The sequence below is a fragment of the Polynucleobacter sp. UB-Piko-W3 genome (assembly GCF_018881635.1).
Taxonomy (GTDB): Bacteria; Pseudomonadota; Gammaproteobacteria; order Burkholderiales; family Burkholderiaceae; genus Polynucleobacter.
On record NZ_JACVPY010000002.1, the window covers coordinates 85,254 to 141,820 of the forward strand.

Consider the following 56,567-nt stretch of genomic DNA (forward strand, 5'->3'; position numbering starts at 1 on the left):
AGCTGAGGCAGTGTTTGAAGGATTCTTAGCACCCAAGACTCTACGTAATCAAAGACTTGTTTTCCATATTAACCATATTCAATTGAAAAATTAAAGAGGAAATCATCATGGCGTTTGGAAAGAAACCCGATTTCAAAAAGAAACCAGCTCAGAACCCATTGTTCAAGCGTAAGCGTTATTGCCGTTTCACAGTTGGTGGCGTTGAGCAAATCGACTACAAAGATGTAGATACATTGAAGGACTTCATTGGCGAGAATGCCAAGATCACTCCTGCTCGTTTGACAGGCACAAAAGCAAAATATCAGCGTCAATTAGACACTGCTATTAAGCGTGCTCGTTTCTTGGCTTTATTGCCATTCTCCGATCAACATAAGAAATAATTGGGAGCCCTCAATGCAAATCATTCTTTTAGAAAAAGTAACAAACCTGGGCAACCTCGGTGACGTAGTTCGCGTTAAAGACGGTTTCGCTCGTAACTTCTTAATCCCGCAACGTAAAGCCCGTCGCGCTACTGAGGCAGCTATTGCTGACTTTGCAGTTCGTCGTGCTGAGTTGGAAAAACTAGCTGCTGAGAAATTGGCTGCAGCACAAGCAGTTGGCACAAAGCTCAAAGACTTGGTTCTTGAAATCGGTCAAAAAGCAGGTGTTGATGGTCGTTTGTTTGGTTCTGTAACCAATCATGACATCGCTGATGGCTTGAAAGCTAAAGGATTTACGATTGAGAAGTCTTCAATTCGCATGCCTACTGGCCCGTTGAAAATGGTTGGCGATCACCCTGTAGCGGTTGCTGTTCATACCGATGTAGTGGCTGATATCACCATTCGTGTAGTTGGCGAGCAAGCTTAGGTTTTAAGTCTAAGGTTCTCGGAACTTCGCTAGCCTCATGGCTGAATCCCGTTCACGTTCCGTTACGCTGAATCCCGGCATGGCGGGCTCTGGGGATGCAGTTGTGCAGGCCTTAAAAGTCCCACCGCATTCTGTAGAAGCCGAGCAATCATTGCTCGGCGGTCTACTGATCGATAACACTGCCTGGGATCGCCTGGGCGGCGTATTAAGTGATAAAGATTTCTACCGCCCTGAACACGCGCTGATCTATAAGGTCATTACCCGTTTAGTGGGTGACAACCATCCTGCTGACGTCATCACTGTTCATGACGCCATTAAATCCGAGCAGGGTGGCGATCTTGTCAGTGTCGATTACCTCAATTCTCTAGCGCAAAATACCCCTAGCTCTGCGAATATTAAAGGCTATGCCGATATTGTTCGTGATCGCAGTATTCTGCGTCGCTTAATTGAAGTCTCAGACAGCATTGTCAATTCCGCCTTTGTTCCTGAAGGCCGCTCTGTGAGAACGCTTCTAGATGAAGCTGAGTCTCGTATCTTGCAAATTGGTGAAGAAGGAAGCCGCAAAGCCGATTATCTTGAGATTGAGCCACTTCTGCGCTCTGTCGTTGCCCGTATTGATGAGCTCTATAACCGTCAAGGTGGTAGCGACATTACTGGCATTGCTACAGGCTTTATTGATTTAGACAAGCAAACAAGTGGTCTACAAAAAGGCGACCTAGTGATTGTGGCTGGAAGACCTTCAATGGGTAAAACAGCGCTTGCACTGAATATTGCAGAGAACGTTGCACTTTCTGAAGGTTTGCCAGTCGTGATTTTTTCGATGGAGATGTCTGGTGAGCAATTGGCATCACGTTTGCTCGGCTCAGTAGGGCGCGTCGATCAAAGTCGTATGCGTACTGGTAAGTTACAAGATGATGAATGGCCACGTGTGACCGATGCCATTGCTCGTTTAAGTAATACCCAAATTTTGATTGATGAGACTGGTGCTTTATCAAGTCTTGAATTACGCGCAAGAGCACGTCGGATTGCCAGAAATTTTGGCGGTACTCTTGGCTTAGTGGTGATTGACTATCTGCAGCTGATGAGTGGTTCTGGTTCAGAGAACCGTGCAACTGAGATTTCTGAAATCTCACGCTCTCTCAAATCACTTGCAAAAGAATTACAGTGCCCGGTAGTGGCACTCTCTCAGTTAAATCGTGGCTTGGAGCAGCGCCCCAATAAGCGCCCCATCATGTCTGACTTGCGTGAGTCAGGTGCGATCGAGCAAGATGCAGACGTGATTATGTTTATTTATCGTGATGAGGTATATCACCCTGATACCACCACCGATAAAGGCATGGCTGAGATCATTATCGGTAAGCAACGTAATGGTCCGATTGGTACAGTCAGATTAAGTTGGCAAGGCCAGTATACCAAGTTTGATAACTTGGCGATGGGTTCGGTTGGATACTCTTCTGGTGGTTACGAACCGTTCTAAAAATAAAGAGCAAAATCAATCAATCAAAAGCCTCGCAATGCGAGGCTTTTTTACTGAGGTGAAGCAAGTTTCAAAATCTTATTTTTCACCTTCACACTTCTTAATTGAAGCTGCTTTTGCTGCGCCATAGAGCGGCTTACCATCTTTGCTTACGGCTTTAGCTTCGCAATCATTGGGTTTGGCATCACCCATACATTTCTTGATAGAAGCTTCTTTAGCAGCCCCATAAATTGGCTTACCATCTTTACTCACTGCCTTAGCTTCGCACTCTGCCTGAGAAAATGCAAATGCTGGAGTTGTAAGGCTCAGGACAAGACCAAAAGCAATAATCAATTTTTTCATGTGGTTCTCTCTTAGATAAACGTTTTATTAAAAGACATCTTAATATACACTTTAATTAAATCTAAGCTCTTTGTGAATATAGGGCAAATGCTATGTGCTGCAAGGCGAAGATCTATTTAATCCTTCTTGCCTCAGTAAATTTAGCAGCCCAATAGGGCGATGTAATGTAATCAAGTCGCACGGTTCCACCTGCGCTCGGGGCGTGTACAAAACGCCCCTGTCCCACATAGATTCCGGCGTGTGAATATTTTTCTCCAGTGGTATTAAAGAACACTAAGTCGCCTGGGGCAGGGGGTTGACCATCAATACTCTTACCTTGACTGCTCATCAGTTGAATAGTCCGAGGCAGCTTAATACCCGCTGCTTTGTTATACACATAGACGATCAGTCCACTGCAATCAAATCCGCCTCTGGGAGTATTGCCGCCAAATCGATAAGGCACATCTACCAAACCAACAGCTGCAATTGAAATATCTTCGGTACCTACGCTGGTATCTTGCTTAAATTGTGCAACTTTAGACGCGCTGGATTTAGTGCCAAAGGTGCTGCACCCGCTGGTTGCTAGGATGCAAATAAAAATGCCGCACCCCGTTAGAGTGCGGCATGAGCGAGATTGATTAGAGAGCGTCAGCCGCATGATCCGCAAGACGTGAGCGTTCACCACGCGCAAGAGTGATGTGGCCACCATGACGCCAACCCTTGAAACGATCAACTACATAAGTTAGACCGGATGAGCCTTCTGTTAGGTAGGGTGTATCAATCTGCGCAATATTGCCTAGGCAAATAATTTTGGTTCCAGGACCTGCACGGGTTACCAGAGTTTTCATTTGCTTAGGCGTTAAATTCTGAGCCTCATCAATGATCACATACTTGCTAACGAAAGTTCTACCGCGCATAAAGTTCATACTCTTTACCTTAATACGTGAGCGGATGAGCTCTTGGGTTGCAGCGCGACCCCATTCACCAGCATCATCATTACGCTGTAAGACTTCAAGGTTGTCATCAAAGGCACCCATCCAGGGCTGCATTTTTTCTTCTTCAGTTCCCGGCAGAAAGCCAATATCTTCACCAACAGGAACGGTAGCGCGAGTAATAATGATTTCGTTATAGCGCTTGCTATCCAATACTTGCTCAAGTCCAGCAGCTAAGGCCAGCAGAGTTTTTCCAGTACCAGCTTGACCTAGTAGAGTCACAAAGTCGATATCGGGGTTCATCAGTAAGTTCATAGCGAAGTTTTGCTCGCGATTTCGAGCAGTCACGCCCCATACATTATTTTTCTGATGGGAGAAATCTCTGAGGGTTTGCAAAAGCGCAGTTTTGCCATTGATTTCTCTGACGTGGGCGTAGAAAGGCGTTGATCCGTCAGGATTTTCTTGATAAACAAATTGATTGACTAACATGCTGGTTACGGCAGGACCAGTCACTTTATAAAACATCGTGCCAGACTTAGGATCAGACCAGCTTTCCATATCTTTGCCATGCTTTGGCCAGAAATCGGCTGATAGAGCCATGATCCCGGAATACATCAAATCGCGATCTTCTAAAACCTGGTCATTGAAATAATCTTCAGCAGGTAAACCCAGCGCACGCGCTTTGATGCGCATATTGATATCTTTAGATACCAACACGACTTCTTGGCCATTACGAGCTTTTTGTAACTCGCTCACTACTGCCAAAATCATGTTGTCGCCTTTACCCTCTGGCAATCCTTCAGGTAATGCTTGAGTAGATAGCTTGGTTTGGAAAAAGAGACGGCCTGAAACATCCTGATTGCCAAGCTTGTTTAAAGGGATCCCTTCATCTAATGTGCCGCTAGTACCTGCAACGAGCTGATCTAAGGATCTGCTAACCATACGGGCATTGCGGGCTACTTCTGTCATGCCTTTCTTGTGGTTATCTAATTCCTCGAGGGTGGTCATCGGTAAGAAAAGATCGTGTTCTGAGAAGCGGAACAAAGAACTAGGATCATGCATTAATACGTTGGTATCTAAAACGAATAGGCTTGGCGGCCCAGTGCGGATGACCCGTTTAGGTTTTGCAGGGACTGCTACTTTGTTCTCATGATGAGAGGGTGCATGGTCTGCTTTGATTTTCTCGAGAGCTAGTTCTGCTGCAGATAAATCTTCTGCTGCATCATTAGCCCAATGGGAAGTTTCCATCACCACTGGTTTTGCTGGTGCAGGACGTTTATTTAAATCTGGTGTGTCCTTGCGAGTCAGTTTGACTTGATCAGCAATTTGAGTTGGGATGGGTGGCAGTGGCATGCAGACTCTCCTAAAAGAAAAAACCGCTAAGCGATTTGCTATAGCGGCTTGTTACGAAACTCATTGCAGCGAGGTTAAAAAAACGGAGGGGGTTGATCCCCGAACCTGTTCTGAAATATTCAGGTTGCTGATTCAAACGGATTGTCAGACTTTCCCGTCGTTTGCGGTGCATATGAATCACTTTACCCCAAATTTTGGGGTTTGCAAGCACCTCAGAACAAATTGTTGTAAAAATTATTTAGTGGCTTGGGCTGCCTGTAATACCTCTGTCACATGGCCTGGAACTTTAAGGCCGCGCCATTCTTTGACGAGCTTACCGGAGGAGTCAAATAGGAAGGTGCTGCGCTCAACCCCGCGGACTTGCTTGCCGTACATATTCTTCATTTTCATGACACCAAAGATTTGGCACAGCTTTTCTTCGGTATCGGCAACGAGCTCAAAAGGGAGACCTAATTTGCTGCGAAAGTTATCGTGGGATTTCAGGCTATCTCGAGAGACACCTACTACCAAGGTATTGGCTTTGGTGAAGGCATTAATATGATCACGAAATTCACCAGACTCTGCTGTGCAGCCAGGCGTCATATCTTTTGGGTAAAAGTAGAGAACCAATTTTTTACCCGTGGCTGAGGATGGTGAGAAGGTCAGTCCCGAAGTTGCTGGAATAGCGCACTGAGGAATAGATTGACCGAGAGCTACTGTCATGATGATCCTTTGTTATTTGTTGCTAAGTGTTATTTATGAAGCATTCTGAATAATCAGTTCACCGCTGCGGTGGGGTATTTCCCCCCATGTTAACGGCAGTATGGCTATTTTATCGAGTTGTTTGGTGGCATCCCAGGATTTATGAAGTTCACCCATAGTTACTAGCTCATGGCCTTGATTTAGCCATCCTGCCAAAAGCTGCTCAAAGGCTGGGAGTAGCTTTTGTCCCTCAAGTTCAGCATGCAGAGTAAAGACTTGATCATTGGGGTTGCTTTGGGTGATTTCTAAGAGTTTTTTGACTGCACCGAACTCATCTGCACCATCAATACCAATGAGTTCATCAAAGGTTGGTAGGGTAGTTGGATATTGCACGTGCTTGGCTTTGCCTGAAGGGAGTGCCAGTCGATACGGCATGAGATCGGGCTTAGCTCTGCCATCAGAAGAGTAGCTGATGCCCCATTGATCTAGTTGCTCAAACGCAGCTTCATTCATTTGCCAACCAGCAGCGCCATAAGTGACCGGCGCATGTCCAAAGATTTCTACAAAACGATCCCAACTTTTTTGCATCATCGCTTTTGTCCACTGCGAATCTTGATGACGTACCGCATCTTGCCAGGCAACATGATCCCAAGTATGGATACCAGTTTCATGACCAGCTTGATCGATTGCACGCATCTGTGCAGCTGCTTTTTTGCCAATATCTGGTCCGGGGATGAGAACCCCATAAAGCAAAGTCTTAATGCCGTAGTGCTCTACAACAGAGGTGCGACTCACTTTCTTCAAAAAGCCTGGACGAAAGACACGCTTTAAAGCCCAGCCAGTATGGTCGGGGCCTAAGCTAAATAAGAAGGTAGCTTTGAGCCCAAAGCGCTCTAGAGTACGAGCAAGGTTAGGCACGCCTTCTTTGGTTCCACGTAAGGTATCAACATCAACCTTGAGAGCAATCTTAGCCATGAACCCTTAGATCTATTTACTTATTCTTTATCTACTAAAGAGCGAGCTTTTTCTACATCCTGACGATAGGCTTCAAAAATATTCTTGAGCGCATCACTCATCGTGGTAGTTGGCTTCCAGCTGAGTTCACTCATCGTGTTGTCAATTGCCGGCACTCGGTTTTGAACGTCTTGATAGCCTTCGCCGTAATAAGCTCCAGACGTGGTTTCAACGATCTTCACTGCATTTGCGGTCTTCGCATACTCAGGAATGCTTCGAGCAATCTCTAGCATTTGATTAGCCAGTTCACGAACGGCGTGATTGTTCTTGGGATTGCCGATGTTGTAGATCTTGCCGTTGGCAATGCCATCTTTGTTGTCGATGATCTTGATGAGTGCGTCAATACCATCATCAATATAAGTAAAGGCACGTTTTTGAGCGCCACCATCCACTAGATTGATAGGTTCACCGCGAACGATGTGACCTAAGAACTGCGTTACTACACGGGATGAACCTTCTTTTGGTGTATAGATGCTATCAAGGCCAGGGCCGATCCAGTTAAACGGACGGAAGAGAGTAAAGCGCAAACCTTCCATGCCATAACCCCAGATCACGCGGTCCATCAACTGCTTGGAGCAAGCATAGATCCAACGCGGCTTATTAATGGGACCATAGACCATATTGGATTTAGCAGGATCAAATTCACCATCCTCACACATTCCATAGACTTCAGAGGTGGATGGGAAGACCAAATGCTTTTTATATTTAACAGCAGAGCGCACGATTGGAAGATTGGCTTCAAAGTCGAGCTCAAATACTTTCAGTGGCTGTTGCACATAAGTGGCTGGAGTGGCGATTGCAACCAAGGGCAGGATGACATCACACTTACGAATGTGATACTCGACCCATTCTTTATTAATGGTGATATCGCCTTCAAAAAAGTGCATGCGAGGATGATTAATCAAATCACCTAGGCGATCATTCTGCATATCCATGCCATAGACATCCCAATTAGTTGTCTCCAGAATGCGCTTGGAAAGGTGGTGACCGATAAAGCCGTTAACACCAAGAATGAGTACTTTTTTCATTTTTACTGCCTCGTTTAATCTAATTTGTGTTTGCTAAATACAGGGTTTACTTGTTAACAGGGAACCATTCCAGAATTTCAACTACCTGGTGGTCCCCGCAAATGCCGAATACCCGATTATCAACCACTTGGGTGCCTAAAGAGCCAAGATCGAGATTGCTCGGGAATGGACCTTTAAGGCTGGTACGGGCCACAGTCATAGTCTGCCCTTGGTGGTCGGTGAAGGCTCCTGGATAAGGGGGTGCTACAGCTCTCACTAGGTTATGAACCTGAACAGCCTTCTGATGCCAATGAATTCGCCCATCAGAGGGCTTTCTGCCACCAAAATAGCTGCCTTTTTGGAGCTCATTTGGTTTGCGAGGCACACTACCCTTAATTAAACTGGGTAGAGTCTCGTTGATCACTGTTACTGCCGCCTGGCTAACCTTGCTAAAGACATCAGTCGCCGTTTCATCAGGACCAATGTCAACTGCGGATTGACCAACAATGTCGCCGGCATCTGGTTTCACTTCCATGACATGTAATGTGGCACCTGTTTGTGTTTCTCCATGCAGGATTGCCCAGTTCACTGGAGCGCGGCCACGATACTTTGGCAGTAATGACCCATGCATATTCAATGCAGCAATTTTCGCGCAAGCTAAAATCTGCGCAGGAATCATATAGCGGTAATAAAAAGAAAAAATATAGTCTGGTGCTATTGCTTGCAGTTTTGGAATGAGTTGAATTAACTCATTAGCGCTTGGCGTGATGCAGGAAATATTATTTTCAGCACAGAGTTTGGTAACGCTGCCAAACCAAATATTCTCATTGGGATCATCTTGGTGGGTTACTACTAGATCGACTTTGATGCCTGCAGCTAATAAGGCTTTAAGGCAATTGACACCAACATCGTGATAAGCGAAGACGACTGCGTGCAATTATTTTTTCTCTAAAACAGTTTGCACAACGTAGCGTGGGCGATTACGGATTTGTTGATAGATTCGGCCAATATATTCGCCTAAGAGACCAAGGCCAAAGAGCATGACACCAATCAGAAAGAAGGTTAAAGCAAACAGAGTAAAGACTCCTTCAACCTCAGCGCCCAAGACAAAGCGGCGCACCAGGAGATACGCGAACAAGCTGCCCGCAGCGAGTGATAGCAACATGCCCAGAATAGAGAAGATCTGGAGAGGCATCACCGAGAATCCGGTCACCAAATCAAAATTTAAACGAATGAGTTGGTAGAGACTATATTTTGATTCACCGGCAAAACGCTCTTCGTGCTTAACTTTAATTTCAATCGGATTAGCGGCAAAGGTATAGGCAAGCGCCGGAATAAAGGTATTACTTTCATCACATTGACGCACTAAGTCAACGATGCGACGACTATAGCCGCGCAACATGCAACCTTGATCCGTCATCGTGATGCGGGTAATGTTTTCACGCAAGCCATTCATAGCGCGTGAAGCAAATTTTCTAAAAAAACTATCGCGCCGATCTTCACGAATGGTGCCTATGTAATCATGACCTTTTAATAACTGCTCAGTCAGAGCATCAATTTCTTCGGGGGGATTTTGTAAGTCCGCATCTAAGGTGATGATGTATTCGCCCTTGGCATATTCAAAACCCGCCATGATTGCCATATGTTGACCAAAGTTACTATGGAACAAAACAGCGCGGGTAACGTCAGGACGCAATTCCACTTGTTTTGCCAGAATGCCTGCTGAGCGATCTTTACTGCCATCGTTTACAAAAACGATTTCATAGGAAATATTGCGTTTGGCAGCTACTGCATCTAAAGATGGGTAGAGACGATCAAAGAGAGCCTGAAGGCCATCTTCCTCGTTGTAAACGGGAATCACAATGGAAAGCTTTGGATTGGCAACTAAATTTGCAGTCATGCCGCAATTTTGCCTGATTCTTGGGGCTAAGCCCAATTAGGCTAGTTTTTGCAGTGTTTCTTGAGGATTCCGACTAATCCACTAGCGACACGGCCAATATCTTCATCTGCCATGCCAGGGAAAAGTGGAAGAGTCAGGATGGAGCGACCAATACGATCAGCTATCGGCGTATCACTTGTTTTGTAGCCTTGATTTTTGTAAAGAGTAAATCCAGTAATAGCGGGGTAATGCACTCCTGTTCCAATACCAAGATCTTTTAACTCGGTCATCACTTGGCCGCGATCGCAATTCAATTGTTCCAGTGGAAGTAGCACCTGAAACATATGCCAGTTGCTATCAGTGAAATTTTCAACCGGCAGTTCTAATTTGAGGTTTTCTAATCCGGCAGATTTAAGTTCTGTACGAATGGCATCAAAGTATTGATGCGCTAAGAATGTGCGGCGCGCTTGATAGGCGGGTAATTGTTTTAACTGCTGAAGTCCAATTACTGCATTGACATCTGTCAAATTATCTTTGCCACCCAGCACATCTACATCCATTCCATCCATGCCTTGACGTGTTAAACCTTGCAGGCGAAATTTTTCAGCAAGCTTAGCTTCCACCTCGGTATTCAAAACCAAGCAGCCACCCTCTACGGTAGTGAGATTCTTGTTTGCCTGGAAGCTAAAACTTACGAGGTCTCCAAAGCTACCAATCTTCTTGCCCTTCCATTGAGAGCCAAAAGCTTGCGCGGCATCCTCAATTACGCGCAGATTATTCTGCTTCGCTATTGAGTACAGCTGATCCATATCTACCGGTAAACCAGCAAGATAGACAGGCATGATTGCTCGTGTTTTTGATGTGATTGCCGCTGCAACTTGATGAAGATCAATATTACGTGTAACAGGATCGATATCTACAAAGACAGGTTTAGCACCAACACTCAAAACAACATTTGAGGTAGCTACCCAAGAAATTGGCGTAGTAATCACTTCATCACCAGCACCGATACCCGCAACTTGTAATGCAATCTTCATGGTTGCCGTGCCATTCGCAAAGCAACGCACTGGACGGCCGCCAAAATAGGTGCTTAAGACAGATTCAAATTCTGCCAATTTAGGTCCCGAGGTAACCCAGCCAGAGCGCAGCACTTCTGCAACAGCATCAATCGTTTCTTGATTAAAGTTGGGGCGCGTGAAGGGGATAAAGTTTGACATGATGTTCTATATTAACGCGTCACATTCGATGTGTCTGGGTGCTTAACAATTACTCTGCGTGAATCACGATCCACTTCTTGCATGGGTAATTTTAATTCTTGGAGCGCTACATACTGTTCTGGGACCATTAATGCATAAGCAGTGGAATCTTCTTTCCAGCGCGCAATGAATGCGTCTAAAGTGGGCATCCAAAGCTCAGGCTCTCGATTAACGCCAAACGCGAGCTCATCTGGTGATTCGACCATGATCATGGTTCTGCCAAGGTAAAACGGCACAGTGTGATCTAAAAGGCGAATAGAATAGAAATTCACTTTTTCGGGGATAGATGCTTTCACGCGATTGACAAGATCTATGCCTGAAACCGCACGCCCTAAGGTCTCATGACCTGTACCAGCAATGATGGCGCAAAGAAAAAATCCACAGGCAAAACTCACAATACTTTGCATGCCATTGCGCTTGCTTTGCCATGCTGCAAATGCACTGAAGGTAATCAGCGCAACTAAAGCAACTATTACCCAATAAGTGTATTGAGCATAAGCTTCGATTTCATCAGGCCTTGCTTGTTTACTAATATCTGATAAAAAGAAAAATCCAATACAACCCAAGATTGCAAATCCGACGGTTTGTAATTTCCAAGGAAGCTCCATGGAATTGGTATGCGCCAATATTTGATCGAGGCGATTACCAATTAATAATGCAAGCGCTGGGAAAATGGGGATGATGTAGCCTGGCAACTTGGAGCGTGAAACACTAAAGAAGGCGAAGATCACCAAAAACCAACACACCAATAACCAGCCGCTAGAGAACTCGCGACGACGCTCACCCCATGCTTGCACAATCGAACCGGGGATTTGTAAAACCCAAGGAAGTAGGCCAATAAAAAGTAATGGCACAAAGTAGTAGATGGGGCCCGTTCTACTATGAGCATCTTGAGTAAAGCGTTGCAAGTGCTCATGAATAAAGAAGAACTCTAAAAATTCAGGGTTGCGCTGTGCAACTAAAATAAACCAAGGTGCTGTAGTTGCTAGAAACAAAAGCGTACCGCTGAACAAGCGTAATCGCGCCCAGATTTTCCAATCCCAAGTACTGATGGAGTAAGCAACAAAGACCATCGCTGGAATGGCAGCGCCAATGACACCTTTAGATAGGGTTGCAAGTGCCATAAAGATCCAACAAGCCCACATCCAATTCCGACAACCAGATTTATTGTTAGCAGTTTGTGCTAGTAACAAGCTACAGAGTGCTGCCACTAAAAACGCAGACAGACCCATATCCAGAGAATTAAAGTGGCCGCTAATGACCCACATCGGGCTGGATGCGAGAACGACTGCCGCTAGCCATCCTGCTCTGGTGCTGTAGATACGAGCCCCAGTAAAGCCAATAAATAGAATAGTTAGAAAGCCAGTAAGGGCAGTCCATAGACGTGCTTGCCAATCACCAATACCGAATACTTGAAATGCTATTGCAGTTGCCCAAGCTTGAAGTGGGGGCTTCTCAAAATATTTATAGCCGTTGTAACGTGGTGTAACCCAATCGCCAGTGACCAACATCTCTCTGGCGATTTCTGCATAACGCCCCTCATCCGAGGGAATGAGGTGACGATAGTTGAGCGTACCAAACCATAGCAAACCGTAAATGATGAACAGTAATAAAATTTTGCCGGGATGTAAGGCTGATGATTGCCGAATTTCTCCAACTTGCATTAGATCGGCTCCACGATTAAAGCGAGTAGAACTTGACGTCCTTCACCCACCAAAATGTTGTAGGTGCGGCAGGCTGCTTGAGAATCCATGATTTCGAAGCCGATTTTGGCCAAAATCAGTGATTTCAGGAGTTCAGGCTTGGGAAAGCGCTGTTTGCTCCCGGTTCCAATCAGGATTAATTCGGGTTTGAGCTCCACCATTTGGGCGAAATGGGATGCCTCTAAGCTATTAAATGACTGTACTGGCCATGCAGAGATTGCCCCATCAGAGCTCAATAAGACGGCATGGGCATATGGTGTCTGGTTGATCTCGACATAGCCATCACCATAGCCGGTGATCGTATTGGCTCCAGAATGGGGGTCAGATTGAAGCTTCAAGTGGACTCTCTGTCATAATTATATGGATTATAGCTAGCTGTTTTTTCCAAGATTTCAAGAACTTACCCTTTAATTTATTGTGAAACCCATCCTAAAGTCCTTAAAACTCAATGATGTCTGCTACGACATACGCGGGCCAGTGCTCGAGCTCGCGCAGCGCATGGAGGAAGAAGGCCACAAGATAATCAAATTAAACATCGGAAACGTAGGAGTTTTCGGTTTTGATCCACCTGAAGAAATTCAGTTGGACATGATTCGCAATTTGAGTAATGCCTCAGCTTATTCTGATTCCAAAGGCATCTTCGCTGCTCGTAAGGCCATCATGCAGTATTGCCAAGAAAAAGGCATTCAAGGAGTGGCATTAGATGATGTTTATACCGGCAACGGTGTTTCTGAACTCATCGTGCTTTCAATGAACGCATTACTCAATGATGGCGATGAAGTATTGGTGCCTGCACCTGACTATCCACTTTGGACTGCTGCTGTGAGTTTATCTAGCGGCACACCAGTTCACTATCTTTGCGATGAGTCTCAAGATTGGGCGCCAGATTTAAATGATCTGCGTAAAAAAATTACACCTCGCACTAAAGCGATTGTGGTGATTAATCCAAACAATCCAACAGGTGCTATTTATTCCAAAGAAGTATTACTCGAGATTACAAAAATCGCGCGCGAGCACGGTTTGATTTTGTTTGCTGACGAAATCTACGACAAGATGTTGTATGACGCAGAGAAACATATCTCTCTTGCATCTTTATCTACTGATGTAGTGACAATCACTTTTAATGGCTTATCCAAGAACTACCGCTCATGCGGCTACCGTGCTGGCTGGATGGTGGTTTCAGGTGATAAAGAGATGGTGCGCGATTACATTGAAGGGCTGAATATGCTTTCTTCAATGCGCTTGTGCGCAAACGTACCAGGGCAGTACGCAATTCAAACTGCGCTTGGTGGTTATCAAAGTATTAATGATTTAGTGGCTGAGGGTGGTCGCTTAGCGAGGCAACGTGATCTGGCTTGGAAATTGATTACTGATATTCCGGGTGTCACCTGCGTCAAACCAAAATCTGCTTTGTACTTATTTCCAAAGTTAGATTCTGAGATGTACCCTATTGAGGATGATCAACAGTTTGTTGCTGAGCTCTTAAAAGAAGAAAAAGTATTGTTGGTACAAGGCTCTGGTTTTAACTGGGGTAAGCCTGATCACTTCCGCGTAGTATTTCTGCCCCACGAAGATGTCCTCAAGGAGGCCATTGGTCGTCTTGCGCGTTTCCTGGAGCGTTACCGTAATAAACATAGCCATAAGGCTTCTATAGCTGCAGCAAAGGCATCATGAAACCGATTCAAGTAGGTCTACTAGGTATTGGCACCGTTGGTGGCGGCGTATTTACAGTGCTCGAGCGCAACCAAGATGAAATTACCCGTCGCGCTGGTCGCGGCATTCGGATTAATACCGTCGCCGATCTCAATGTCGAGCGTGCTAAAGAGATGGTGAAAGATCGTGCACAGATCGTCAGTGATGCTCGTGCTGTTATCAATAATCCTGAGATTGACATTGTCGTTGAGCTCATTGGCGGCTACGGCATTGCTAAGGACTTAGTTTTAGAGGCGATTGCTGCTGGTAAGCATGTGGTTACAGCCAATAAAGCCTTGATCGCTGTTCATGGCAATGAGATATTTAAAGCAGCTCATGCTAAAGGTGTGATGGTGGCGTTTGAAGCCGCAGTTGCTGGCGGTATTCCCATTATTAAAGCTTTGCGTGAAGGCTTAACTGCGAATCGCATTGAGTGGATTGCTGGCATCATCAATGGCACAACCAACTTCATTTTGTCTGAGATGCGTGATAAAGGTTTGGACTTTGATACCGTTCTCAAAGAGGCGCAACGCTTAGGTTACGCTGAAGCAGATCCAACGTTTGATATTGAAGGTGTTGATGCTGCTCATAAGGCAACGATCATGAGTGCGATTGCCTTTGGTATTCCGATGCAGTTTGATAAAGCCTATGTAGAGGGTATTACTAAGTTAGCTGCAATCGATATTCGTTACGCAGAGCAATTGGGTTACCGCATCAAGTTATTGGGGATTGCGAAGAAGACGTCAGCGGGCGTTGAGTTGCGTGTGCACCCAACTTTGATTCCAACAAAGCGTTTGATCGCTAACGTCGAAGGTGCGATGAATGCTGTGCAAGTATTCGGTGATGCAGTGGGCACTACTTTGTATTACGGCAAAGGTGCTGGCTCTGAGCCAACCGCATCAGCAGTGATTGCTGATTTAGTAGATATCACTCGTCTCTTAAGTGCTGATCCTGAGCATCGTGTGCCATATTTAGCCTTCCAGCCAGATGCAGTTCAAAATACACCAGTCTTGCCGATTGGTGAAATTACCACTAGCTACTATTTGCGTATGCGGGTGGCTGACCAAGCTGGTGTATTGGCCGAGATCACCAAGATTTTGGCCTCCCATAGCATCTCTATTGACGCCCTTTTACAAAAAGAAGCTGACGAGGGTGAAAGTCAAACAGACTTAGTGACCTTAACTCACGAGACTAAAGAAAAAAGCATGCTTGCTGCCATTAAAGAAATCCAGAACCTCAAAACAGTTGATGGCGAAGTAGTGAAGATTCGTTTAGAAAATCTGTCTTAAGTAAATTCATGCGTTACCAATCTACTCGTGGCAATAGTCCACAACAATCCTTCTTAGAAATTCTCTTGGGTGGATTGGCGCCAGATGGCGGTTTGTACTTGCCAACTCAGTATCCAAAAGTGACGACAGTACAGCTCGATTCTTGGCGCGGCCTGTCTTATGCGGATCTTGCTTACGAAGTCTTGAGTTTGTATTGCGACGACATTCCTGAAGCAGACTTGCGTGCAATCTTACGCAAGACCTATACCGAGCAAGTCTATTGCAATGGTCGCCCCCAAGATAATGCCAAAGACATTACACCGATACATTGGTTAGGTGAGGAGCATCAGACTCGTATTGGGCTCCTCAGTCTTTCGAATGGCCCAACCTTGGCCTTTAAAGATATGGCTATGCAATTATTGGGCAATCTTTTTGAATATGCTCTCAAGAAAAAAGGGCAACAGCTCAATATCTTAGGCGCTACTTCTGGTGATACTGGTAGCGCTGCTGAATACGCGATGCGAGGTAAAGAGGGGGTGAAAGTATTTATGCTCTCACCGCTCGGCAAGATGAGCGCCTTCCAATCTGCACAAATGTATTCCTTGCAAGACCCGAATATTTTCAACTTAGCAGTCGCTGGTGTCTTTGATGATTGCCAAGATATTGTTAAGGCAGTAAGCAATGACCATGCTTTCAAGGCCAATAACAAAATTGGTACCGTGAACTCGATTAACTGGGGTAGGGTGGTTGCTCAAGTGGTGTATTACTTCCAAGGTTATCTCTTGGCCACTCAGTCTAGCAATGAGAAGGTATCGTTTACTGTCCCTTCAGGAAATTTTGGCAACGTTTGCGCTGGCCATATCGCTCGTATGATGGGTTTACCGATTGAGCACCTCATTGTTGCAACCAATGAGAATAATGTACTTGATGAGTTTTTCCGCACTGGCATATACCGTGCGCGCAAGTCTGCTGAGACAATGCATACCTCTAGTCCATCCATGGATATCTCCAAGGCAAGTAACTTTGAACGCTTTGTATTTGACTTTATGGGTCAAGACGGTAAGGCAACTGCGGGAATGTTTAAGCAAGTCGACGAGACTGGCGGCTTTGATATTTCTAAAGACACAGTCTTTAATGAACTTAGCCAATATGGATTCCAGTCTGGTCGTAGTACTCACCAGAATCGTCTAGATACCATTCGCAACATTGATCAGCAATATGGTGTGATGATCGATACGCATACTGCTGATGGTGTAAAGGTAGCGCGTGAGCATTTACAAGCGGGTATTCCAATGCTGGTACTTGAGACTGCGCTTCCAATCAAGTTTGAAGAAACGATTCAGGAAGCTTTGGGTCGCCCTGCTGAGTGCCCGCCTGCATTTAAAGATATCAAATCTAAACCTCAGCGCGTAGAGAATATTGATGCTGACGTTCATCAGATCAAATCATTCATCACTGCGCATCTTAGTTAAAACACCAGCTATTCATTATGACTAAGCCTCCAATGTTGACAGCGCAGCAGGCCTTGGATCATTTACTTTCTCACGCCAAGCCAGTTGCTGAAAATGAAAGTATTCCAATGCAAGCAAGCTTAGGTCGTATTCTTGCTGAAAATGTGAACAGCTTAGTAGATGTGCCGCCACTCGATAACACCTCAATGGATGGCTACGCAGTTCGCACTGCTGATACTCAAAACCCTGGAAGCATTCTGAAGATTGCGCAACGCATTCCGGCGGGTTCAATTGGCACAGAGCTTCAAGCAGGAACTGTTGCCCGTATTTTCACTGGCGCGCCCGTTCCTCTAGGTGCAGATGCGGTAGTTATGCAAGAGGATTGTGCTATCCCCGAAGGTTCAAGTGATCAAGTACAAGTGAATATTGCGCCAACAGCAGGCCAATGGATTCGTCGCAGGGGCGAGGATTTAACAGCAGGTAAAACAGCGCTGACTGCAGGCACTTTCTTGCGCCCACAAGAGTTGGGTGTTGCGGCCTCCGCTGGCTTAACTCATCTCAACGTGAAACGCAGAGTCAAAGTTGCCGCATTCTTCACTGGTGATGAGTTATCTCTTCCTGGTGAACCGCTCAAACCTGGTGGTATTTATAACTCCAATCGCGATACTTTATTGGCTTGCCTCAAATCACTCGGATGCGATGCAACAGATTTAGGAATTGTTCCTGATCGTTTAGATGCAACTAAAGCGGCGTTACGCAAAGCCAGCAAAGATCATGATCTCATCATTACGTCTGGTGGCGTATCGGTCGGCGAAGAAGATCACATCAAACCCGCTGTAACTGCCGAAGGAAGATTAGATCTTTGGCAAATTGCGATTAAGCCCGGTAAGCCTCTAGCATTTGGAGCGGTTCGTAAATCAGATGAGCTAAAAGATGGTGAAGCTTGGTTTATTGGTTTGCCTGGTAATCCGGTCTCAAGTTTTGTAACTTTCTTGTTATTTGTGCGCCCATTTATTTTGAAGTTGCAGGGACGAAATAGCACTCCACCGCAGTCTTACACAATGCGTGCTGATTTTGATTGGTTAAAAGCTGATCGCCGTAATGAATTCTTGCGGGTTAAGCTCAATAGCAATGGCGGCTTAGATTTATTTCCCAACCAAAGCTCCGGGGTACTCACTAGCGCCTCTTGGGGTGATGGTCTAGTAGATTGCGCGCCAAACCAGCTAATTAAAGCGGGCAATCTAGTGAAGTACATCCCGTTTGATGCACTTCTCAAATAATCGGTTTACGATTACCCCATGAAACTCGAATTACGATTCTTTGCCTCTTTGCGTGAAGCCCTTGGTGTTTCGCATGAGGACATCACTATTCCAGATAGCGTCAAAACGATTTCGGATCTCAGAGCTCATTTAACAGGGCGCGGCAATCCATGGGCCGACGTATTGGCGGAGGGCAAGGTACTGCGCTGCGCCTTGAATCAGGTCATGGTTGATGCAAATACGCCTCTACTAGAAAATGCTGAGATCGCTTTCTTTCCGCCAGTGACCGGGGGTTGATATGCCAAGCTCAATCCGCGTCCAAGAAAAAGATTTCGACATTAGTGCTGAAATAGCGCTACTTCGCAAAGGCGATCCTAGAGTTGGCGCAGTGGTGAGCTTCTTGGGCACTGTGCGCGATATGAATGACGGTAGCCAAGTAAAGGGAATGACGCTAGAGCATTACCCCGGCATGACCGAAAAAGCATTGCAAGAAATTCTGGATCAAGCCAAAGCCCGTTGGGATATCTATCAGACCATAGTGATTCATAGAGTTGGCCCGCTACTGCCTGAAGATCAAATTGTCCTAGTAGCAGTTACCAGCGCGCACAGGGGCGAAGCATTTGCTGCATGTGAATTCATCATGGACTACTTAAAAACAGCAGCCCCATTTTGGAAAAAAGAAGATACCCCGCAGGGTGCAAGATGGGTTGATGCCCGTGTGACCGATGATGTTGCAATGGCGCGTTGGAAAAAAGGCTAGATTACTGATTAAGAGCTTCTAAAGGAGCTTCATCATTAATCATTCTGCTTTAATGCCTGCTGACTTAATGATTTTGCCAAAGTAGTCAGAATCTCGATTAATAGTATTTGAAAGCTCTGAGGGGCTACCTCCCATCACAATCATGCCTTGTTGCTTTAGTTGATCAACTAAGGCTGGATTTGAGAATACCTTTTGTAAGGCTCCATTTAATTTTTGAATAATTGGCTTTGGAGTGCCGGCTGGAGCAAATAGAGCTAGCCAATTGGTGCTCTGAAAGCCGGGTAGAGATTCAGCGATAGCGGGAACTTCCGGCAGAAGAGGGGAGCGCTTAGGTCCACCATTACCAAGTGCGCGAACCTTGCCCGATTTAATAAATGGAAGAGCAGTAGAAACGCTAATCAAAAACATCTGAACTTCATTAGTGCTCGTAGCCATGATTCCTGGGCTACCACCCTTATAGGGGATATGAACGATATTGGTACCAGTTTTATCTTTGAAGATTTCCATTGCTAGATGTTGTGGCGATCCAATGCCAGTTGAGGCATAGTTCAGTACGCCTGGTCGTGATTTTGCTAGTGCGATGAGGTCATTAATACTATTGGCTTGCAGAGATGGATTCACCACTAAGATGTTGTCTAATGACACACCAATAATCACGGGCTCTAAATCCTTCTTTAGGTCGAAAGGTACTTTGTCGTAAAGGAGTGGGTTGGTTGCAATAGATGCTTGGTCGACAAGAATGGTGTATCCATCCGGGACGGCTTTAGCAACTAGTGCCCCAGCTACCATTCCTGCGGCACCAACGACGTTATCAACGATAACGGTTTGCCCAATCTCTTTACTAAGTTCTTGGGCTGTTAATCTGGCGAAGATGTCTGTTCCACCACCTGCTGCATAGGGAACAACAAATCGAATTGTTCTATTCGGGTAGTTTGCTGATGTTTGCGCATGAGATGTGAGGCAGCTTACTAGTGCGGCAAGCGTCACGATCATGCGCGCTAGCGGCAGAATTAAATTATTTGGTTTATCCATAATGCTACCTATTAATCTAATTTAATATTCAGTTGATTGAGGATTGGACCCCACTTAAGATAATCTTGGCGCATTATTTTTTCTGTTTCTTCAGGAGTTGTCCCAAGAATTTCGAATCCCTGCTTGGAGTACGCTTCGCGAAGTGCAGGCTCTTTAAGAGATTCAATCGTTGCCTTGTAGATTGCTGAAATAGTCTGCGGGGGAGTGCCTTTGGGCGCCATTAAGACAAATCGTAGTCCAGCACGAACCCCCGGGAGTCCTGCCTCACTCATGGTGGGAATATTGTCAGCGGAGTTAGCGCGTTTTTCTGTCATCACAGCATATGGCTTCAAGTTGCCTTGATTGATATGGCTAATCACTGCGCCTAGAGTAAACATACCAACTTGTGCATGCCCGGCCAGAACATCCTGAAGAGCGGGCCCACCACCTTTATAAACAGGCTGCGCTGCAGTTACTCCAGCTTGCTTGGCAAATAATTCGAACGCAAGATGATGCGGCGTTCCAAGACCAGGATTTGCAAATGAAAATTTATTATCTTCAACTTTGGCAAAGGCTATTAATTCCTTAAGATTATTTGGGGGTAATGATTTATTTGATGCTAGAACCAGTGGAGTCTCTGCAATAAACGTGATTGGTATGAGGTCTTTGAAAACGTCATAGTTTAATTTTGAGTACAAGTAAGGGTAGATAGCGATGCCATCAGTATTAATAAGGAGTGTGCTGCCGTCTGCTGCTGAGCGTGCCACAAATTCGGTGCCAATATTGCTGGCTGCTCCAGGCTTATTCTCGATGACTATAGTTCTATCCAACTTATTTTTTAGTTGATCTGAGAGTGGGCGTGCCAGACTATCTGCCCCTCCCCCTGGGGAGAAGGGGACTATTAGACGAATTGTTTTATTTGGAATTTGTGCATTACTTGGCGTAGACCATAAAAATAACGTTGAAAGTGCAACGCCGAAAAATTTACCAAGCATGGGAAGGATTCCGTTGAATGACTAGTGTGGATTTACTTTGAGGTCTACATTAAAGCGTGATTTAAATGCAGATTTAAGTTGATCAAACACGACTCCGACGCGAATCACTGAAAAATCAGAAAAATCAATAATGGTGCTCGAACGGCCTAAATTATTATGGTACTTGGATAATCCGTAGTCCACGATTAAATCTACAGCGTTGAGTACCTCTGGTTCAATATCCTCAACTCGGTATTTACTACCCATCAAAGACGTATTTGCTGACGAACCAAAGACTGGTGTCCCAGCCTCCCATGATTGTCGGGCGATTTCATTATGAACATCTCCCGCATTAAGAAGCATATCGATCGTATTGGCTTTGCTAGAATTTTGTATCACGAAAGGATCTACATCCTTGAAGAATGGATGATCTTTCTTAAAAGGGGCTACCACTGAAAAAGGCAATTTTTCTTGTTCAATGATTTCGCGAATCATAGCCCGTTTTTCGTCAGGCAGAATGTGAATTTCATTGCTAAATTGCCAGTTTGAAAAGAGCCCGCTTGGCTTCTCATAACTCCTCTTTTTGGCTGCAAATATCCGTTTAATTGCATTTTCTTTACTTCCTATAACTGCATATGCAACATCAAGAGGAAGAATTGCAACGCCACCACCATAAACAAGATCTAATATTTGTTTAACGTCATTCTGAATTTGTTCTTTTGGAACAGCATCCGCTGTATTGGTAATGGGGTGTGCAGACTTGAGAATTTGTGCCATAGTACTTCCTTGTGTAAACATCTGAAAACGATGTTATTTTTTATGTTGTATAACCTGATTAATATACATTTAAATGTAAACCATATGATTAGTATTTACCCGATGAGGTAATGGTTCATTCAAGAGAAGTCAACAAAGGAAACGTATATGTTTAGATTCTTCATAGCTTTTTTGATGGTCACTTTCTCGATCGCGGCCGGCGCTCAAAATAGCGCAGATCAATATCCCAATAAGCCAATCAAGGCAATCATCCCCTTTGGACCCGGAAGCAGCGCAGATGTACTGGCAAGAATTTTTTCTGACAGATTAAGCCAGCGATTAAAGCAACCTTTAATTATTGAAAATCGTGTTGGAGCAGGCGGAACCATTGGCGTTTCTTATGTTACCAAGGCACCTGCCGATGGATATACGATTCTCATTACGACTTCATCACCCTTAACTATCAATCCTATAGCTGATAAAAATGTTTCTTATAAAGTTGAAAGTGAATTAACGCCTGTGGCAGTCTTAAATAGCATTGGCCTAATGCTGGTGAGTAGTCCAAGTTTGCCACCGAAGACGCTGCCAGAGTTAATTGCATACCTGAAAAAAAATCCAGGGAAGTATAGTTATGGCACGAATGGCAATGGTAGCTACTCCCATATGTGTATGGAACTCTTTAAGAAAGAGTTGGGTCTAGATTTAGTGCATGTGCCATACAAGGCGGCGACACAGGCTGAAACAGATGTCATTGGAGGGCAAGTGACTTTAATGTTTGATGCTGTGACAACTGGCGGAGAGCTGGTTAAGTCTGGAAGACTAAAGTCGTTTGGGATTAGCTCTCGAGCCCCAGATCCTCTATCTCCAGCTCAAAAGCCACTTGCATCACAGGGAATTGCAGAGCTAAGGAATTTTGATGTCACTGCTTTTACAGGAGTTCTAGTTCCTGCTGGTACACCTGCAGCTATAGTCAATACTCTTAAAAATGCGTTTATTGATATTCTTAGTGACCCACAATTTCGTGTTGAAATTGCTCAGCGGGGCATACCCTTATCGGAACCCTCTGCAGCGTTGCAGATGGATAAACTTTTGGCGGACGATAAGATTAAATGGGGTGCGCTGGTAAGGTCTGCAAATATTACTCTTGATTAATAAAAAACCCTAGCTTCTGAGATCTAGGCAATTGCTTTAACTTTGCCTCGGCTTTGGACGCCTCTGATCGATCGGGGTGCTCTTGAGTCGCTAAAAGGACAACTGGTCTACGAGATCTTGTATAGCGTGCACCTTGCCCTAAATTATGGGCTTCCAGACGATGTTCTAGGCGGTTAGTGATGCCGGCATAGTAAGTGCCATCAGCACATTCGAGAAGGTAAACAAGCCAGGTCAAAATAAGATAAATGAGGGATAAAAGTGGGTTATAGGTTTGAAATTATCGTGAATGTCCTTATATTCTATAGATAGATATATGGAGTGCAAAAATGAGAATAGATAAGTTAACCACTAAATTTCAAGAGGCTTTAAGTGAGGCCCAAAGTATCGCTTTAGCCAAAGATAATCAATATATTGAGCCAGCCCACGTGTTGCTGGCAATGTTGCGTGATTCTGATGGGGCTGCCAAGAGTTTGTTAACCCGTGCCGGGGTAAATATTTCAGGTCTTGAAAAAGGCGCAGAGAAGATCATTGCGAATTTGCCTGAGGTGCAGGGCACTAGTGGTGAAGTGCAAGTGGGCCGTGATTTAAGCAACTGGCTTAACCTTTGCGAAAAAGAAGCTAACAAGCGCAATGACCAGTTTATTGCTGGCGAGTTGTTTTTGTTAGTGGTGGCCGATGACAAAGGCGAGCTTGGAAAAGTAGCTCGTGAAAATGGATTAAATCGTAAATCGTTAGAGGCGGCTATTGATTTAGTACGCGGAGGAGAATCAGTGAATAGTGCAGATGCTGAAGGTCAACGTGAAGCCCTCAAGAAATACACCATCGATTTAACCGAGCGTGCCCGGATGGGTAAGTTAGATCCTGTGATTGGTCGTGATGATGAGATTCGTCGCACCATTCAGATCTTGCAGCGTCGCGGTAAGAATAATCCGGTTCTGATTGGGGAGCCTGGTGTTGGTAAGACTGCAATTGTCGAGGGCTTAGCGCAACGTATTGTTAATGGAGAGGTTCCAGAAACTCTCAAGAATAAGCGCGTCCTTGTTTTGGATATGGCTTTGTTATTAGCAGGCGCCAAGTATCGCGGTGAGTTTGAGGAACGCTTGAAAGCTGTACTGAGTGACGTTGCTAAAGATGAAGGTCAAACCATCATCTTTATTGATGAGATTCATACGATGGTTGGTGCTGGTAAAGGTGATGGCGCAATGGATGCTGGCAATATGCTCAAGCCTGCATTAGCTCGTGGTGAATTGCATTGTATCGGCGCAACAACTTTAGATGAGTACCGGAAGTACATTGAAAAAGATGCTGCACTAGAGCGTCGTTTCCAAAAAGTCATGGTTGAAGAACCTAGCGTGGAAGCAACGATTGCGATCTTGCGTGGTTTACAAGAGCGTTATGAGCTTCATCATGGTATTGAGATTACTGATCCAGCCATTGTGGCTGCTGCAGAGTTGTCGCATCGCTATATTACAGACCGTTTTCTGCCAGATAAGGCTATCGACTTAATTGACGAGGCGGGTTCACGCATTCGGATGGAGATCGATTCCAAACCAGAGGTGATGGATAAATTAGAGCGTCGCCTGATTCAACTCAAGATTGAACGTGAAGCAGTCAAGAAAGAAAAAGATGAAGCTTCTCAAAAGCGTCTGGGCCTCATTGAGGATGAAATTAAGCGCCTCGGTGCTGAGTACGCTGACTTAGAGGAAATCTGGAAAGCAGAAAAGGGTGCTGTTTTGGGTGCCGCCCATCTAAAAGAAGAGATCGAAAAAGTTCGCGGTGATATCACTAGGCTGCAACGCGAAGGTAAGTTAGAACAGGTTGCTGAATTGCAATATGGAAAATTGCCAGAGCTGGAAGCCAAACTTAAGTCTGCCGCTGCCGCTGAAGCTAAAGGCGATAAGAATGGTATTGTGAAGAACAAACTTTTGCGGACTCAAGTAGGTGCTGAAGAAATTGCTGAAGTGGTGTCTCGCGCTACTGGTATTCCGGTATCGAAGATGATGCAGGGCGAGCGCGATAAGTTACTCAAGATGGAAGAGCTTTTACATAAGCGTGTGGTTGGTCAGGAAGAAGCGATTCGCGCAGTATCAGATGCGATCCGTCGCTCCCGTGCCGGCTTATCTGAAGAGAATCGTCCTTATGGATCTTTCTTGTTTTTAGGACCTACTGGTGTTGGTAAGACAGAACTCTGCAAAGCTTTAGCAGGATTCTTATTTGATAGTGAAGAGCATCTTATTCGCATTGACATGAGTGAATTCATGGAGAAACACAGTGTTGCGCGTTTGATTGGTGCGCCTCCAGGCTATGTGGGCTACGAAGAGGGCGGCTATTTGACTGAGCAAGTCCGTCGACATCCTTATAGTGTGATTCTCTTTGACGAGATTGAAAAAGCGCACCCTGATGTCTTTAACGTACTCCTACAAGTATTGGATGATGGTCGTTTAACGGATGGTCAAGGTCGCACTGTAGACTTTAAGAACACCGTGATTGTGATGACTAGCAATATTGGCTCCCATCTCATTCAGTCGATGACTGGCAAGAAGCAGTTAGAGATTAAGGAGGCTGTGTTTGAAGAGCTTAAGAGTCATTTCCGTCCAGAGTTCTTGAACCGCATTGATGAGATTGTGGTCTTCCATGGCTTGGATAAAGGCAATATTGCTAATATCGCTAAGATCTTGCTCAAAAACTTGTCAGATCGTTTGGCAAAAGTGGATATGCAGCTCGAGGTCAGTGATGCTGCCTTGAATAAGATTGCTGAGGTTGGCTTTGATCCTATCTATGGAGCAAGACCACTCAAGCGGGCTATTCAACAGTTCATCGAGAACCCCGTTTCTAAGATGATCTTAGAAGGTAAGTTCGGACCTAGGGATGTAGTGCCTGTGGATGTTGATAAAAAGGGCGACTTTAGCTTCACACGTCAGGTTCACTAAGTATTTCAGCAGAAATCCTCCTACGCCAGTAAACTCGGTACATGACTGTTGCCCTAACCAGTAGGCGCGCCAGTGATGTCCGGGTTATTGGTCTGATCAGCCTGGCGCACGGCAGCTCCCACTTCTTTCATTTGATTCTTCCGCCGATGTTTCCATGGCTGAAGGATGCCTTTGCTTTAAGTTATGCAGAGCTTGGTTTGCTCATGTCAGTCTTCTTTGTAGTTTCATGTATCGCGCAGGCTGCCTCTGGATTCTTGGTGGACCGAATTGGAGCAAGACCAGTTTTGTTTGGTGGCATAGGCTTATTTGTGCTTGCAGCCCTTGTGTATTCCCAAAGTAATGGCTATGCAATGTTATTAGCGGGAGCGGTTATTGCTGGTTGCGGTAATGGTATCTTCCATCCGGTTGATTACACACTCATCAATCACAAGGTATCGCCACCTAATCTCCCATATGCATATTCAATGCATGGTGTGGCAGGTTACTTAGGTTGGGCAGCAGCACCAGCTTTCATGGTTGCAGTTGCTCAATTTTCAGACTGGCGTATTGCCTTCTTAGCCGCTGCTTTTTTAGAGGTCTCTATCTTAGTGATACTTTGGCTAAATAAAAATTACCTCCTGGACAACGTTCAGGAGCGACATGAGAACACCCATGCAAGCAACCATGCATCTAATCCTGGGTTTACTCAAGAGAGTCCATTTGCGTTTCTAAAATTAACTGCCGTATGGTTATGTTGGATTTTCTTTTTCTTCAGCATGGCATCTACATCGAGCTTGCAATCATTTGCGCCAAGCGCATTATTTAATATTTATGAAGTGCCTTTGGATGTCGGAAGTTATTACATCACCTTATTAGCCTTAGGCAGTGCGGCAGGTGTTTTATTTGGCGGCTATCTTGCTGCAAAACTACAGGCGCCAGAGCTTATTGTGACTTCTTGCTTGTCTGTAACGATAGTAATGAGCTTATTACTGGGTATGGGGTTCATTCCAGTTGGCCTTATTCCCTTTTTATTCATTGGCTTAGGATTTGGTTATGGGCTTGTTGCTCCTTCCCGAGATCTTTTGGTCAAGACAGTAACTCCTAAAGGTGTAGCAGGGCGCGTATATGGAATTGTGTATTCAGGGATTGATTTGGGTGCCGCAGTTGGCCCTTTTATTTTCGGCCTCTTTATGGATGCGGGCTTGCCAAAGGCTCTCTTCTTAGGCATTGTGCTATTCCAATTAATGATTATTCCAACCGTATTTAAGGTTTCCACTGGCGTCAAAAAGGCCAGTATTTGATTCGTAATCGATTGCGTCAAGTAAACTTTAAAAATTAAAATAATGGAGACATTAAATGAAGCAGTTAATTGATCGAATTGATCATATTGTTTTAACGGTGACTGATATTGAGGTGACTACTCAGTATTACGAAAAAGTATTTGGCTTTGAAAGAGAATTTTTCAAGGGGCCTGAGGGGCAGCCACGCTATGCATTGCGTTTTGGCCATCTCAAGATTAATTTACAAGACCGAGATACAGAGACTCCCACAAAAGCAAGGGTACCAACTATTGGATCTGGCGATTTCTGTTTGATTGCCTCGGTTCCTTTGGATGAATTTATTGAGCACCTTAATAAGAATGAAATCCCAATCGATGTAGGCCCTGTCCCGCGTCGTGGTGCGCTTGGTCCGATACGCTCGGTATATTTGCGTGATCCAGATGGAAACTTAGTTGAAGTAGCTGAATACTTCTAAACCCATTTCTTTGTTGTTCTAAAAATGAAGCGTAATTGCGCTTAGTGATGTATTTCATAATGCGAAATATCATTACACTGCGTAAAATGTGGTCCGATCAGTTGTAATCAATTGCATCTTGGTAAGTGAGTCACCATTCCGCATTATAAAAATAGTCATTTAAGTGATTGTTTTTAAATAACTAAATATTTTTATAAAACCCTGCAATATCCCTTGCTTACTTTGTTGAACTGTCTAAACTCTTATATAAGACATAAGAGTCAAATGTCTCTATATTGGAATTACTTGTTTAACTTAGGGAGAAAAACATGGCAGATCGCAAAGCAGAAATCGCAGCACTCCAAAAAGATTGGGACACCAATCCACGTTGGAAAGGTATTACCCGCGGCTACACGGCAGAAGATGTTGTCCGTCTGCGCGGATCACTCAAGATTGAACACACCTTGGCAAAGCATGGTGCCGAGCGTTTATGGCAATTAGTCAATAACGAAGCTTACGTGAATTGCTTAGGTGCCTTGACTGGTGGTCAAGCAATGCAACAAGTGAAAGCGGGTATTCAAGCAATCTACCTATCTGGTTGGCAGGTTGCTGCCGATGGCAATTCTTACGCTGCTATGTACCCAGACCAATCTTTATATCCAGTAGATTCCGTTCCAAAGATGGTTGAACGTATTAATAATTCTTTCCAGCGCGCTGATGAAATTCAAACAGCTAAAGGAATTAGTAAGGGTGACGCAGGTTATATCGAGTACTTTGCGCCTATCGTAGCTGACGCTGAGGCAGGTTTCGGTGGAGTATTGAATGCATTTGAATTAAGTAAGGCATTGATCAAGCAGGGCGCGGCCGGAGTTCACTTCGAAGATCAATTGTCTTCAGTAAAAAAGTGTGGCCACTTAGGTGGCAAGGTATTGTTGCCAACCGCCGAGTCTGTTCAGAAGCTGATCTCTGCTCGTTTGGCTGCTGACGTTATGGGTGTTTCAACCATTATCTTGGCGCGTACTGATGCTGAAGCTGCTGACTTATTAACGTCTGACTATGATGAAAACGACAAGCCATTCTTGACTGGCGGGCGGACTCCAGAGGGCTTCTATAAAACACGCAAGGGCTTGGATCAAGCAATCTCGCGTGGTTTGGCATACGCCGCTTACGCTGATATGGTGTGGTGTGAGACAGGTACACCTGACCTTGATTTTGCTCGGAAATTTGCTGAAGCCATTCGTGCGAAATTCCCAGGCAAGATGTTGGCATATAACTGCTCACCATCTTTCAATTGGAAGAAAAATTTGGATGATGCAACGATTGCAAAGTTTCAACGTGAGCTAGGTGCTATGGGTTACAAATATCAATTTATCACCCTCGCTGGTATTCACTCGATGTGGTACAACATGTTTGACTTGGCACAAGACTATATGCAGCGCGGTATGACTGCCTATATCGAGAAAGTACAAGAGCCAGAATTTGCTGCTCGTGATCGTGGTTACACTTTCGTTTCGCATCAGCAAGAAGTTGGTACTGGTTACTTTGATGATGTCACTACCGTCATTCAGGGTGGCAAGTCTTCCGTAACCGCATTGACTGGCTCTACTGAGGAAGAGCAATTCCACTAACCCCTACTAGATCCCTAAGTAGTTCGTAGTAGCAGTAGCACTCATTACTGCCGCGGCATCTAAATTACCCCACAAGGGTGACTTAGATGCCGTTTTCGTATACATTCTTGCCATGACCAATTGCGTACTGTGTAAAGACGAACTCAAGCCAGAAGAGAGTGAGCTCATCTGGCGAGGTGATGACTGTCGTGTGATTCTCGTCAATGATCCTGACCTACCCGGTTTTTGTAGAGTGATATGGAATCGTCATGTCGCTGAAATGACTGATTTGACCTATGGTGAGCGCGAGCATCTGATGGCGCTCTTATTTGTTGTGGAAGAGGCAGTACGCCACATCATGCGTCCCCATAAGGTCAACATTGCTGCCTTAGGCAATATGGTTCCCCATATTCATTGGCATGTCATACCCAGATATAAAGACGATGCTTTTTTCCCAGGATCTGCATGGTCAGTGCGGACGCAAGAGGCGACGAAATCTTCTCTGGAGGCTAGAGGTGCTCTTGCTAAGCGGTTGCCTGCCGCAATTCGCTCTGCAATTTCTCAAATGCATTAAATTACTACTAAATCAGTAAAAAGCTGAAAGTAGCACTCACAATAAAAAAGATGGAGATGGGTAGTGATAGACAAAATCATTCCTAGCGTGGCGCAGGCTATGCGGGATATTAGTGATGGCTCAACCATTTTGGTTTCTGGTTTTGGTGGCGCGGGTCTACCGATTTACTTATTAGACGCGTTAGCAGAGCAGGGCGCCAAGAACCTCACTATTGTGAGCAACAATGCTGGCAATTCTGGTGTTGGTATTGCAAAGCTCATTGGCGCTGGTCAAGTCAAGAAAATGGTTTGCTCTTTTCCGAGGCAGCCTGAGTCTGGTGCTTTTGATGAGCTCTACCGAGCTGGCAAGATTGAATTAGAGTTGGTCCCACAGGGCACTCTAGCAGAGCGTATTCGAGCTGGCGGCGCAGGTATTGGTGGCTTTTATACGCCGACGGGTTTTGGTACAGAATTAGCCAATGGTAAAGATACTCGCGTCATTAATGGAGTAAATCATATTTTAGAAACTGCGATCAAAGCAGATTACGCATTGATCAAAGCTGATAAGGGTGATCGTTGGGGTAATCTAACTTACCATCGCACCGGGCGGAACTTTGGGCCCATTATGGCCACGGCCGCTCGCTGTACTATTGCTCAAGTCAATCAGATTGTAGACTTGGGCGCACTGGATCCAGAAAATATTGTGACCCCTGGAATTTTCGTAAAACGCATTGTGCGGGTTGGAGATAAATCATGATTGATCTCTCTAAGTTACAAAAGCGCACGACAGCTGACATTGCTAAGCGTATTGTGCAAGATATACCTGATGGTGCTCATGTGAACTTAGGTATCGGTCAACCAATGACTATTTCTAACTTCCTTCCTTCGGATAAAGAAATTCTCCTGCACTCTGAAAATGGTTTGTTGGGCATGGGCCCATTAGCGAAAGAGCATGAGATTGACCAAGAGTTGGTTAATGCTGGTAAACAGCCAGTCACGATGCTTCCTGGAGCTTCACTATGTCATCATGCGGATTCTTTCGTCATGATTCGTGGTGGACATATCGATATTTGCGTATTGGGTGCCTTTCAGGTTTCTATCAAGGGCGATATCGCCAACTGGCGCACTGGTGACCCTAAGGCCATTCCTGCAGTGGGCGGTGCCATGGATCTTGCTTTAGGTGCTCAGAAGTTATTTGTCATGATGGAACATCTCACGAAGTCTGGAGAATCTAAATTAGTTCAAGAATGTACTTACCCCTTAACCGCTCTAGCAGCAGTAGATTGTATTTATACCGACTTAGCAACCATTGCAGTAACGACTGAAGGTTTAGTGGCAATTGATTGGGTAGATGGACTGAGCTTTGAAGACTTACAAGAACTCAGCAAAGTGCCAATGCATAGGCTTAGGAAATAATGTGTACTCCAAACTGAAACTTAACCATTTTTTCTTAGGCCTAATATTTTTGATTGGCTTGGGTTCTGCCCATGCTGCTGATATTGCACCTGCATATCCCAATAAACCCATTCAATTGATTGTTGGGTTTTCTCCTGGCGGTTCAGCAGATACAGTAGGGCGTGCTTTAGCAGAGGGCTTATCCACTCGACTTGGGCAGCCTGTCATTGTCCTTAATAAAGCAGGAGCTAATGGCAATATTGCTGCAGAACTTGTAGCTCGCTCAGCGCCGGATGGATATACCTTGTATTTCCCGTCGATTGGCCATGCTGTGAATGCATCGCTGTATAAAAATCTTCCATACGATCCAATTAAAGATTTCACTGCTATTGGTAGCGTATTTTCAGCGCCAAATATGTTGGTAGTTCCTGTGAACTCACCCTATAAGTCTGTGGCTGAGGTTATCGCTGCAGCAAAAAGTAACCCTGGAAGGCTCACTTTTGCTTCTAGCGGTAGTGGAACATCAGTTCATCTATCGGCAGTATTGTTTGAAAAAATGGCGAAGATTGACATGATCCATGTGCCATACAAGGGCACCGGTAGCGCCATGCCTGATGTGATCTCGGGTCAAGTTGATATGAGCTTTCCGAACCTACCAAGCGCCGTGCCGCAAGTAAAAGCTGGCAATTTGAGGGGTTTAGGTATAACGAGCGCGAAGCGTTCGGCTGCAGCGCCCGATGTTCCCACTATCGCAGAGTCTGGCTTGCCTGGTTACGACATGGCAACCTGGTATGGATTAGTAGCGCCAGCAAATTTACCGATAGGTATACGTAATCGCTTGAATAAAGAGCTGCAAAGTATTTTGGCCGATCCTAAATTTAAGGATAAGCTGATTGCACAAGGTGCCGACCCAATGCCAGGAAGCCCTGAACAATTTTCTACATTCATTAAAAGTGAAATGGAAAAGTGGCGTAAGCTGATTGCGCAGTCACAAATTACAGTTGATTAGATTAGTTGCTGAATCAAAGAATTTACTAAAGGAACATTCATGTCGTTTTCATCTAATGCCTGTATCGCTGGAATATATGAGCATCCATTACGTGTAGCTCCAGATCACACAGTTGCGCAGTTGCATGCTGAAGTAGCACGAGGTGCTTTGTTGGATGCTGGACTTACTTTAGATGATGTAGATGGGTATTTTTGTGCAGGTGATGCGCCAGGTATGGGTCCGGTATCAATGGCAGACTATTTGGGTCTCAAGAAATTAAAATACTTGGACTCCACTGATACCGGCGGCTCTTCCTACCTAACCCATGTTAATCATGCGGCACGTGCTATTGCAGCGGGGCAATGTAAGGTTGCCCTCATCACCTTAGCAGGGCGTCCAAAGTCTGAGGGCTCTAGTGGTACACAGGTTCGGAGCCAGTGGGCTAGCGCTCCCGACTTTGCATTTGAAAAGCCATACTCACCAGCACCTTTAAATACGTATGCGATGTGCGCTATGCGCCACATGTATGAGTTTGGTACCACTAGCGAACAGCTTGCTTGGATTAAGGTAGCCGCCTCACATCATGCGCAACACAATCCGAATGCCGCCTTAAAGGATGTCTTAACTGTTGAAGATGTCTTGAATTCTCCAATGATCGCTGATCCATTACACCGGGCAGATTGTTGCGTGGTAACGGATAGCGGCGGGGCATTGGTAGTGGTGCATCCTGATATTGCCAAGACTTTAAAAAAGCCCGTCATTACGATGATGGGCGCAGGCGAAACTACCAAGGGTCAGATGGGCGGCAAAGTTGACCTTACCTATTCTGGTTTAGCTTGGGCTGCTCCTCTTGCATTTAAGGAAGCCAAGTTAACACCTGAGCAAATTTGTTATGCCTCTATTTATGACAGCTTCACTATTACAGTACTCATCCAGCTAGAGGATCTCGGATTCTGTAAAAAGGGTGAGGGCGGCAAGTTTGTTGAAGGCGGCCAATTAATTTCTGGCAAAGGCAAGCTTGCCTTTAATACCGATGGTGGAGGTTTATGTAATAACCATCCAGCCAATCGTGGGGGCATGACCAAAGTGATTGAGGCAGTAAGACAGTTGCGCGGAGAAGCCCACCCAGCAGTTCAGGTTCCTAATCTAGAGTTTGCGCTAGCCTCTGGTATTGGTGGGGCCCTCGGCACACGTCACGGCGCAGCAGTATTAATTTTAGGGAGACTGTGATGAGCCAAGTTAATCCAGACAATAAAGAGCATCGCTTACCAAGCCCCATTAGTAATCCTGAAAATACCGTTTTTTTAGCGGCTGCTCAGGAGAATCAACTCTTACTCAAGTATTGCAATAGTTGCAAAGAAGCGCATTACTACCCACGTACTATCTGCCCTCATTGTGGCAGTGATGATACGACCTGGGTTAAGTCTGATGGCCTAGGAGAAATTTATTCTTATACCGTCATGAGGCGTGGGGTGGCTGTGCCATTTGCTATGGCTTATGTCCGCTTACAAGAGGGTATTTCTATACTGACTCATTTAACGAATTGCGATTTTGATTCAATTCGTATTGGGCAAAAAGTGAAAGTGGTTTTTCAAGAAACAGAAGATGGTCAAAAGACACATTTATTTGAGCCGATCTAATGCGACTTAATATCTAAACCACCCCTTTAAAACTTCAATATAGTCCTCGGGATTGAGGATTAACCTTCACTTTGCACTTCCTGAAAAGTGTTAATTTTTTAGATAACTATAGATTTTCAATATAAAAGTCATATTTTAAATAGTTAGGCTATTGGCCTTGAAGCGAATACGATTGTGGGATGTCTTCAGCCCCCTTCAAATTCCTACACTTTTCTGCCTCCCTTCGGCGTATTAATAAGCGCTACAAGCTTGCCGACCAGAAAGAGGTATTGGTGCTTGAGGCGGTTTTGTCAGCCCATGCTGAAAAAGTGAACTTTTCAGTTCTCGATTTAATCTTATTAAATGAGATTGGATCTCAGGCTACCTTGCATTCAGTGATGAGTGACTTAATCACCAAAAAGTTGATTAAGGCCGAGGCTTCAAAAGAGGATCGCAGGCGAAAGTATGTGATACCAACAAAGCTGTCCCTTGAGTGGCTTCAAGACTGTTCTGATTTACTATGTTCAGCCCCTAAGAAATGATCATCCTTGTTGTTATAAAGAGATTATTTTTCGTCTTCTCAACCTTGATCTGCTGTTCTGTTGTAAATGCCCAATCAAGTAAAGAGAAATCTATTACTTGCTATCAGGTTTCCATCAAAGAACCGCTGATGCTTTATGGAAATCCAGGCGATATCTTTTCTTTGTATGACGGTTCGCGCTGGAAAGTGCTAGCTGGCACTCAATATGAGTATGTCCCATTACCTTACAAGGATGGCCTGCTTTGTCCTGAGGTTGAGAAATTCATTATTGGCAGCAAGGTAATGCGCGTTTCAAAACTAAACTAGTTTTTTTAATGCCTCGAGATATTGATCGGGGTTAAGTTGTCCACCTTCACGCTGCGCTTCCCACATTACCTGTCCTAAGCATTCCATCATGAGGTGCTGAGCCTCGTGCTCAGAGCCCGCTCTCTTGATCAGCTTTTCTGCTACCTCTTTAATTCCAGGGGGTTGATTAATCGAGATCTGCTCACTAATCGATAGATGCATTGAGAGGTGCAAGAAAGGATTGGTTTCTCCACGTTCTGGTGTGTAGTCTTGAGCTAAAGCACCTTCAGGATCTGCCAACAGGGTGTGATACTCAGGGTGGTCTACCATCCAATCACTCGCAAGTGTTTCCATCGAATCTAGGATGTGGCCATCGGTTTTCTTTTTCCAGGTATCGCAGAAAAAGCGACGTACTTCTTCTCGAGTTGGATTAAATATTGCCACGAACTTTCCCTTTGCCAGTTTTTTGTTTAAAGCCACATAAGGGCTCAACAATACATTGCGCGCAATCTGGATTGCGTGCCTTGCAAGTGTATCTACCATGCAGGATAAGCCAATGATGTGCGTCTAGTAAATACTCCTTAGGTACACGTTTGAGAAGTTGCTCTTCCACTTTAACCACATCCTTACCGGGCGCTAAACCAGTGCGATTAGAGACTCTAAAGATATGTGTATCAACAGCAATAGTAGGCTGCCCAAAGGCAGTATTGAGAATCACGTTGGCAGTTTTTCTACCAACTCCTGGCAAAGCCTCAAGTTCTTCACGAATTTGCGGAACTTGGCCTTGATGTTTTTCTAGCAAGAGGCGACAAGTCTCTTGAATATGTCTACCCTTGGAGTTAAATAATCCAATGTGCTGAATAAATGGCTTCACCCCTTCTTCACCCAGATCTAAAAGTGCTTTTGGTGTGTTGGCTATCTTAAAGAGTTTGCGTGTACCTTTATTGACTGATACATCAGTTGCTTGCGCTGAAAGCAATACTGCAATGAGAAGCTCAAATGGTGAGTTGTACTCAAGTTCAGTTGTCGGCTTCGGATTATTGGCCTTGAGTTGCTCAAAGAAGGCGCGCCGTTTTTCAGGATTCATCATTTTTGTTGCTGGGCACGTGCAATGGCAGCAGCAATAATGGCGCGTTTACGCTCTTGCTCTTTCTTTTGCTCATCTGATGTTGGGTTATCAGCATTCACTGCTATTAATTTGGCCGCCGCTTTTTTGGCTAAACGCCCATCATTATCTTTTTGCTCTCTGTGAAGACGTTGATCTCGCTCGTGATAACGCTGACGTGAAATATCTGCCAAGTCTGGCGACCAGGCATCCCAGCCCATTTGATTGCCTGTGACATCAATCATGCTGATGCAATCGACGGGGCAGGGAGGAATACAAAGATCGCAACCCGTACACCACTGCGTTAAAACTACATGCATTTGCTTTGAAGCGCCCACAATCGCATCGACTGGACAAGCTTGTATGCATAGAGTGCAGCCAATACATTTCTGTGGATCGATGAAGGCTACTGGTCTGGGACGCTCTTTACCGCACTCAGGATCTATTGTGGGATGCAGCTCAAAAGCATCTTGTGGATAAATTGGAATGAGTATTTTGCTTAGGCGCGCAATTCCATCGACGCCTCCTGGTGGACAACGATTGGGTAAAGCCTCACCACTGGCCATCGCTTCTGCATAGCCTCGGCAATCGGGATAACCGCATTTAGTACATTGTGTTTGAGGAAGTGCATCCTCTAAGCGATCAGCAAGTTCGTTCGCTTGGTTGGTTGTCATTGCGAGATCGTGGGTTAAAAAAGTGAGGGCCTTGGCCCCCACTGATTGATGCTTAGTTAGAGCCTTCTAATTTAGGAGGCCTTGCTTTAGTTCTTTTCTGCGCAACTTGATGCTCGAGAATGAAGGATTTAATCTTTGGATAAACCTTGTCACGCCAACGACGACCAGCAAAGATGCCGTAGTGCCCTGCACCAGCAACTTCGTAGTGCGCTTTATGCTCTTTTGGAATACCAACACACAAGTTATGTGCCGAGCGGGTTTGCCCACTTCCAGAGATATCATCAAGCTCACCCTCGATAGTCAGCAGTGCAGTCTTTTTAATATCTTGGGGCTTCACTAAATCACCAGCCACTTCCCAAGTGCCGTTAGGTAAAGCGTAATCTTGGAAAACAGTCTTGATGGTATCCAAGTAGAACTTGGCATCTAAATCTAATACGGCGTTGTACTCGTCATAGAAACGAATATGCGCATCGGTATCTTGTTCATCACCACGTACCAGATTTTGGAAGTAGTCCCAATGCGATTGCATATGGTTTTGTGGGTTCATAGCAATAAAGCCGGTGTGTTGCAAGAAGCCTGGATATACCTTGCGACCAGCCCCTGGGTAATTTGGCGGCACTTTGTAGATGACGTGGCTTTCGAACCAATCAAAAGACTTGTGTTCAGCCAGATTATTTACAGCAGTCGGTGATTTGCGGGCATCAATTGGGCCGCCCATCATAATCATGGATGCAGGAGTTTCTTCACCAGCAGAAGCCATCAGAGAAATGGCACCTAAGGTTGGAACGGTAGGCTGACAAACTGATACAACATGTAAATCTTTCGCACCAATCGCACGAATAAACTCTTGGATGTAGTGAACATAGTCATCTAGACCAAATTCACCATCTTCAATTGGAACGTTACGTGCATCAATCCAGTCGGTAATGTAAACCTTATGATCTTGTAATAGCGTACGAACGGTATCGCGCAACAAGGTAGCATGATGGCCAGACATCGGAGCCACTACCAATACAACCGGATCATCCTTGAGGCTCTTGATGGTTTCTACATCATCCGAAAAGCGTTTGAAGCGAACTAGATTACAAAAAGGTTTTGCAACGATCGTTCTTTCATGGATGGCTACTTCTTGACCATGTGCTTGTACTGCCCGAATACCAAATTCTGGTTTTTTGTAGTTTTTACCTAGGCGATAAAGAAGTTCGTAACTAGCAGCTAAACGCTCAGATCCTGGAACCATCGATGCTGGATTGGAGGCATTGATAAATGCCTCTGAGGCTGCCCGCGCCCATGAGCTGAGGGGTTGAAGTAAAGCTGTTTGGAACTCGTGTAACTGATATAACATTTTAGCTCCTGTAATTCTGTATATCCGCTTGTTATCCTAATACGCGGGCGATTGCTTTGGCTACTTTATCAATATTTTTGGTATTGAGCGCCGCAACACAAATGCGTCCAGTGGAGAGGGCATAAATACCATCTTCTTTCTGTAGGCGTTCAACTTGCTCAGCCGTTAAGCCTGAGTAAGAAAACATTCCACGTTGCTGTTCGATAAAAGCAAAATCTTGTTTCACACCAGCAGCAGCCAGTTTTTCAACGAGGCCATGACGCATTGCTTTAATACGGTCACGCATTTCTGCTAACTCATCTTCCCAAAGCTTGCATAGTTCAGGGGAATTTAAAACAGCAGAAACAATGGCACCGCCGTGAGTTGGGGGATTTGAATAGTTGGTGCGAATCACACGCTTTAATTGTGAGAGTAAGCGAGTAGATTCATCTTTACTTTGTGTCACGATAGACAAAGCGCCGACACGCTCACCATAGAGTGAAAATGACTTAGAGAAAGAGCTCGATACGAAGAAGGACATGCCAGACTGCGCAAAGAGGCGAACGGCGATGCCATCTTGTTCAATACCAGATGCAAAGCCTTGGTAAGCCATATCCAAGAAGGGAATCAAACTCTTGTTCTTACAGATATCGATTACTTGATGCCATTGGGCTTCAGTAATGTCAGCGCCAGTTGGGTTATGGCAGCAGGCATGCAAAAGAACAGTCGTGTTTTTTGGAAAGGACTCCAGAGATTTCACCATGCCATCAAAATCAACACCCCGGGTTTTGCCATCGAAGTAGGTATATTCCACAACTTCAAAGCCCGCAGATTCAAAAATACCGCGGTGGTTTTCCCAGGTTGGATTGCTGATAGCGCAGGGTGCAATTAAATTAAGACGCTTAATGAAGTCTGCGCCAACCCGTAATGCACCAGTGCCACCCAAACATTCCGCAGTCACAACACGGCCATCTTTAATCAGTGCCGAGTCAGCACCAAATAATAAATTTTGTACTGCACTGTTATAGAGGTTTGGGCCTTCAATTGGAATGTAACTGCGTGGAGAATGTTTAGCCACGATCGCCTCTTCAGCCTTGATCACCGCTTTGAGAAGTGGCACCTTGCCTTCATCGGTGTAATACACGCCAACCCCCAGATTAACTTTGTCAGGACGTTGATCTGCAACGTAAGCTTCTGTGAGGCCAAAAATAGGATCTTTGGGGGCTAATTGGACGGAGGCAAAAAGGGTCATTGGCGGTCGTAAATGATGGTTTAAAGGTAGCTTTGCTTCTAATTGCCGTTCAATTTGGCTTAATTAAAGGTTTTAGAGGCCAGAATTAACTATTTCCAAATAAAAACGGCAAAATCATTGTTTGTACAAAATTCGCTGTGAAGAAAACTCACAGATCAAATGATAGCTGAGATGCCCCCTAAGTCCCCCAAAAAGTCGTCGAATTCTACAGCTCAAGAAGATACCCAAAAACCGGTTGCTGACCCATTGGGCGAGGCTGGCCATGATCTGGATCCTGCCAAATTTGTCAGCTTTCCCGATTCCCCCTATCAGCTTTATCAGCCTTTTATCCCTGCTGGCGATCAACCAGAGGCGATCGAGGCCTTAGTGGAGGGCATTGAGGACGGACTCACTTTTCAGACCCTTCTCGGGGTTACGGGATCTGGAAAGACCTTCACCATGGCCAATGTGATCGCCAGAACGGGCCGTCCAGCCATTATTTTTGCTCCGAACAAGACCTTAGCTGCTCAACTTTATAGCGAATTTAGGGAGTTTTTCCCCAAAAATGCGGTTGAGTACTTCGTGAGTTACTACGACTATTACCAGCCTGAGGCTTATGTTCCTCAGCGCGATCTCTTTATTGAAAAAGATTCATCGATTAATGAGCACATTGAGCAGATGCGACTTTCTGCAACCAAGAGTTTGTTAGAGCGACGTGATGTCATTATCGTTGCTACCGTTTCTGCGATTTACGGTATTGGTAATCCTGGTGACTATCACAGCATGGTGATGACATTGCGTCCTGGCGACAAGATGAGTCAACGCGATATTTTGATGCGACTGATTGCGATGCAATACGACCGTAATGAAACGGATTTTAAGCGTGGAGTATTTCGAGTACGTGGGGATACGATTGATATTTTCCCGGCCGAACATAATGAGTTAGCGGTACGCGTTGAATTGTTTGATGATGTGGTGGAGAGTTTGCAATTTTTTGATCCACTTACTGGGAAGATTCGTCAAAAGATCCCGCGTTTTACGGTCTACCCAAGTTCGCACTATGTAACGCCCCGAGAAACCGTTCTCAAAGCGATTGAAACGATTAAGACGGAGTTGCGTACTCGCTTAGATGAGTTTGTCAAAGATGGAAAACTGGTTGAGGCGCAACGTCTAGAGCAGCGTACGCGGTTTGATTTAGAGATGCTCAATGAATTGGGTTTTTGCAAAGGCATTGAGAACTACTCTCGCCATCTATCTGGTGCTTCTCCAGGCGAGGCCCCGCCTACTTTGGTGGACTATCTTCCGAATGATGCCTTGATGTTCTTGGATGAGAGCCATGTCCTCATTGGGCAACTCAATGCCATGTATAACGGCGATAAATCGCGTAAACATACTTTGGTGGAATTTGGTTTTCGTTTACCTTCGGCGATGGATAACCGGCCTCTTAAATTTACTGAGTTTGAAACCAAGATGCGTCAAACCATTTTTGTTTCTGCGACACCAGCTGATTATGAAAATACCCACCAAGGTAAGGTAGTCGAGCAAGTGGCTAGACCTACAGGATTGGTTGATCCAGAAATTGAAGTATTACCAGCCAGCACTCAAGTTGATAATTTGCTGGATCAGATTCATGAGCGCGTCAAAGTGGGCGAGCGCGTTTTGGTAACAGTGTTGACTAAACGGATGGCAGAGCAATTAACGGATTACCTCTCTGATAACGGTGTGAAAGTTCGCTATGTGCACTCAGACATTGATACTGTTGAACGGGTTGAAATTTTGCGCGACTTACGTTTAGGGGTCTTCGATGTATTGGTTGGTATTAACTTATTGCGCGAAGGTTTAGATATTCCAGAGGTTTCTCTGGTGGCTATTTTGGATGCTGATAAAGAAGGCTTTTTACGCTCTGAACGCAGTTTGATTCAGACGATTGGACGCGCCGCACGAAACATTCGAGGCAAAGCCATTTTGTATGCCGATAGGGTGACCGACTCCATGCGCAGGGCAATGGGTGAAACCGAAAGACGCCGTACCAAGCAAATTGCCTTTAATAAGCTCCATGGAATTGAGCCTAAGGGGGTCCAAAAGCGAATTAAGGACATCATTGATGGGGTCTATGACGTCCAAGAGAAGCGAGTGGAGATGCAGACCGAGCAGGAACGGGCTCGCTATGAGGATATGAGTGAGAAGGATTTGGCGGGTGAAATCAAGCGTTTGGAGAAGCAAATGAACGCTGAAGCCAAGAATCTGGAGTTTGAGAAGGCTGCCAGCACCCGGGATCGCCTAACTAAAGTAAAGGAAATGGCCTTCGGAGCCCGTTCCAGAGACTCCATAGGCTAGTTGCTAAAAGGGTTTTAGGGGCTATTCCCGAGCAATTTTGTGGGTCATATGATAAAGTTGAGTGGATTGGTCGGGTATTACCCGCCTGACCATGAGCTGTCCATAAACAATCCATTACCAAGGTGAAATATGAGACTTACTACTAAAGGCCGTTTTGCAGTAACCGCAATGATCGATTTAGCCCTGCGTGAAGCGCATGGGCCTGTAACTTTGGCTGGAATTAGCCAAAGACAAAAGATTTCCCTTTCCTACCTAGAGCAATTGTTCGGCAAATTACGCCGCTTCAATATCGTCGAGAGTACTCGCGGCCCTGGAGGTGGATACACCCTCGCACGCAGTGCAGATGCGATTAGCGTTGCAGACATCATTGTTGCTGTTGATGAGCCATTGGATGCGACCCAATGCGGTGGCAAAGGCAATTGTCATAGTGACGAAGACGAACATGGGCACTGTATGACCCATGATCTTTGGAGCAATCTCAATCTCAAAATGGTTGAGTACTTAAGCTCGGTTAGTTTGCGTAACTTGGTTCAGCAACAAGAAGGGCGCGGAGTAGTGATTCAGGATATGCGCCAGAAGAAAGTCAAAGTTGAGAGTGCAAAAGCTGAAAAGTCAGCACCAGCACTTGCAGCTAAGAAAGAAGTTGCACCTAAAGCACCATTAATTAATTCAGTATTTAATTGGGCGCGTCAAAGTTAATAGTAGTTATTCATTTATAAGTAAATCATGAACGCACCGCAAGACCTTCCAAAGCAACCTGTACCGATGTTTAGTCCTAAGCACTTTCCAGTGTATATGGATTACTCGGCCACAACCCCAATTGATCCAAGAGTGGTCGACAAAATGTTGCCCTACTTGCGTGAGCAATTTGGTAATGCTGCATCCCGCAGTCATGCGTATGGTTGGGCTGCTGAAGAAGCGGTTGAGTGGGCGCGTTCAGAAGTTGCACAACTGGTACATGCTGATCCACGAGAGATTGTATTTACTAGTGGTGCGACTGAAAGTATCAACCTCGCATTAAAAGGTGCGGCGCATTTCTATAAGGATCGTGGCAATCACATCATTACCGTGAAGACCGAGCACAAGGCAACATTAGATACTTGTCGTGAGCTAGAGCGTGAAGGTTATGAAGTGACTTATTTGGATGTGTTGCCAAATGGTTTGATTGACTTTGCACAGCTTGAGGTTGCAATGAAGCCTGGCACGATTTTGACTTCAGTGATGTATGTCAATAATGAAATCGGTGTGGTGCAGGATATTCCCGCTATTGGTGAACTATGTCGTTCACGTGGAGTGATTCTTCATGTAGATGCCGCGCAAGCAACTGGTAAAGTAGAAATCGATTTAGAGAAGATCAAAGTTGACCTGATGAGTTTTTCTGCTCATAAGACTTATGGTCCAAAAGGTATTGGTGCACTGTTTGTGCGTCGCAAGCCTCGTATTCGGATTGAGGCTCAGATTCATGGTGGTGGTCATGAGCGCGGTATGCGCTCTGGAACACTAGCCGTCCATCAAATTGTGGGCATGGGTGAGGCGTTCCGTATCGCTCGTATCGAGATGGCAGAAGGAAATAAACGTATTCGTGGCTTACGCGATCGTTTATTAAATGGCTTGAAGGATATTGAAGAGGTGTATGTCAACGGTGACATGGATCACCGTGTTCCTCATAACCTCAATATCAGCTTTAACTATGTTGAAGGTGAATCAATGTTGATGGCCTTGAAAGAATTAGCCATTTCCTCTGGATCCGCTTGCACATCAGCATCCCTTGAGCCATCTTATGTATTGCGTGCTTTAGGTCGTAATGATGAATTAGCTCATAGCTCGATTCGTTTTACTCTTGGTCGTTTTACGACTGAAGAAGAAGTAGATTTCACCATTAATTTAGTGAAAGAAAAGATTGCGAAGTTACGTGAGCTCTCACCATTGTGGGAAATGTTTAAAGACGGAGTCGACTTAAGTACGATTCAATGGGCAGCACATTAAATAATAATTAAATAAAGAAATAACGAGGGAATACCATGGCTTATAGCGATAAAGTGATTGATCATTACGAAAATCCAAGAAATGTTGGCTCTTTTGAAAAGGGCGATGACAGTGTTGGTACCGGTATGGTTGGCGCGCCAGCTTGTGGCGACGTGATGAAGTTACAAATCCGTGTAAATGATCAAGGCGTGATTGAAGATGCCAAGTTCAAGACTTATGGTTGCGGCTCAGCGATTGCCTCTTCCTCATTAGTTACTGAGTGGGTAAAGGGTAAGACTTTGGATCAGGCTTTAGAGATTAAGAACTCTCTGATTGCGCAAGAGTTGGCTTTGCCACCCGTAAAGATTCACTGCTCTATCTTGGCTGAAGATGCCATTAAAGCTGCAGTTGCAGATTACAAAGAAAAACATCCAGCAATATAAGCAGACTAAAACTATGGCAATTACCCTAACTGATAAAGCAGCTGCACACGTTAACCGCAATTTAGAAAAGCGCGGCAAGGGGTGTGGTTTGCGTTTAGGGGTTCGTACTACTGGCTGCTCTGGTTTAGCTTATCAATTGGAGTATGTGGACGAGCCAGCAACTGAAGATCAAGTATTTGAGTCCAATGGCGTGAAAGTATTTATCGATCCAAAGAGCTTGGCTTATTTGGATGGAACAGAGCTAGACTTTGTACGTGAGGGTTTGAACGAAGGGTTTAAGTTTCAAAATCCAAACGTAAAAGATGAGTGTGGTTGTGGCGAATCCTTCCGCGTCTGACGATTACTTTCGCTTCTTTGGACTAAATCAGCAATTCACAATCGATTTGCCTGCCCTTGAACAGGCTTATCTAGCAATTCAAAAAGAAGTTCATCCCGATCGCCATGCACGTGGTAGCGATACAGAACAACGTCTTGCCATGCAAATGGCTACATTGGCCAACACCGCATTGCAAACGCTTAAGAATCCCGTACAACGGGGTTTGTATATTTGCCAGCTGCACGGTGTAGATGCCAAGCTAGAGACTAATACTGCTATGCCGGCCGCATTTCTGATGAAGCAGATGGAATGGCGCGAGAGTTTAGATGAGCAAGCCGACGATCTGCCTGCTTTAGAAAAACTCATGGATGAGGTCGCAGCCTCCAAACAAGAAACTCTGGCTGAGATAGCCCAAGCAATCGATAGTGCTAAAAATTATCAACACGCTGCCGAACTTCTCAGAGGATTGCTCTTTATTGATAAGTTTGTTATCGAGCTTGATGATGCCATTGTGGCCTTGGCCTAGCCTATAACCGAATTAAAATTTAAAACTTATGGCCTTATTACAAATCTCCGAACCTGGTAAATCCTTAGCGCCCCACCAGCGCCGTATTGCTGTTGGTATCGATTTGGGAACTACCAATTCGCTTGTTGCGATCGTGCGAGATGCTTTACCTAAGGTACTACCAGATACACAGGGAAGAGAGCTACTCCCATCCGTTGTGCGCTATCTACCAAATGGCAGAACTCAAGCTGGCTTTGAGGCTCTAGAGAGCTTAGTGATTGATCCAAAGAACACCATTGTTTCTGTGAAACGATTTATGGGTAGAAGCGTTCAAGATGTAGATCATATTGAGAGCACTCCATATGACTTTGTAGATCAACCGGGCATGCTCAAGCTGAGAACGGTTGCTGGTGATAAGAGTCCAATCGAGGTGTCTGCTGAGATCTTGGCGCGTTTGCGTCAGCTAGCTGAAGACTCTGTTGCGGAAGACATTGTTGGTGCCGTGATTACTGTGCCCGCTTATTTTGATGATGCACAACGTCAAGCGACTAAAGATGCAGCTAAGTTAGCTGGCATTGAAGTACTTAGACTTCTGAACGAACCTACTGCTGCAGCGATTGCTTATGGCTTGGATAACGCCTCCGAAGGTGTCTATGCTGTTTATGACTTAGGGGGTGGAACCTTCGATATCTCTATTCTGAAAATGAGTAGAGGCGTATTTGAAGTGCTTTCTACTGGTGGGGATTCTGCATTAGGTGGTGATGACTTTGATCATCGCTTGTATTGCTGGGTAGTTGAGCAGGCAAAACTCGCGCCCTTATCAATTCATGATCACCGAACCCTATTGTTAGCATGCAAACATGCTAAAGAGTTGTTGAGCCACAACCCATTAGCCCGCGTTCATGAGACTCTGGCAGATGGCACCATAGTGAATGTGGGCGTCAGTCAGGCTCAGCTTTTTGAGATTACTCAAAACCTCGTCGCTAAGACCTTAACGGCTTGTAAAAAAGCTTTGCGAGATGCAGGATTGAAGGCTGAAGATGTCAAAGGGGTGGTCATGGTGGGTGGTTCTACGCGCATGCCAAATGTACAGCGTGCCGTAGGTGAGTTGTTTGGAACGCAGCCACTGAATAATTTAAATCCAGATCAGGTGGTTGCGCTGGGCGCTGCCATGCAAGCTGACTTATTGGCCGGCAATCAAAGTAAAGATGATGAATGGCTGCTATTAGATGTTATTCCACTCTCTCTGGGTATTGAAATGATGGGCGGTTTAGTCGAAAAGATTATTCCGCGTAATACTCCGATTCCAGTAGCCAGGGCACAGGAATTTACAACCTTTAAAGATGGTCAGACTGCGCTAGCAATTCAGGTGGTACAGGGTGAGCGTGAGCTTGCACAAGATTGCCGCTCTTTGGGTAAGTTTGAGTTGCGCGGCATCCCAGGTATGGCTGCAGGTGCCGCACGTATTCGGGTAACTTTTCAGGTAGATGCTGATGGCTTGCTCTCTGTCAGTGCCACGGAGCAGGGCTCTGGAGTTCAAGCCTCAATTGATATTAAGCCTTCTTATGGCCTCACAGATTCTGAGATTACGCGCATGCTGCAAGATGGCTTTGCCTCTGCAAAAGAGGATCTCTTAGCAAGATCGTTACGTGAGGAGCAAGTGAATGCACAGCGTTTGTTAGATGCGGTACAAACAGCCTTAGCTAGTGATCGTGCTTTACTGAATAAAGAAGAGCAGGCTGCGATTGATCAAGAGATGCTAGTTTTGCAAAAGATTTTGAATGAAGAAACTAGTAGTGAGGTATTACGTAAAGCAGTAGATCACGCTGCTAAAGCAAGCGATGAGTTTGCACAGATGCGGATGAACGCCAGTATTCAGAAGGCATTGTCTGGTAAGAATGTTGCAGAGATATAAAACAATAGAAATAAAACCAATAGAAAAGAATCATGACGCAAATCGTTGTATTACCTCATAGTGAGTATTGCCCAGAGGGTGCCGTAATTGAAGTGGCACCAGGGACTTCGGTTTGTGAGGCCCTGCTAGAAAATGACATTCCGATTGAGCATGCCTGCGATATGGTCTGCGCCTGCACCACTTGCCACATCATTGTTAAAGAAGGCGGCCAGAGTCTCAATACACCCGATGAGAATGAAGAAGATATGCTCGATCGCGCCTGGGGATTGAATCCTCAGTCCCGTTTATCTTGCCAAGCGATTGTTGCTAAACAAGATTTGGTGATTGAGATACCTAAATATTCAATCAATCACGCCAAAGAGAATCATTAATGCACCAAAATGAAGCAAGTTAGCCCTGAATGATGCAAACAGAAGAAAAATGAGATTTTGAGACGACTAATATGAACTTGTAGTTTGTTCTTTAAGTAGTACCTCCAAAAATCTCTTTTAAGCCATCCTTCGGGGTGGCTTTTTTTAGGGTATTTAGCGCTTCAAAGGGGATGAGCTTGACTCACGAATAACCAAATTCACATTGGCTTTGATTTTTCTAGGAAGATTTTCTACGCCATTGATTTGGGAGATGAGATGATTAGCAGCTTGGGCCCACATTCCAATAGCATCAATATGAATTGTGCTTAGACTTGGTAAAAGGTGGCGAGATATTTCAAGATCATCAAACCCAATAATGGATAGATCTTTTGGAATACGAAGGCCTTGTTTTTGCGCTTCAAGAAGCGCCCCTAGCGCTAAGACGTCTTGACCACAAATAATTGCGGTAATCTTAGGATTATTGAGCAGTAGTTTTTTGAATCCAAGACGTGCCTCATGTAGGTCATAGAGACATTCCACAATGACATCTGCTTTGAGTTGAATTTTTTTCTCAGTTAAAAGCTCAAGTACCCCTTCAACTCGATCTCTGGCTCGATCATTATGAGTAGTAATGCCTGCCAGTATTCCAAAGTGTTTATGCCCAAGGGAAAGTAGATGTTGAACTCCAAGCTTAATTGCTTCGCGGTTATCAAACCCAGAGGCATAGCCATTGTAGGGTGCGGATAATGAGCCCACATGTATGTAAGGAATATTGCGAGTTTTCAATAGTTTTAATGCCTCACGTTGTTGGCTAACACCAAAGAGTGCAATACCTTCAACACCTCTCGTGAGTAAATTGGTTATTTGATTGGCCTCGATTTCGGGGCTGTAATTGCTGCTCGCTACTAAAAGCTGATGACCTGATTGATTTAGTTGGCGTTGAAATTCTGCAAGACCTTGCGCAAAGATTGCGTTATCAAGAGTTGGGACGATAGCTCCAATTGTTCCAGAGCGCTTGAGCATGAGTGAACGAGCTCCAGCATTGGGTATGTACCCTAATTTTTTAATAACACTATTAATTTTTTCTTTTAATTGAGTGCTGACTGTATCTGGTCTATTAAGTGCCCTTGAAACAGTGGCCGTAGAAACTTTTGCTGCAGCTGCAACATGGTCAATAGTGATTGATCCTACAGTTTTTTTCATCTCGCCCTTAGGGAAAGTCCTAGTCAATTTCGGTTTCTGACACTCACTTTAGCTGCATTTTTTGGTTAGAATGAAAGCGCTTACATTTTCTGCCATTCTATAAGGAATTAGAAATTTTTAGCAAGCTTTTATCCCTTCTCCTATTTTTTACGATCCTCCTTCTGGCTTGGTTTGGTCTAACCGAGTGGGGTGGGTTTATTTCGGGCGCAAGATTTCCATCGCCAACCGAAACTTGGAATTCATTCAAGATTATTGCGGTACAAGGCTATGGTAATGGGAAGCTATACCAGCATATCCTCCAAAGTGTGGTCTTGGTCACATCAGGATTTTTAGTATCTTCATCTCTAGGTATCTTGCTTGGTATTTTGATGGGGGCTAATAAGAAAATTGAAGCATTTGTTAATCCGATATTTCTAACCTTGAGGCCCATACCGCCATTAGCATGGATCCCATTGGCAATTGTTTGGTTGGGACTTGGCAACTCTGCCAAGATAATGGTGATTTACGTTGCCGCGTTTGTGCCAGCCGTTATTAACACTTTTACAGGTGTACGCTCTATCGAGATTCCACAAAAAGAAGCTGCTGCTATGTTGGGTATTAGCCGCTTCGCCTATTACAGAGAGGTGTTGATACCTGGGGCTCTTCCACTGATCTTCACTGGCCTAAGACTCTCTCTCCAGGCCTCTTGGACCACTTTAGTCGCCGCAGAACTAGTGGGTGCCACCTTGGGATTGGGCTCAATTTTAAATCAAGCTGCTCAAGATATTAATCCTGCAATGATATTGGTTGGCATGATGAGCGTAGCAATTTCTGGATGGTTAATGACTCAGTTGTTGGCAAAAGCTGAGCGCTATGCAATGCCTTGGAGGGCTTAATGGCTAACCATGACCGCTTAAATCAGAGTGAATTTATATTGTGGACTGGCTTAGGCCTTGCTAGCTTCATTGGATTTTGGTATTTAGCTGTTGCCCTTGGTTTTGTTCCTAAGCAGTTTCTTCCCGCACCTCATCAGGTGGTTTTGAAGTTTGTTCAACTGCTTAATGAGCCATTCTCTGGTTACACCTTGTTCGCCCATATTGCTTCAAGCTTCCAACGTTTTTTGTACGGCTTTGTTTTGGCCGTGGTAATTGGTATTCCAATGGGGCTGATAATGGCCTTATCAAAATTTGCCAATCAAGTCATTACGCCATTCTTTGAAAGTATTCGCTTTGTGGCGCCTATTGCTTGGGTGCCATTTGCAGCACTTTGGTTTGGCACCGGCATTGGCGGACCGGTACTGGTTATCTTTATGGGCGCCTTCCCACCCGTTTTAATTAATACCTATCGTGGCGCTATTCATGTAGATAAAAAATACCTTGAGGCTGCCAAGATGCTGGGGGCTGGTAAATTTCGCTTAATGACAGAAGTGTTGTTTCCAGCGGCAATCCCATCCATCATTGCTGGCCTCAGAATTTCTGCTGGACTAGGCTGGCAATCATTGGTTGGGGCTGAGTTAATTGTGGCTTCAAGTGGAGTTGGATACATGATGGTTAAGGGTCAAGCTAGCATTCAAACCGATATCGTAATGAGTGGAATGATTGCTATTGGATTAATCGGTTTATTTATTGACATACTTTTAAGGCAGGCAGAAAAGCTAGCCGTTCACTATAAAGAAATTTGATTTATGGCAGACATCGTTTTTGAATCAGTTGAGCGTAGTTTTAAGCAGGGCGGAAAAGAATTTCTTGCTGTCGGTGGGATAGACTTCTGTGTAAAAGATAGAGAGTTTGTGGCTATTGTTGGGCCATCGGGCTGCGGTAAAACAACTTGCATGCGAATGGTAGCGGGATTGGAGATGCCTACTAAGGGTCGTGTATTGGTTGGAGGTAAAGAGGTTAAAGGTCCGGGGCCTGATCGCGCAGTTGTTTTCCAGCAATTTGCTTTGTTTCCTTGGAAGACGGTGCAGGAAAATATTGAATTTGGTCTGAAGTCGCTGAGTATGAGTGCAGCAGATAAGAGGGAGAAGACAGCTAGATTGATTTCTTTGATGGGATTGGAGGGTTATGAACAGGCCTATCCCCATCAACTCTCTGGCGGTATGCAGCAGCGTGTTGCAATTGCACGCGCTTATGTCTTGGAGCCCGAGGTCCTGTTAATGGATGAGCCATTTGGCGCATTGGATGCACAAACACGAGTTGTGATGCAAGAAGAGCTTGTGAGATTGGCTCGTAAAAATCCAAAGACGGTTTTATTTATAACCCATGCGGTTGAGGAGGCGGTATATCTTGCAGATCGTGTGGTGGTGATGTCTAGAAGGCCTGGTTTGATTCGAGATGTTATTGAAATTAAACCAATTAGGGAGAAGGAGTGTTGGGATCAATACTCTCGTATTGAAGATGTAATGGATTTAAGTTCATTTGTGCAGTTACGCAGTCAAATTTGGAAATTACTCAGGGAGCAAAACCTGGGGGTTGATCATTGATTTATTTTTGAAATAGACGAAGGAGACAGATATGAAATTTAAAAAGTCATTAGTTGGAATCTTAGGGGCCACCATGCTTACAGCAGCAAGCATAGGGAATGTGCATGCCCAAGCAAAGCCTGCTTTAACTGAGATTAAGGTAAGCTATCAGCCTGCTTTGTATTGGGCGCTACCATTTTTTGTTGCAACTGAAAAGAATTGGTGGGGGGAGTTGGGCCTTAAACCAGAATTCAGTACTTTTCCTGCGGGTGTTCCTCAGATTGCAGCCTCTGCCTCTAAGTCATGGGATGTGGGCGGCACAGGTTCAGTTCCAGCAGTGTTGGGTTATGTCCGCTTCGGAATTAAAACGATTGGCCTTAGTAATGATGAATCTGCTGGCAATGCATTGCTGGCAACTCCTAAGGCAGCAGAGGCATTCGCAGCTAATCCACAGTCTCTCAAAGGACAAACCATTGTGTTGACTGGAAACTCAACTGGTGACTATGCCGTTCAGTCTTGTCTTAAAAAATATGGCTTAACTAAGGCTGATGTCGTTATTAAAAATATGGGGCAGGGTGAAATTATCTCCGCAATGTCATCGGGCAATGCTGACTTTGGTGGATTGTGGGCTCCAAATATCTACACCTTGGAAGAAAAGGCTGGTGCCAAGGTGATTTGTAGCGGTAAGGATGGTGGCGCATTTGTTCCTGGTGCCTTAATCGTGCGCGGGGATTATGCAAAGGAAAACCCACAAAATGTAGCTAAGTTCTTGGCAGTGTATTTGCGTGCCTGGAAGTGGATGAATGCAAACAAACCACAAGCTATTGCGATGATGAAGAAGTTTTATGAGCAGGGTGGCGTTACTATTTCTGAGGCCTCAATGAAGAAAGAGTTCGATACCCGCCCAAATTATGACCTCGCAACAGAGTTAAAGATTATGGATAGCTCTAAAGGGCCATCACAGGTTGACGGTTGGTTTAATGCGATTGCTGCCTTTATGCAGTCAACTGGAGCAATTCAAGCTGTCCCACCAGCAAACGAATACATCACTGATGAGTTTATGAAGATGGTAAATGCTGATAAGAAGTTGCGTGAGTTTGCAAATAATACTAAGTAGTAATTAATCTAATCTAAAAAATGAGGGCAACCTCATTTTTTAGAAAAAGAGCTGTAAGCGCTTACAAGATAAGGTTAGAAATATGTCAATAAATTATTTAAAAAAAGCAGCCAAAACGCCGGAAACTGAGACATCAACGGCTCAGCAAGTAGTTACGGAAATGCTTGCCAATATTGAGAAAAATGGCGAGTCGGCTGCAAAAGAATATGCTGCAAAGCTTGATAAGTGGTCTGGCGATATTGTGATGTCAGAATCGACAATCAATAAAATCTTAGCGGATGTACCGGATTCGGTAAAAAGAGACATTGATTTTGCTGTTAAGCAGGTATTTGACTTTGCTCTAGCCCAGAAAAAAAGTATTAGTGATTTTTCAACAACATTGCATCCCGGAGTTACTGCTGGGCAAAAAGTATTGCCTGTAAATGTGGTTGGATGTTATGCACCATCTGGTAGATATGCCCATATTGCCTCAGCATATATGACTGTAGCTACTGCCAAGGCAGCCGGCGTCAAAAATATTATTGCTTGCTCCAGTCCGTTTCGTGGCGGAGGTATTCATCCATATGTGCTCTATGCCTTCAAGGCTGCAGGCGCAGATGTCATCATGACTCTTGGCGGTGTTCAGGCGATTGCTTCTATGGCTTATGGCTTATTTACTGGTAAGCCAGCTGATGTTGTGGTTGGGCCTGGAAATAAATTCGTTGCCGAAGCAAAGCGCTCATTATTTGGCAAGGTGGGGATAGATGTTTTTGCTGGTCCGTCAGAGATTGCGGTTATTGCAGACGAATCCGCAGATCCAAAAATAGTGGCCAGCGACTTAGTGGGGCAGGCTGAGCATGGGCATGAATCCCCCGCTTGGTTATTTACAACATCTGAGAAATTGGCAAAAGAAGTCATGCAATTGGTGCCTCAGATGATTGATTTATTGCCGCCAACTGCAAAAGATGCAGCAGCTTGTGCCTGGCGTGATTATGGTGAGGTCATTGTATGTAGTACTCGAGAAGAGCTTGCAAAGATTTCTGATCAATATGCAAGTGAGCATCTCGAAGTTCATGCAAAAGATCTAGACTGGTGGCTAAGTAATTTGACTTGCTACGGCTCCTTATTTTTAGGTGAGGAAACTACGGTTGCTTTTGGTGATAAGACAAGCGGCCCAAATCATGTCTTGCCAACCAAAGGAGCTGCTAGATATTCCGGTGGATTATCAGTGCATAAGTTTATGAAAACTCTAACTTGGCAAAAAATGACCCGCGAAGGTAGTAAAGAGATGGCATTAGTTACTGCGAGAATTAGTCGCCTTGAGGGTATGGAGGCTCACGCCAGAACAGCTGATGACCGCCTAGAAAAATATTTCCCTAATGAAACATTTAATCTTGGAAGCCCTGTTGAAGTATGAGTCCACTGGTTAATCATCTTTTTAATTTACAAGGCAAAACCGCTCTGATTACTGGCGGTAGTAGCGGTTTAGGTGAGAGTATTGCTCTTGCCTTGGGTTTAGCGGGAGCGGAGGTCGTGATCGCTGCTCGTAGAGAAGGCCTCTTACAAGAAGCGGTAGATCAAATCCGTTCACATGGGATCAAAGTTTCCTCCTATGTTGCTAATTTAAGTGATCTGGAGGCGGCCAAGGATCTTTCAAATCGAGTAATGGATAAATCTGGCAAGGTAGATATCTTGGTAAATGCAGCAGGCATTAATTTACGAGAATCCTATGGGGATGTTTCTCCTCAGAGTTGGCAAGAGCAATTAAACGTTCAATTGGCAGCCCCATTTTTTATGACGCAAGCGCTTGCTCCCCAAATGAAAGCTCGAAATTGGGGGAGAGTTATTAATATTGCATCGTTACAAAGTTTTCGAGCATTTTCCAATAGCGCGCCTTATGGAGCTGCAAAGGGAGGAATCGTTCAATTGACGCGTGCTATTGCTCAAGAATGGTCTAAGTCTGGAATTACTTGTAACGCTATTGGACCAGGTTTTTTCCCAACAGCGCTGACTGCACCAGTATTTAATGACCCTGGGTTAGTTAAGATGCATGCAGAAAAAACTGCCATAGGCCGCAATGGAGAATTGAATGATATCTATGGCTTAGCAATCTTTCTGGCTAGCGATGCCTCCACATACATTACTGGACAAACCATCATGTTAGATGGTGGCTATACCGCAATATAAGGAATCACGATGAAAGCTTTGGTTTATACCCAGCCGAATGAAATGCAGGTTTTAGATCGCCCCTATCCCTCCTTGGATAAGGATGAGGTAGTTCTGAAGATTGAATCGGTTGGAATTTGTGGGAGTGATATGCATGCGTACCATGGTCATGACCCTAGAAGAAAGCCCGGCCTAGTTTTAGGGCATGAATTTGCTGGCATCGTTGAAGAAGTAAGCTCTCCATTATTTTCAAAAGGCCAAAGAGTTACAGGTAATCCATTAATCACCTGCGGCCGCTGTGAATATTGCTTACAAGGTAGGAATAATTTATGCGCCAATCGAACAATGGTTGGTATGACCAGACCTGGGGCTTTTGCTGAATACATGAGCATTCCGGCTAGTTCCCTGATTGCTATTCCTGAGGGACTAAGTCTGGATGCCGCCGCCTTAACTGAGCCTGCTGCCACAGCTGTACATGCCATTAACTTGTCTATGCGTGCCTTGCAGCGCCCTATTCAGGAGTGTCGCGTATTAGTTCTGGGTGGCGGTGCAATTGGAATGTTATCGGCCCTTCTCCTAAAGCATTATGGAGTCAGTGAAATAACTGTAGCAGAGGTTAATCCTTTGCGTAGAAAAGCTATTGAGAGTCATGTTGGATGCAAAACCTTTAATCCAATTAATGAAAATATTTCTGAAAATACATTTGAGTTTGTTATGGATTGTGTAGGTGCTGCCGTCACCCGAAATTCGGCTCTTAGCGCAATTAAACCTGGCGGTGTCATCATGCATGTTGGCTTGCAAGAGTGGGCCAGTGAAATTGATATGAGAAAACTTACTCTTGCTGAGATTACCTTGCTTGGAACATACACTTATTCGACAGTAGACTTGCAAGCGACTGTTAATTTACTCGCACAAAATGCTTTTGGTAACTTGTCCTGGGTTGAAAAGAGATCGCTTGAGGATGGTCCCCAGGCATTTAGTGACTTGCATGCTGGAAAAACAGCGGCTGCAAAGGTTTTATTAAAACCGTTTTAATAAAACTTAAGGTACTGAGCCATGCAATTTGACTTTTACTCAACCCATTCAATCTTGGTAGCGCGAGGTAGCTCAGCAAATCTTGCAAACAAGATTCAAGAGCGAGGCGGTAAATCGGTATTGATTATTACTGACCCTGGTGTTCTTGCTGCGGGCTTGCTGAGCAGGGTAATGCCTCAATTTAAAGAATTGAAACTCTTGGTTCAAATCTTCTCTGAGGTTCAAGCCGATCCCCCTGTTTCTGTTATTGATAAGGCAATCCAGGCAGCGCAAGAATGTCATGCTGACTATATTGTCGGGTTTGGTGGCGGTAGCTCAATGGACGTTGCAAAGCTGGTTGCTTTGTTATCGCCGGGCAAAGAAAGATTGTCGGACATTTATGGCATTGGCATAGCTAAGGGACCAAGGCTGCCTTTGATTTTGGTGCCCACCACTGCGGGTACTGGCTCTGAGGTTACTCAAAGTTCTGTTGTGACAGTAAGTGAGAGTGAGAAAAAAGGCGTACTTTCACCCCATCTTCTACCAGACCTGGCAATACTCGACGCAGAATTAACCCTGGGGCTGCCATCCCATGTAACTGCTGCAACTGGCATTGATGCAATGGTGCATGCAATTGAAGCATTCACCACTAAATGGCTAAAAAATCCAATGTCAGATTGCGTTGCCAAAGAGTCGCTGAGATTACTGTCTGGCAACCTTCATAAAGCTGTTCATTCAGGCAATGATATTGTTGCGCGTGAAAATATGCTGCTAGGCGCATGTTTGGCTGGTATGGCGTTTACAAATGCACCCGTTGCTGGGGTGCATGCCTTAGCCTATCCAATTGGCGCAAGATTTCATGTGCCGCATGGGTTATCTAACTCATTAATGTTGGCGCCTGTGATCCGATTTAATATTGAAGTCGCCCACTCAATGTATGCAGAACTTGGCCAAATTATTAAGCCTGGTCTCATGGGCTCAAGTATTGAGCAGGCTACTCAGTTAGCTGATTATCTTGGCGGCCTAGCTGGCGAGCTTGGATTGCCACAGAAGTTAGTTGAGGTTGGTATTACAAAGCACGATGTTGATCAACTGGCCCGAGACGCAATGCTACAAACGCGATTGCTCATGAATAGTCCACGAGAAATTACTCTCAATGATGCTGTAGCACTATATCGAGAAGCTTTATAGGCTAGATAAGAAATGCTGCTTTATGGCTAGCGTAATGTTTTGTCTTCCATGCTTCTTACGTTCTAGAAGGCCAACCTTGCGATAGATTGTTTTACCGGGCAAATCCTGAATGCGAAGTTGCCGATCATTTTCCCAGGAGATGTTCGCTAGTTTTGGCACTATGGAGTAGCCGAGTCCTTGGCGAACCAATTCAATGATGGCCTCTACAGAGTTGAGCTCCATACCTTCTTGTATGAATAGCTTATTAGCTTTAATAGTTTGATCTACAAGATGTCCTGTCCAGGTATTTCTTTCAAATCGAATAAAGGGTAGGTTAGGATCGGTATGTGATGCGCCTGATTTACTTTTTGATGGAGAAACTGGACTGATTAAGATCATCGGTTCTTTATATAACTCTGTCCATTGCACATTCTGGGGTAATGCGTATGGAGACTCAGTCACAATTGCCGCATCAAGCGTGCCTTCAATTAGTTGATCCAAAAAATTACTGGATAAGCCAGCTATCAATTTGATTTCTAACTCAGGATAGTTATGTTTGATTTCATTGAGGGTTTTGCCAAATGCACCCATCAGTGTGGAAACCAGGGCACCTAGGACAATTGTGCCGTTGATGTTAGATTGAAGGTTTGAGCGTAGGGCTTCATAGCGAGCCACAATTTCCTGGATAGGCTCAATCAGGGATCTGCCATGAGCATTTAAAGTCAGGGAGCGCTTAGTCCGATCAAAGAGCTCCAGACCAATTTCTTTTTCCAATTGCTGCAACTGTTGACCAGCCGCAGCCGCGGTCAAACCAATTTCCCGAGCGGCCGCTGCAACGCTCTTGTGGCGGGTAATCGCCAAGAAGTTTTTGAGGGTTTTAATACTGGACAT

The 56,567-nt window shown here is 44.9% G+C and carries 59 protein-coding genes and 1 pseudogene (1 of these 60 only partly in view); 38 read left to right on the forward strand and 22 right to left on the reverse strand.

Going from position 1 to position 56,567, the window contains the following annotated elements:
* The 4 genes in view from priB to dnaB are tightly spaced (at most 37 nt apart) and all read left to right on the forward strand, a layout consistent with a single transcriptional unit that may run on beyond the window.
* A protein-coding gene (gene priB / locus ICN31_RS00715; RefSeq protein ID WP_216257648.1) for a primosomal replication protein N crosses the window boundary here: on the forward strand, window positions 1-94 show its final stretch. The gene continues 200 nt to the left of window position 1, outside the view; 94 of the gene's 294 nt are visible here — the last part of the coding sequence; its start codon lies off the left edge, out of view; its stop codon occupies window positions 92-94.
* A gap of 13 nt (window positions 95-107) precedes the next feature.
* Window positions 108-380, forward strand: a complete 273-nt coding sequence (gene rpsR, locus ICN31_RS00720; protein WP_028819198.1) for a 30S ribosomal protein S18 — start codon at window positions 108-110, stop codon at window positions 378-380.
* A gap of 13 nt (window positions 381-393) precedes the next feature.
* On the forward strand, window positions 394-846 hold the full coding sequence (gene rplI, locus ICN31_RS00725; RefSeq protein ID WP_216257650.1) for a 50S ribosomal protein L9: 453 nt from the start codon (window positions 394-396) through the stop codon (window positions 844-846).
* A 37-nt stretch (window positions 847-883) separates the two neighbouring features.
* Window positions 884-2,323, forward strand: a complete 1,440-nt coding sequence (gene dnaB, locus ICN31_RS00730; protein WP_370624247.1) for a replicative DNA helicase — start codon at window positions 884-886, stop codon at window positions 2,321-2,323.
* A 78-nt stretch (window positions 2,324-2,401) separates the two neighbouring features.
* Here the strand turns inward: dnaB and ICN31_RS00735 are convergent, their stop codons facing one another.
* The 11 genes from ICN31_RS00735 to ICN31_RS00785 all read right to left on the reverse strand — a co-directional run bounded on the left by ICN31_RS00735 (window position 2,402) and on the right by ICN31_RS00785 (window position 12,807).
* Window positions 2,402-2,665: a hypothetical protein gene (locus ICN31_RS00735; RefSeq protein ID WP_216257651.1), complete on the reverse strand. Its 264-nt coding sequence runs from the start codon at window positions 2,663-2,665 to the stop codon at window positions 2,402-2,404.
* A 112-nt stretch (window positions 2,666-2,777) separates the two neighbouring features.
* Window positions 2,778-3,353 carry a C40 family peptidase gene (locus ICN31_RS00740; RefSeq protein ID WP_255530854.1) on the reverse strand — a complete coding sequence of 192 codons (576 nt, stop codon included), beginning with the start codon at window positions 3,351-3,353 and terminating at the stop codon, window positions 2,778-2,780.
* Entirely contained in the window at window positions 3,283-4,929 is a 1,647-nt protein-coding gene (locus ICN31_RS00745; protein WP_216257653.1) for a PhoH family protein, read from the reverse strand. Before ICN31_RS00745 ends, ICN31_RS00740 begins: the two co-directional genes overlap by 71 nt.
* 234 nt (window positions 4,930-5,163) lie before the next feature.
* Window positions 5,164-5,631: a peroxiredoxin gene (locus ICN31_RS00750; RefSeq protein WP_216257655.1), complete on the reverse strand. Its 468-nt coding sequence runs from the start codon at window positions 5,629-5,631 to the stop codon at window positions 5,164-5,166.
* Between the two features lie 33 nt (window positions 5,632-5,664).
* Window positions 5,665-6,585, reverse strand: a complete 921-nt coding sequence (locus tag ICN31_RS00755; protein ID WP_216257657.1) for a polysaccharide deacetylase family protein — start codon at window positions 6,583-6,585, stop codon at window positions 5,665-5,667.
* A gap of 20 nt (window positions 6,586-6,605) precedes the next feature.
* Window positions 6,606-7,652 (reverse strand): bifunctional UDP-4-keto-pentose/UDP-xylose synthase, encoded by a 1,047-nt coding sequence (locus ICN31_RS00760; RefSeq protein WP_216257667.1) that lies wholly within the window; start codon window positions 7,650-7,652, stop codon window positions 6,606-6,608.
* Window positions 7,653-7,698: 46 nt separating this feature from the next.
* Complete coding sequence (locus tag ICN31_RS00765) at window positions 7,699-8,568, reverse strand: formyltransferase (protein ID WP_216257668.1); 870 nt, start codon at window positions 8,566-8,568, stop codon at window positions 7,699-7,701.
* The gene (locus tag ICN31_RS00770) at window positions 8,569-9,531 is read right to left on the reverse strand and encodes a glycosyltransferase (RefSeq protein ID WP_216257670.1); all 963 of its coding nucleotides are present in this window, start codon (window positions 9,529-9,531) and stop codon (window positions 8,569-8,571) included. It abuts the gene before it with no gap.
* 41 nt (window positions 9,532-9,572) lie between these two features.
* On the reverse strand, window positions 9,573-10,727 hold the full coding sequence (locus ICN31_RS00775; RefSeq protein ID WP_216257672.1) for a DegT/DnrJ/EryC1/StrS aminotransferase family protein: 1,155 nt from the start codon (window positions 10,725-10,727) through the stop codon (window positions 9,573-9,575).
* Between the two features lie 11 nt (window positions 10,728-10,738).
* A complete protein-coding gene (locus ICN31_RS00780; protein WP_216257673.1) occupies window positions 10,739-12,430 on the reverse strand; it encodes a glycosyltransferase family 39 protein in 1,692 nt (563 codons plus the stop codon).
* Window positions 12,430-12,807: an Mth938-like domain-containing protein gene (locus ICN31_RS00785; RefSeq protein WP_216257676.1), complete on the reverse strand. Its 378-nt coding sequence runs from the start codon at window positions 12,805-12,807 to the stop codon at window positions 12,430-12,432. Before ICN31_RS00785 ends, ICN31_RS00780 begins: the two co-directional genes overlap by 1 nt.
* 79 nt (window positions 12,808-12,886) lie before the next feature.
* On the opposite strand from ICN31_RS00785, the gene ICN31_RS00790 reads away from it, so the two are divergent.
* From ICN31_RS00790 to moaE, 6 genes are read left to right on the forward strand one after another with little or no spacing between them, the layout of a single operon-like run.
* The gene (locus tag ICN31_RS00790) at window positions 12,887-14,143 is read left to right on the forward strand and encodes an aminotransferase class I/II-fold pyridoxal phosphate-dependent enzyme (protein WP_216257677.1); all 1,257 of its coding nucleotides are present in this window, start codon (window positions 12,887-12,889) and stop codon (window positions 14,141-14,143) included.
* Entirely contained in the window at window positions 14,140-15,450 is a 1,311-nt protein-coding gene (locus ICN31_RS00795; RefSeq protein ID WP_216257679.1) for a homoserine dehydrogenase, read from the forward strand. The genes ICN31_RS00790 and ICN31_RS00795 overlap by 4 nt, the downstream gene beginning before the upstream one ends.
* Before the next feature lie 8 nt (window positions 15,451-15,458).
* Window positions 15,459-16,901 (forward strand): threonine synthase, encoded by a 1,443-nt coding sequence (gene thrC, locus ICN31_RS00800; protein ID WP_216257681.1) that lies wholly within the window; start codon window positions 15,459-15,461, stop codon window positions 16,899-16,901.
* Window positions 16,902-16,933: 32 nt separating this feature from the next.
* Window positions 16,934-18,160 (forward strand): gephyrin-like molybdotransferase Glp, encoded by a 1,227-nt coding sequence (gene glp, locus ICN31_RS00805; RefSeq protein WP_216260641.1) that lies wholly within the window; start codon window positions 16,934-16,936, stop codon window positions 18,158-18,160.
* 18 nt (window positions 18,161-18,178) lie between these two features.
* Window positions 18,179-18,436, forward strand: coding sequence for a molybdopterin converting factor subunit 1 (gene moaD, locus ICN31_RS00810; RefSeq protein ID WP_216257683.1), 258 nt, complete (start codon window positions 18,179-18,181; stop codon window positions 18,434-18,436).
* A gap of 1 nt (window position 18,437) precedes the next feature.
* Window positions 18,438-18,899 (forward strand): molybdopterin synthase catalytic subunit MoaE, encoded by a 462-nt coding sequence (gene moaE, locus ICN31_RS00815; protein ID WP_216257685.1) that lies wholly within the window; start codon window positions 18,438-18,440, stop codon window positions 18,897-18,899.
* A 39-nt stretch (window positions 18,900-18,938) separates the two neighbouring features.
* On the opposite strand, the gene ICN31_RS00820 is transcribed toward moaE, so the two are convergent.
* From ICN31_RS00820 to ICN31_RS00830, 3 genes are read right to left on the reverse strand one after another with little or no spacing between them, the layout of a single operon-like run.
* On the reverse strand, window positions 18,939-19,931 hold the full coding sequence (locus ICN31_RS00820) for a tripartite tricarboxylate transporter substrate binding protein (RefSeq protein ID WP_216257688.1): 993 nt from the start codon (window positions 19,929-19,931) through the stop codon (window positions 18,939-18,941).
* An 11-nt stretch (window positions 19,932-19,942) separates the two neighbouring features.
* A complete protein-coding gene (locus tag ICN31_RS00825; RefSeq protein WP_216257690.1) occupies window positions 19,943-20,905 on the reverse strand; it encodes a tripartite tricarboxylate transporter substrate binding protein in 963 nt (320 codons plus the stop codon).
* Window positions 20,906-20,926: 21 nt separating this feature from the next.
* Window positions 20,927-21,661 (reverse strand): Sua5/YciO/YrdC/YwlC family protein, encoded by a 735-nt coding sequence (locus ICN31_RS00830; RefSeq protein WP_216257692.1) that lies wholly within the window; start codon window positions 21,659-21,661, stop codon window positions 20,927-20,929.
* 147 nt (window positions 21,662-21,808) lie between these two features.
* On the opposite strand from ICN31_RS00830, the gene ICN31_RS00835 reads away from it, so the two are divergent.
* Window positions 21,809-22,792 carry a tripartite tricarboxylate transporter substrate binding protein gene (locus ICN31_RS00835; RefSeq protein WP_216257693.1) on the forward strand — a complete coding sequence of 328 codons (984 nt, stop codon included), beginning with the start codon at window positions 21,809-21,811 and terminating at the stop codon, window positions 22,790-22,792.
* Here ICN31_RS00835 and ICN31_RS00840 read toward each other — a convergent pair.
* Window positions 22,779-23,027, reverse strand: coding sequence for a GIY-YIG nuclease family protein (locus ICN31_RS00840; protein ID WP_088524517.1), 249 nt, complete (start codon window positions 23,025-23,027; stop codon window positions 22,779-22,781). The two genes, ICN31_RS00835 and ICN31_RS00840, sit on opposite strands and share 14 nt — an antisense overlap.
* A gap of 91 nt (window positions 23,028-23,118) precedes the next feature.
* Between ICN31_RS00840 and clpB the strand changes: the two genes are divergently transcribed.
* The 11 genes from clpB (at window position 23,119) to ICN31_RS00895 (ending at window position 34,443) form a co-directional block, all read left to right on the forward strand.
* Complete coding sequence (gene clpB, locus ICN31_RS00845; RefSeq protein WP_088524518.1) at window positions 23,119-25,722, forward strand: ATP-dependent chaperone ClpB; 2,604 nt, start codon at window positions 23,119-23,121, stop codon at window positions 25,720-25,722.
* 41 nt (window positions 25,723-25,763) lie between these two features.
* Window positions 25,764-27,002, forward strand: coding sequence for an MFS transporter (locus ICN31_RS00850; protein ID WP_216257695.1), 1,239 nt, complete (start codon window positions 25,764-25,766; stop codon window positions 27,000-27,002).
* A 55-nt stretch (window positions 27,003-27,057) separates the two neighbouring features.
* Window positions 27,058-27,456 (forward strand): VOC family protein, encoded by a 399-nt coding sequence (locus ICN31_RS00855; RefSeq protein WP_216257697.1) that lies wholly within the window; start codon window positions 27,058-27,060, stop codon window positions 27,454-27,456.
* 308 nt (window positions 27,457-27,764) lie between these two features.
* Window positions 27,765-29,063, forward strand: a complete 1,299-nt coding sequence (gene aceA, locus ICN31_RS00860; protein WP_216257699.1) for an isocitrate lyase — start codon at window positions 27,765-27,767, stop codon at window positions 29,061-29,063.
* A 112-nt stretch (window positions 29,064-29,175) separates the two neighbouring features.
* Entirely contained in the window at window positions 29,176-29,616 is a 441-nt protein-coding gene (locus ICN31_RS00865) for an HIT family protein (protein ID WP_216257702.1), read from the forward strand.
* A gap of 63 nt (window positions 29,617-29,679) precedes the next feature.
* Window positions 29,680-30,351 carry a 3-oxoacid CoA-transferase subunit A gene (locus ICN31_RS00870; protein ID WP_216257704.1) on the forward strand — a complete coding sequence of 224 codons (672 nt, stop codon included), beginning with the start codon at window positions 29,680-29,682 and terminating at the stop codon, window positions 30,349-30,351.
* On the forward strand, window positions 30,348-31,010 hold the full coding sequence (locus tag ICN31_RS00875; RefSeq protein ID WP_216257706.1) for a 3-oxoacid CoA-transferase subunit B: 663 nt from the start codon (window positions 30,348-30,350) through the stop codon (window positions 31,008-31,010). The genes ICN31_RS00870 and ICN31_RS00875 overlap by 4 nt, the downstream gene beginning before the upstream one ends.
* A gap of 1 nt (window position 31,011) precedes the next feature.
* Window positions 31,012-31,998, forward strand: a complete 987-nt coding sequence (locus ICN31_RS00880) for a tripartite tricarboxylate transporter substrate binding protein (protein ID WP_216257708.1) — start codon at window positions 31,012-31,014, stop codon at window positions 31,996-31,998.
* A gap of 39 nt (window positions 31,999-32,037) precedes the next feature.
* A complete protein-coding gene (locus ICN31_RS00885) occupies window positions 32,038-33,207 on the forward strand; it encodes a thiolase domain-containing protein (protein ID WP_216257710.1) in 1,170 nt (389 codons plus the stop codon).
* Complete coding sequence (locus ICN31_RS00890) at window positions 33,207-33,617, forward strand: Zn-ribbon domain-containing OB-fold protein (RefSeq protein WP_216257712.1); 411 nt, start codon at window positions 33,207-33,209, stop codon at window positions 33,615-33,617. The genes ICN31_RS00885 and ICN31_RS00890 overlap by 1 nt, the downstream gene beginning before the upstream one ends.
* A 649-nt stretch (window positions 33,618-34,266) precedes the next feature.
* A complete protein-coding gene (locus ICN31_RS00895; protein WP_161491169.1) occupies window positions 34,267-34,443 on the forward strand; it encodes a hypothetical protein in 177 nt (58 codons plus the stop codon).
* On the opposite strand, the gene ICN31_RS00900 is transcribed toward ICN31_RS00895, so the two are convergent.
* From ICN31_RS00900 to ICN31_RS00920, 5 genes and pseudogenes are all read right to left on the reverse strand, one after another.
* Complete coding sequence (locus ICN31_RS00900; protein WP_216260645.1) at window positions 34,435-34,860, reverse strand: DUF1841 family protein; 426 nt, start codon at window positions 34,858-34,860, stop codon at window positions 34,435-34,437. The two genes, ICN31_RS00895 and ICN31_RS00900, sit on opposite strands and share 9 nt — an antisense overlap.
* Complete coding sequence (gene nth / locus ICN31_RS00905; RefSeq protein WP_216260643.1) at window positions 34,853-35,509, reverse strand: endonuclease III; 657 nt, start codon at window positions 35,507-35,509, stop codon at window positions 34,853-34,855. The genes ICN31_RS00900 and nth overlap by 8 nt, the downstream gene beginning before the upstream one ends.
* A 2-nt stretch (window positions 35,510-35,511) precedes the next feature.
* A pseudogene (rsxB, locus tag ICN31_RS00910) lies at window positions 35,512-36,243 on the reverse strand (electron transport complex subunit RsxB); the annotation flags it as partial.
* A gap of 10 nt (window positions 36,244-36,253) precedes the next feature.
* Window positions 36,254-37,546 carry a polyhydroxyalkanoate depolymerase gene (locus ICN31_RS00915; RefSeq protein ID WP_088524530.1) on the reverse strand — a complete coding sequence of 431 codons (1,293 nt, stop codon included), beginning with the start codon at window positions 37,544-37,546 and terminating at the stop codon, window positions 36,254-36,256.
* Window positions 37,547-37,577: 31 nt separating this feature from the next.
* Complete coding sequence (locus ICN31_RS00920) at window positions 37,578-38,777, reverse strand: amino acid aminotransferase (RefSeq protein ID WP_216257716.1); 1,200 nt, start codon at window positions 38,775-38,777, stop codon at window positions 37,578-37,580.
* Between the two features lie 159 nt (window positions 38,778-38,936).
* On the opposite strand from ICN31_RS00920, the gene uvrB reads away from it, so the two are divergent.
* The 8 genes from uvrB to fdx all read left to right on the forward strand — a co-directional run bounded on the left by uvrB (window position 38,937) and on the right by fdx (window position 46,608).
* A complete protein-coding gene (uvrB, locus tag ICN31_RS00925; protein WP_255530856.1) occupies window positions 38,937-41,093 on the forward strand; it encodes an excinuclease ABC subunit UvrB in 2,157 nt (718 codons plus the stop codon).
* Between the two features lie 129 nt (window positions 41,094-41,222).
* The gene (locus tag ICN31_RS00930; RefSeq protein ID WP_216257718.1) at window positions 41,223-41,792 is read left to right on the forward strand and encodes a Fe-S cluster assembly transcription factor; all 570 of its coding nucleotides are present in this window, start codon (window positions 41,223-41,225) and stop codon (window positions 41,790-41,792) included.
* A 27-nt stretch (window positions 41,793-41,819) separates the two neighbouring features.
* Window positions 41,820-43,079 (forward strand): IscS subfamily cysteine desulfurase, encoded by a 1,260-nt coding sequence (locus tag ICN31_RS00935; protein ID WP_370624248.1) that lies wholly within the window; start codon window positions 41,820-41,822, stop codon window positions 43,077-43,079.
* A gap of 35 nt (window positions 43,080-43,114) precedes the next feature.
* Window positions 43,115-43,501 carry a Fe-S cluster assembly scaffold IscU gene (iscU, locus tag ICN31_RS00940; RefSeq protein WP_216257720.1) on the forward strand — a complete coding sequence of 129 codons (387 nt, stop codon included), beginning with the start codon at window positions 43,115-43,117 and terminating at the stop codon, window positions 43,499-43,501.
* A 13-nt stretch (window positions 43,502-43,514) separates the two neighbouring features.
* Window positions 43,515-43,838, forward strand: coding sequence for an iron-sulfur cluster assembly protein IscA (gene iscA, locus ICN31_RS00945; protein WP_216257722.1), 324 nt, complete (start codon window positions 43,515-43,517; stop codon window positions 43,836-43,838).
* On the forward strand, window positions 43,816-44,343 hold the full coding sequence (gene hscB, locus ICN31_RS00950; protein ID WP_370624249.1) for a Fe-S protein assembly co-chaperone HscB: 528 nt from the start codon (window positions 43,816-43,818) through the stop codon (window positions 44,341-44,343). Before iscA ends, hscB begins: the two co-directional genes overlap by 23 nt.
* A gap of 28 nt (window positions 44,344-44,371) precedes the next feature.
* A complete protein-coding gene (hscA, locus tag ICN31_RS00955; RefSeq protein ID WP_216257726.1) occupies window positions 44,372-46,237 on the forward strand; it encodes a Fe-S protein assembly chaperone HscA in 1,866 nt (621 codons plus the stop codon).
* Between the two features lie 32 nt (window positions 46,238-46,269).
* Window positions 46,270-46,608, forward strand: coding sequence for an ISC system 2Fe-2S type ferredoxin (fdx, locus tag ICN31_RS00960; protein WP_216257728.1), 339 nt, complete (start codon window positions 46,270-46,272; stop codon window positions 46,606-46,608).
* Between the two features lie 153 nt (window positions 46,609-46,761).
* Here the strand turns inward: fdx and ICN31_RS00965 are convergent, their stop codons facing one another.
* Complete coding sequence (locus ICN31_RS00965) at window positions 46,762-47,790, reverse strand: LacI family DNA-binding transcriptional regulator (protein WP_216257730.1); 1,029 nt, start codon at window positions 47,788-47,790, stop codon at window positions 46,762-46,764.
* 305 nt (window positions 47,791-48,095) lie between these two features.
* Here ICN31_RS00965 and ICN31_RS00970 point away from each other — a divergent pair, with 305 nt between their 5' ends.
* The 8 genes from ICN31_RS00970 (at window position 48,096) to ICN31_RS01005 (ending at window position 55,697) form a co-directional block, all read left to right on the forward strand.
* A complete protein-coding gene (locus tag ICN31_RS00970; protein WP_370624250.1) occupies window positions 48,096-48,665 on the forward strand; it encodes an ABC transporter permease in 570 nt (189 codons plus the stop codon).
* Window positions 48,665-49,450: an ABC transporter permease gene (locus ICN31_RS00975; protein WP_216257732.1), complete on the forward strand. Its 786-nt coding sequence runs from the start codon at window positions 48,665-48,667 to the stop codon at window positions 49,448-49,450. Before ICN31_RS00970 ends, ICN31_RS00975 begins: the two co-directional genes overlap by 1 nt.
* Before the next feature lie 3 nt (window positions 49,451-49,453).
* Window positions 49,454-50,251 carry an ABC transporter ATP-binding protein gene (locus tag ICN31_RS00980; RefSeq protein WP_216257734.1) on the forward strand — a complete coding sequence of 266 codons (798 nt, stop codon included), beginning with the start codon at window positions 49,454-49,456 and terminating at the stop codon, window positions 50,249-50,251.
* A gap of 31 nt (window positions 50,252-50,282) precedes the next feature.
* Window positions 50,283-51,347 carry an ABC transporter substrate-binding protein gene (locus ICN31_RS00985; protein WP_255530857.1) on the forward strand — a complete coding sequence of 355 codons (1,065 nt, stop codon included), beginning with the start codon at window positions 50,283-50,285 and terminating at the stop codon, window positions 51,345-51,347.
* 82 nt (window positions 51,348-51,429) lie between these two features.
* Entirely contained in the window at window positions 51,430-52,743 is a 1,314-nt protein-coding gene (hisD, locus tag ICN31_RS00990; protein ID WP_216257736.1) for a histidinol dehydrogenase, read from the forward strand.
* Complete coding sequence (locus ICN31_RS00995; RefSeq protein WP_216257738.1) at window positions 52,740-53,513, forward strand: SDR family NAD(P)-dependent oxidoreductase; 774 nt, start codon at window positions 52,740-52,742, stop codon at window positions 53,511-53,513. The genes hisD and ICN31_RS00995 overlap by 4 nt, the downstream gene beginning before the upstream one ends.
* Before the next feature lie 9 nt (window positions 53,514-53,522).
* Window positions 53,523-54,527, forward strand: a complete 1,005-nt coding sequence (locus ICN31_RS01000) for a galactitol-1-phosphate 5-dehydrogenase (protein WP_216257740.1) — start codon at window positions 53,523-53,525, stop codon at window positions 54,525-54,527.
* Between the two features lie 21 nt (window positions 54,528-54,548).
* On the forward strand, window positions 54,549-55,697 hold the full coding sequence (locus tag ICN31_RS01005) for an iron-containing alcohol dehydrogenase (protein WP_216257742.1): 1,149 nt from the start codon (window positions 54,549-54,551) through the stop codon (window positions 55,695-55,697).
* On the opposite strand, the gene ICN31_RS01010 is transcribed toward ICN31_RS01005, so the two are convergent.
* Window positions 55,692-56,567: a LysR substrate-binding domain-containing protein gene (locus ICN31_RS01010; protein ID WP_216257744.1), complete on the reverse strand. Its 876-nt coding sequence runs from the start codon at window positions 56,565-56,567 to the stop codon at window positions 55,692-55,694. The two genes, ICN31_RS01005 and ICN31_RS01010, sit on opposite strands and share 6 nt — an antisense overlap.

What these genes read in the sequence shown, in the direction of transcription:
- ICN31_RS00930 (WP_216257718.1), top strand. Translation starts at nt 41,223, where the DNA reads ATGAGACTTACTACTAAAGGCCGTTTTGCAGTAACCGCAATGATCGAT.
- uvrB (WP_255530856.1), top strand. Translation starts at nt 38,937, where the DNA reads ATGATAGCTGAGATGCCCCCTAAGTCCCCCAAAAAGTCGTCGAATTCT.
- glp (WP_216260641.1), top strand. Translation starts at nt 16,934, where the DNA reads ATGTTGACAGCGCAGCAGGCCTTGGATCATTTACTTTCTCACGCCAAG.
- hscA (WP_216257726.1), top strand. Translation starts at nt 44,372, where the DNA reads ATGGCCTTATTACAAATCTCCGAACCTGGTAAATCCTTAGCGCCCCAC.
- ICN31_RS00975 (WP_216257732.1), top strand. Translation starts at nt 48,665, where the DNA reads ATGGCTAACCATGACCGCTTAAATCAGAGTGAATTTATATTGTGGACT.
- ICN31_RS00795 (WP_216257679.1), top strand. Translation starts at nt 14,140, where the DNA reads ATGAAACCGATTCAAGTAGGTCTACTAGGTATTGGCACCGTTGGTGGC.
- ICN31_RS00865 (WP_216257702.1), top strand. Translation starts at nt 29,176, where the DNA reads ATGACCAATTGCGTACTGTGTAAAGACGAACTCAAGCCAGAAGAGAGT.
- ICN31_RS00820 (WP_216257688.1), bottom strand. Translation starts at nt 19,931, where the DNA reads ATGGATAAACCAAATAATTTAATTCTGCCGCTAGCGCGCATGATCGTG.
- ICN31_RS00750 (WP_216257655.1), bottom strand. Translation starts at nt 5,631, where the DNA reads ATGACAGTAGCTCTCGGTCAATCTATTCCTCAGTGCGCTATTCCAGCA.
- ICN31_RS00780 (WP_216257673.1), bottom strand. Translation starts at nt 12,430, where the DNA reads ATGCAAGTTGGAGAAATTCGGCAATCATCAGCCTTACATCCCGGCAAA.
- ICN31_RS00830 (WP_216257692.1), bottom strand. Translation starts at nt 21,661, where the DNA reads ATGGCACAAATTCTCAAGTCTGCACACCCCATTACCAATACAGCGGAT.
- rpsR (WP_028819198.1), top strand. Translation starts at nt 108, where the DNA reads ATGGCGTTTGGAAAGAAACCCGATTTCAAAAAGAAACCAGCTCAGAAC.
- iscU (WP_216257720.1), top strand. Translation starts at nt 43,115, where the DNA reads ATGGCTTATAGCGATAAAGTGATTGATCATTACGAAAATCCAAGAAAT.
- ICN31_RS00985 (WP_255530857.1), top strand. Translation starts at nt 50,283, where the DNA reads ATGAAATTTAAAAAGTCATTAGTTGGAATCTTAGGGGCCACCATGCTT.
- fdx (WP_216257728.1), top strand. Translation starts at nt 46,270, where the DNA reads ATGACGCAAATCGTTGTATTACCTCATAGTGAGTATTGCCCAGAGGGT.
- iscA (WP_216257722.1), top strand. Translation starts at nt 43,515, where the DNA reads ATGGCAATTACCCTAACTGATAAAGCAGCTGCACACGTTAACCGCAAT.
- ICN31_RS00980 (WP_216257734.1), top strand. Translation starts at nt 49,454, where the DNA reads ATGGCAGACATCGTTTTTGAATCAGTTGAGCGTAGTTTTAAGCAGGGC.
- ICN31_RS00875 (WP_216257706.1), top strand. Translation starts at nt 30,348, where the DNA reads ATGATTGATCTCTCTAAGTTACAAAAGCGCACGACAGCTGACATTGCT.
- ICN31_RS01000 (WP_216257740.1), top strand. Translation starts at nt 53,523, where the DNA reads ATGAAAGCTTTGGTTTATACCCAGCCGAATGAAATGCAGGTTTTAGAT.
- rplI (WP_216257650.1), top strand. Translation starts at nt 394, where the DNA reads ATGCAAATCATTCTTTTAGAAAAAGTAACAAACCTGGGCAACCTCGGT.
- nth (WP_216260643.1), bottom strand. Translation starts at nt 35,509, where the DNA reads ATGAATCCTGAAAAACGGCGCGCCTTCTTTGAGCAACTCAAGGCCAAT.
- ICN31_RS00825 (WP_216257690.1), bottom strand. Translation starts at nt 20,905, where the DNA reads ATGCTTGGTAAATTTTTCGGCGTTGCACTTTCAACGTTATTTTTATGG.
- ICN31_RS00920 (WP_216257716.1), bottom strand. Translation starts at nt 38,777, where the DNA reads ATGACCCTTTTTGCCTCCGTCCAATTAGCCCCCAAAGATCCTATTTTT.
- hisD (WP_216257736.1), top strand. Translation starts at nt 51,430, where the DNA reads ATGTCAATAAATTATTTAAAAAAAGCAGCCAAAACGCCGGAAACTGAG.
- ICN31_RS00775 (WP_216257672.1), bottom strand. Translation starts at nt 10,727, where the DNA reads ATGTCAAACTTTATCCCCTTCACGCGCCCCAACTTTAATCAAGAAACG.
- ICN31_RS00745 (WP_216257653.1), bottom strand. Translation starts at nt 4,929, where the DNA reads ATGCCACTGCCACCCATCCCAACTCAAATTGCTGATCAAGTCAAACTG.
- ICN31_RS00770 (WP_216257670.1), bottom strand. Translation starts at nt 9,531, where the DNA reads ATGACTGCAAATTTAGTTGCCAATCCAAAGCTTTCCATTGTGATTCCC.
- ICN31_RS00885 (WP_216257710.1), top strand. Translation starts at nt 32,038, where the DNA reads ATGTCGTTTTCATCTAATGCCTGTATCGCTGGAATATATGAGCATCCA.
- ICN31_RS00735 (WP_216257651.1), bottom strand. Translation starts at nt 2,665, where the DNA reads ATGAAAAAATTGATTATTGCTTTTGGTCTTGTCCTGAGCCTTACAACT.
- ICN31_RS00915 (WP_088524530.1), bottom strand. Translation starts at nt 37,546, where the DNA reads ATGTTATATCAGTTACACGAGTTCCAAACAGCTTTACTTCAACCCCTC.
- ICN31_RS00755 (WP_216257657.1), bottom strand. Translation starts at nt 6,585, where the DNA reads ATGGCTAAGATTGCTCTCAAGGTTGATGTTGATACCTTACGTGGAACC.
- ICN31_RS00965 (WP_216257730.1), bottom strand. Translation starts at nt 47,790, where the DNA reads ATGAAAAAAACTGTAGGATCAATCACTATTGACCATGTTGCAGCTGCA.
- thrC (WP_216257681.1), top strand. Translation starts at nt 15,459, where the DNA reads ATGCGTTACCAATCTACTCGTGGCAATAGTCCACAACAATCCTTCTTA.
- ICN31_RS01010 (WP_216257744.1), bottom strand. Translation starts at nt 56,567, where the DNA reads ATGTCCAGTATTAAAACCCTCAAAAACTTCTTGGCGATTACCCGCCAC.
- aceA (WP_216257699.1), top strand. Translation starts at nt 27,765, where the DNA reads ATGGCAGATCGCAAAGCAGAAATCGCAGCACTCCAAAAAGATTGGGAC.
- ICN31_RS00855 (WP_216257697.1), top strand. Translation starts at nt 27,058, where the DNA reads ATGAAGCAGTTAATTGATCGAATTGATCATATTGTTTTAACGGTGACT.
- moaE (WP_216257685.1), top strand. Translation starts at nt 18,438, where the DNA reads ATGCCAAGCTCAATCCGCGTCCAAGAAAAAGATTTCGACATTAGTGCT.
- ICN31_RS00850 (WP_216257695.1), top strand. Translation starts at nt 25,764, where the DNA reads ATGACTGTTGCCCTAACCAGTAGGCGCGCCAGTGATGTCCGGGTTATT.
- moaD (WP_216257683.1), top strand. Translation starts at nt 18,179, where the DNA reads ATGAAACTCGAATTACGATTCTTTGCCTCTTTGCGTGAAGCCCTTGGT.
- ICN31_RS01005 (WP_216257742.1), top strand. Translation starts at nt 54,549, where the DNA reads ATGCAATTTGACTTTTACTCAACCCATTCAATCTTGGTAGCGCGAGGT.
- clpB (WP_088524518.1), top strand. Translation starts at nt 23,119, where the DNA reads ATGAGAATAGATAAGTTAACCACTAAATTTCAAGAGGCTTTAAGTGAG.
- ICN31_RS00890 (WP_216257712.1), top strand. Translation starts at nt 33,207, where the DNA reads ATGAGCCAAGTTAATCCAGACAATAAAGAGCATCGCTTACCAAGCCCC.
- ICN31_RS00995 (WP_216257738.1), top strand. Translation starts at nt 52,740, where the DNA reads ATGAGTCCACTGGTTAATCATCTTTTTAATTTACAAGGCAAAACCGCT.
- ICN31_RS00835 (WP_216257693.1), top strand. Translation starts at nt 21,809, where the DNA reads ATGTTTAGATTCTTCATAGCTTTTTTGATGGTCACTTTCTCGATCGCG.
- dnaB (WP_370624247.1), top strand. Translation starts at nt 884, where the DNA reads ATGGCTGAATCCCGTTCACGTTCCGTTACGCTGAATCCCGGCATGGCG.
- ICN31_RS00935 (WP_370624248.1), top strand. Translation starts at nt 41,820, where the DNA reads ATGAACGCACCGCAAGACCTTCCAAAGCAACCTGTACCGATGTTTAGT.
- ICN31_RS00740 (WP_255530854.1), bottom strand. Translation starts at nt 3,353, where the DNA reads ATGGTGGCCACATCACTCTTGCGCGTGGTGAACGCTCACGTCTTGCGG.
- ICN31_RS00760 (WP_216257667.1), bottom strand. Translation starts at nt 7,652, where the DNA reads ATGAAAAAAGTACTCATTCTTGGTGTTAACGGCTTTATCGGTCACCAC.
- ICN31_RS00895 (WP_161491169.1), top strand. Translation starts at nt 34,267, where the DNA reads ATGCTTTATGGAAATCCAGGCGATATCTTTTCTTTGTATGACGGTTCG.